This is a genomic window from Shewanella sp. BF02_Schw, assembly GCF_014596695.2.
Classification (GTDB): Bacteria; Pseudomonadota; Gammaproteobacteria; order Enterobacterales; family Shewanellaceae; genus Shewanella.
The window spans coordinates 1-57,671 of the sequence record NZ_JABKAW020000004.1 but is presented as its reverse complement, the minus strand read 5'-3'; the positions used below and the strand labels follow the sequence as shown (position 1 = coordinate 57,671).

47 protein-coding genes and 2 pseudogenes (1 of these 49 running past the window's edge) are annotated in these 57,671 nt (G+C 43.4%); 25 read left to right on the top strand and 24 right to left on the bottom strand.

The features are described from left to right. Positions 1-197: the 3' end of a GGDEF domain-containing protein gene (locus HNW13_RS15500; RefSeq protein ID WP_192113992.1), read on the top strand. The gene continues 775 nt to the left of window position 1, outside the view; 197 of the gene's 972 nt are visible here — the last part of the coding sequence; its start codon lies beyond the left edge, outside the window; the stop codon is at positions 195-197. 312 nt (positions 198-509) lie between these two features. Here HNW13_RS15500 and acnA read toward each other — a convergent pair whose 3' ends face one another. After that, a complete protein-coding gene (gene acnA, locus HNW13_RS15495; RefSeq protein WP_192113991.1) occupies positions 510-3,236 on the bottom strand; it encodes an aconitate hydratase AcnA in 2,727 nt (908 codons plus the stop codon). A 92-nt stretch (positions 3,237-3,328) separates the two neighbouring features. Between acnA and HNW13_RS15490 the strand changes: the two genes are divergently transcribed. Beyond that, positions 3,329-4,705 (top strand): lyase family protein, encoded by a 1,377-nt coding sequence (locus tag HNW13_RS15490; protein ID WP_192113990.1) that lies wholly within the window; start codon positions 3,329-3,331, stop codon positions 4,703-4,705. 196 nt (positions 4,706-4,901) lie between these two features. On the opposite strand, the gene HNW13_RS15485 is transcribed toward HNW13_RS15490, so the two are convergent. After that, positions 4,902-5,711, bottom strand: coding sequence for a RecX family transcriptional regulator (locus HNW13_RS15485; protein ID WP_101084853.1), 810 nt, complete (start codon positions 5,709-5,711; stop codon positions 4,902-4,904). Positions 5,712-6,163: 452 nt separating this feature from the next. Then, complete coding sequence (locus HNW13_RS15480; RefSeq protein ID WP_124013279.1) at positions 6,164-7,195, bottom strand: IS630 family transposase; 1,032 nt, start codon at positions 7,193-7,195, stop codon at positions 6,164-6,166. 357 nt (positions 7,196-7,552) lie between these two features. Between HNW13_RS15480 and HNW13_RS15475 the strand changes: the two genes are divergently transcribed. From HNW13_RS15475 to HNW13_RS15420, 12 genes and pseudogenes are all read left to right on the top strand, one after another. Beyond that, positions 7,553-7,948, top strand: coding sequence for a hypothetical protein (locus HNW13_RS15475; protein ID WP_162022051.1), 396 nt, complete (start codon positions 7,553-7,555; stop codon positions 7,946-7,948). Between the two features lie 181 nt (positions 7,949-8,129). Further along, positions 8,130-9,179, top strand: coding sequence for a ubiquinol oxidase subunit II (cyoA, locus tag HNW13_RS15470; protein ID WP_192113989.1), 1,050 nt, complete (start codon positions 8,130-8,132; stop codon positions 9,177-9,179). A gap of 2 nt (positions 9,180-9,181) precedes the next feature. Beyond that, a complete protein-coding gene (gene cyoB, locus HNW13_RS15465; protein ID WP_192113988.1) occupies positions 9,182-11,164 on the top strand; it encodes a cytochrome o ubiquinol oxidase subunit I in 1,983 nt (660 codons plus the stop codon). Continuing rightward, positions 11,164-11,283, top strand: a pseudogene (locus HNW13_RS15460) (cytochrome o ubiquinol oxidase subunit III); the annotation flags it as partial. The gene cyoB and the pseudogene HNW13_RS15460, both read left to right, overlap by 1 nt. An 87-nt stretch (positions 11,284-11,370) precedes the next feature. After that, positions 11,371-12,120, top strand: a complete 750-nt coding sequence (locus HNW13_RS15455; RefSeq protein ID WP_124011573.1) for an IS5 family transposase — start codon at positions 11,371-11,373, stop codon at positions 12,118-12,120. A 14-nt stretch (positions 12,121-12,134) separates the two neighbouring features. Continuing rightward, positions 12,135-12,653 (top strand): annotated as a pseudogene (gene cyoC / locus HNW13_RS15450) (cytochrome o ubiquinol oxidase subunit III); the annotation flags it as partial. Then, entirely contained in the window at positions 12,653-12,982 is a 330-nt protein-coding gene (gene cyoD, locus HNW13_RS15445) for a cytochrome o ubiquinol oxidase subunit IV (protein ID WP_101084848.1), read from the top strand. The pseudogene cyoC and the gene cyoD, both read left to right, overlap by 1 nt. 12 nt (positions 12,983-12,994) lie before the next feature. Further along, positions 12,995-13,900, top strand: coding sequence for a heme o synthase (gene cyoE, locus HNW13_RS15440; RefSeq protein ID WP_101084847.1), 906 nt, complete (start codon positions 12,995-12,997; stop codon positions 13,898-13,900). A 221-nt stretch (positions 13,901-14,121) separates the two neighbouring features. Beyond that, positions 14,122-14,928 (top strand): hypothetical protein, encoded by an 807-nt coding sequence (locus HNW13_RS15435; RefSeq protein ID WP_182743400.1) that lies wholly within the window; start codon positions 14,122-14,124, stop codon positions 14,926-14,928. Between the two features lie 117 nt (positions 14,929-15,045). Further along, positions 15,046-15,771, top strand: coding sequence for a two-component system response regulator OmpR (gene ompR / locus HNW13_RS15430; protein ID WP_162022047.1), 726 nt, complete (start codon positions 15,046-15,048; stop codon positions 15,769-15,771). 3 nt (positions 15,772-15,774) lie between these two features. Further along, positions 15,775-17,115 (top strand): two-component system sensor histidine kinase EnvZ, encoded by a 1,341-nt coding sequence (envZ, locus tag HNW13_RS15425; RefSeq protein WP_101084844.1) that lies wholly within the window; start codon positions 15,775-15,777, stop codon positions 17,113-17,115. A gap of 118 nt (positions 17,116-17,233) precedes the next feature. Then, on the top strand, positions 17,234-19,180 hold the full coding sequence (locus tag HNW13_RS15420) for a methyl-accepting chemotaxis protein (RefSeq protein WP_192113986.1): 1,947 nt from the start codon (positions 17,234-17,236) through the stop codon (positions 19,178-19,180). Positions 19,181-19,289: 109 nt separating this feature from the next. On the opposite strand, the gene HNW13_RS15415 is transcribed toward HNW13_RS15420, so the two are convergent. From HNW13_RS15415 to HNW13_RS15385, 7 genes are all read right to left on the bottom strand, one after another. Next, positions 19,290-19,763 carry a peroxiredoxin gene (locus HNW13_RS15415; protein WP_162022045.1) on the bottom strand — a complete coding sequence of 158 codons (474 nt, stop codon included), beginning with the start codon at positions 19,761-19,763 and terminating at the stop codon, positions 19,290-19,292. Between the two features lie 49 nt (positions 19,764-19,812). Beyond that, entirely contained in the window at positions 19,813-20,325 is a 513-nt protein-coding gene (locus tag HNW13_RS15410; protein ID WP_101084841.1) for a DUF2937 family protein, read from the bottom strand. Positions 20,326-20,504: 179 nt separating this feature from the next. Further along, positions 20,505-20,855, bottom strand: coding sequence for a cupredoxin domain-containing protein (locus HNW13_RS15405; protein ID WP_162024249.1), 351 nt, complete (start codon positions 20,853-20,855; stop codon positions 20,505-20,507). A gap of 9 nt (positions 20,856-20,864) precedes the next feature. After that, positions 20,865-23,105: a heavy metal translocating P-type ATPase gene (locus tag HNW13_RS15400; protein WP_101084839.1), complete on the bottom strand. Its 2,241-nt coding sequence runs from the start codon at positions 23,103-23,105 to the stop codon at positions 20,865-20,867. Beyond that, the gene (locus tag HNW13_RS15395; RefSeq protein ID WP_101084838.1) at positions 23,105-23,551 is read right to left on the bottom strand and encodes a MerR family transcriptional regulator; all 447 of its coding nucleotides are present in this window, start codon (positions 23,549-23,551) and stop codon (positions 23,105-23,107) included. Before HNW13_RS15395 ends, HNW13_RS15400 begins: the two co-directional genes overlap by 1 nt. A 237-nt stretch (positions 23,552-23,788) precedes the next feature. After that, entirely contained in the window at positions 23,789-24,595 is an 807-nt protein-coding gene (gene dkgB / locus HNW13_RS15390; RefSeq protein WP_192113985.1) for a 2,5-didehydrogluconate reductase DkgB, read from the bottom strand. 129 nt (positions 24,596-24,724) lie between these two features. Continuing rightward, positions 24,725-25,606 carry a LysR family transcriptional regulator gene (locus HNW13_RS15385; protein WP_182743406.1) on the bottom strand — a complete coding sequence of 294 codons (882 nt, stop codon included), beginning with the start codon at positions 25,604-25,606 and terminating at the stop codon, positions 24,725-24,727. A 192-nt stretch (positions 25,607-25,798) separates the two neighbouring features. On the opposite strand from HNW13_RS15385, the gene HNW13_RS15380 reads away from it, so the two are divergent. Further along, a complete protein-coding gene (locus tag HNW13_RS15380; protein ID WP_192113984.1) occupies positions 25,799-27,001 on the top strand; it encodes an MFS transporter in 1,203 nt (400 codons plus the stop codon). A 135-nt stretch (positions 27,002-27,136) separates the two neighbouring features. On the opposite strand, the gene HNW13_RS15375 is transcribed toward HNW13_RS15380, so the two are convergent. Continuing rightward, entirely contained in the window at positions 27,137-28,030 is an 894-nt protein-coding gene (locus tag HNW13_RS15375) for a LysR family transcriptional regulator (RefSeq protein ID WP_162022042.1), read from the bottom strand. A 145-nt stretch (positions 28,031-28,175) separates the two neighbouring features. Between HNW13_RS15375 and HNW13_RS15370 the strand changes: the two genes are divergently transcribed. Both HNW13_RS15370 and HNW13_RS15365 read left to right on the top strand, forming a co-directional pair. Further along, positions 28,176-28,619 carry a DoxX family protein gene (locus HNW13_RS15370; RefSeq protein ID WP_101084834.1) on the top strand — a complete coding sequence of 148 codons (444 nt, stop codon included), beginning with the start codon at positions 28,176-28,178 and terminating at the stop codon, positions 28,617-28,619. Between the two features lie 45 nt (positions 28,620-28,664). Next, positions 28,665-29,360 carry a pirin family protein gene (locus tag HNW13_RS15365; RefSeq protein ID WP_162022041.1) on the top strand — a complete coding sequence of 232 codons (696 nt, stop codon included), beginning with the start codon at positions 28,665-28,667 and terminating at the stop codon, positions 29,358-29,360. Positions 29,361-29,436: 76 nt separating this feature from the next. Here HNW13_RS15365 and HNW13_RS15360 read toward each other — a convergent pair whose 3' ends face one another. Genes HNW13_RS15360 through HNW13_RS15350 form a run of 3 tightly spaced genes read right to left on the bottom strand, consistent with a single transcriptional unit; the run spans position 29,437 to position 31,639 of the window. Beyond that, positions 29,437-31,026 carry a PepSY-associated TM helix domain-containing protein gene (locus tag HNW13_RS15360; protein WP_192113983.1) on the bottom strand — a complete coding sequence of 530 codons (1,590 nt, stop codon included), beginning with the start codon at positions 31,024-31,026 and terminating at the stop codon, positions 29,437-29,439. 35 nt (positions 31,027-31,061) lie between these two features. Then, positions 31,062-31,319 (bottom strand): hypothetical protein, encoded by a 258-nt coding sequence (locus tag HNW13_RS15355; RefSeq protein ID WP_101084831.1) that lies wholly within the window; start codon positions 31,317-31,319, stop codon positions 31,062-31,064. Between the two features lie 2 nt (positions 31,320-31,321). Further along, the gene (locus tag HNW13_RS15350) at positions 31,322-31,639 is read right to left on the bottom strand and encodes a hypothetical protein (protein ID WP_101084830.1); all 318 of its coding nucleotides are present in this window, start codon (positions 31,637-31,639) and stop codon (positions 31,322-31,324) included. A 667-nt stretch (positions 31,640-32,306) separates the two neighbouring features. On the opposite strand from HNW13_RS15350, the gene HNW13_RS15345 reads away from it, so the two are divergent. The 4 genes from HNW13_RS15345 to HNW13_RS15330 all read left to right on the top strand — a co-directional run bounded on the left by HNW13_RS15345 (position 32,307) and on the right by HNW13_RS15330 (position 37,588). Next, positions 32,307-33,605 (top strand): cytochrome c, encoded by a 1,299-nt coding sequence (locus tag HNW13_RS15345; protein WP_192113982.1) that lies wholly within the window; start codon positions 32,307-32,309, stop codon positions 33,603-33,605. A 19-nt stretch (positions 33,606-33,624) separates the two neighbouring features. Then, the gene (locus HNW13_RS15340; RefSeq protein ID WP_101084828.1) at positions 33,625-34,104 is read left to right on the top strand and encodes a (2Fe-2S)-binding protein; all 480 of its coding nucleotides are present in this window, start codon (positions 33,625-33,627) and stop codon (positions 34,102-34,104) included. After that, positions 34,088-36,391, top strand: a complete 2,304-nt coding sequence (locus tag HNW13_RS15335; RefSeq protein ID WP_192113981.1) for a molybdopterin cofactor-binding domain-containing protein — start codon at positions 34,088-34,090, stop codon at positions 36,389-36,391. The genes HNW13_RS15340 and HNW13_RS15335 overlap by 17 nt, the downstream gene beginning before the upstream one ends. A gap of 258 nt (positions 36,392-36,649) precedes the next feature. Next, positions 36,650-37,588 carry a diguanylate cyclase gene (locus HNW13_RS15330; RefSeq protein ID WP_192113980.1) on the top strand — a complete coding sequence of 313 codons (939 nt, stop codon included), beginning with the start codon at positions 36,650-36,652 and terminating at the stop codon, positions 37,586-37,588. A 65-nt stretch (positions 37,589-37,653) separates the two neighbouring features. On the opposite strand, the gene HNW13_RS15325 is transcribed toward HNW13_RS15330, so the two are convergent. The 9 genes from HNW13_RS15325 to argC form a co-directional block, all read right to left on the bottom strand. Beyond that, positions 37,654-38,799, bottom strand: a complete 1,146-nt coding sequence (locus HNW13_RS15325; protein WP_101084825.1) for an HlyD family secretion protein — start codon at positions 38,797-38,799, stop codon at positions 37,654-37,656. Positions 38,800-38,801: 2 nt separating this feature from the next. After that, positions 38,802-39,185, bottom strand: a complete 384-nt coding sequence (locus tag HNW13_RS15320) for a DUF3302 domain-containing protein (RefSeq protein WP_123778793.1) — start codon at positions 39,183-39,185, stop codon at positions 38,802-38,804. Positions 39,186-39,462: 277 nt separating this feature from the next. After that, complete coding sequence (locus HNW13_RS15315; RefSeq protein WP_192113979.1) at positions 39,463-40,518, bottom strand: hypothetical protein; 1,056 nt, start codon at positions 40,516-40,518, stop codon at positions 39,463-39,465. Positions 40,519-40,524: 6 nt separating this feature from the next. After that, entirely contained in the window at positions 40,525-41,574 is a 1,050-nt protein-coding gene (locus HNW13_RS15310) for a hypothetical protein (RefSeq protein ID WP_192113978.1), read from the bottom strand. A gap of 639 nt (positions 41,575-42,213) precedes the next feature. Next, positions 42,214-43,578 (bottom strand): argininosuccinate lyase, encoded by a 1,365-nt coding sequence (gene argH / locus HNW13_RS15305; protein WP_162022035.1) that lies wholly within the window; start codon positions 43,576-43,578, stop codon positions 42,214-42,216. Between the two features lie 333 nt (positions 43,579-43,911). Then, positions 43,912-45,135: an argininosuccinate synthase gene (locus HNW13_RS15300; RefSeq protein ID WP_101084820.1), complete on the bottom strand. Its 1,224-nt coding sequence runs from the start codon at positions 45,133-45,135 to the stop codon at positions 43,912-43,914. Positions 45,136-45,228: 93 nt separating this feature from the next. Further along, positions 45,229-46,134, bottom strand: a complete 906-nt coding sequence (locus HNW13_RS15295; RefSeq protein WP_192113977.1) for an ornithine carbamoyltransferase — start codon at positions 46,132-46,134, stop codon at positions 45,229-45,231. A 14-nt stretch (positions 46,135-46,148) separates the two neighbouring features. Then, positions 46,149-46,928, bottom strand: a complete 780-nt coding sequence (argB, locus tag HNW13_RS15290) for an acetylglutamate kinase (RefSeq protein WP_192113976.1) — start codon at positions 46,926-46,928, stop codon at positions 46,149-46,151. Between the two features lie 30 nt (positions 46,929-46,958). Further along, positions 46,959-47,939, bottom strand: a complete 981-nt coding sequence (argC, locus tag HNW13_RS15285; RefSeq protein ID WP_101084817.1) for an N-acetyl-gamma-glutamyl-phosphate reductase — start codon at positions 47,937-47,939, stop codon at positions 46,959-46,961. Between the two features lie 263 nt (positions 47,940-48,202). Here argC and argE point away from each other — a divergent pair, with 263 nt between their 5' ends. The 4 genes from argE to HNW13_RS15265 all read left to right on the top strand — a co-directional run bounded on the left by argE (position 48,203) and on the right by HNW13_RS15265 (position 55,936). After that, on the top strand, positions 48,203-49,354 hold the full coding sequence (argE, locus tag HNW13_RS15280; RefSeq protein WP_011635680.1) for an acetylornithine deacetylase: 1,152 nt from the start codon (positions 48,203-48,205) through the stop codon (positions 49,352-49,354). Positions 49,355-49,506: 152 nt separating this feature from the next. Then, positions 49,507-52,155 carry a phosphoenolpyruvate carboxylase gene (ppc, locus tag HNW13_RS15275; RefSeq protein WP_101084816.1) on the top strand — a complete coding sequence of 883 codons (2,649 nt, stop codon included), beginning with the start codon at positions 49,507-49,509 and terminating at the stop codon, positions 52,153-52,155. Then, positions 52,152-52,691, top strand: coding sequence for a DUF1439 domain-containing protein (locus tag HNW13_RS15270; protein WP_162022032.1), 540 nt, complete (start codon positions 52,152-52,154; stop codon positions 52,689-52,691). Before ppc ends, HNW13_RS15270 begins: the two co-directional genes overlap by 4 nt. 185 nt (positions 52,692-52,876) lie before the next feature. Next, on the top strand, positions 52,877-55,936 hold the full coding sequence (locus tag HNW13_RS15265) for a DUF2339 domain-containing protein (protein WP_192114178.1): 3,060 nt from the start codon (positions 52,877-52,879) through the stop codon (positions 55,934-55,936). Between the two features lie 50 nt (positions 55,937-55,986). Here HNW13_RS15265 and HNW13_RS15260 read toward each other — a convergent pair whose 3' ends face one another. Continuing rightward, on the bottom strand, positions 55,987-57,261 hold the full coding sequence (locus HNW13_RS15260; RefSeq protein ID WP_192114177.1) for a CinA family nicotinamide mononucleotide deamidase-related protein: 1,275 nt from the start codon (positions 57,259-57,261) through the stop codon (positions 55,987-55,989). Positions 57,262-57,671: the final 410 nt, after the last annotated feature.

Sequence of the window (57,671 nt, the reverse complement as noted above, 5' to 3'; positions counted from 1 at the left end):
AACCAGCGTTTTTTGACAGCCTGAGAACGGCGATTAAAAAAGAATTGAAAAATCCAGATGGCGAAGAAATAACCGTGTCATTTGGTGTCGCACTCTGGGTTTCAGGTACAACTGCAGACACATGGCTACAACGCGCAGATGAAGCACTTTATCTCGCAAAAAACAGAGGTCGTGATGATGTCGTCTTCAGTGACTAATACATAGGCACGAAAGGCTTTACCCTCACAGATTAATGTATTGAAAATTAATCTAAAAAAATGGGAAGTAGTAACCTCTTTTACTCGTAGTGGGCATAAATGAGTTTACAAAGCTTGCGCCACATAATCCCTTACTCAACATAATCCCTAAATCAACATAAGCAAATAACTTATCTTCCCGTCATAGCAGCTCATTTTTTCACTCAAAAAAATAGGCCCAAATCGTTAAACTTGAACCTATTTACGGGTTATTTAAAGCAGGTCATAACCTTAGGTTAAAACCAAGCGACTGAGCGAGAAGACTTAACTAAATTACCTCGCTAAATTACGTAATACATAATGCAAGATGCCGCCATGTCGGTAATAACTAAACTCATTAGGGGTATCAATGCGGATTTTAGCTTCAAACGAATGTTGCTTACCCGCTTTGTCGGTCACTGATACATTCACGGTTTTCTGCTCGGCACTTACCGCAGGAATACTAAATTGCTCTTCACCTGTGAGGTTTAGCGATTCTGCACTGTCATCAGGCATAAACTGCAGTGGCAAGATACCCATTCCAACCAAATTAGAACGGTGAATACGCTCATAACTTTGCGCGATAACCGCTTTTACCCCCAACAATGCAGGCCCTTTGGCCGCCCAGTCTCGTGAGCTACCGGTGCCATATTCTTTCCCTGCCAGCACAATACAAGGCGTACCTTGTTGCTGATACTGCATAGCGGCATCAAATACTGTCATCGACTCACCGTTAGGCATTGAACGTGTCCAACAGCCTTCGGTTCCCGGTGCCAGCAGGTTTCTTAGCCTTACATTGGCAAAGGTGCCGCGCATCATTACTTCATGGTTGCCACGGCGTGAACCGTAAGAGTTAAAGTCCTTAATGGCGACTCCAGCTTGCTGTAAATAGTCTCCGGCAGGGCTGTCTGGTGCAATAGATCCCGCAGGTGAAATATGGTCGGTAGTGACCGAATCACCTAACTTAAGTAAACAACGGGCATTGTCGATAGCCATAATTTTCGGTATTTCGGCACTGATCCCGTCAAAAAATGGCGGCTGTTTAACATAGGTGGAATCGGGCCAGTTATATTTTTGGCTCTGCACCACCTCAAGCCCTTGCCAGTCTGCGTCGCCGCTGTATACATCGGCATAACGGGAAACAAACATCTCACTTTGCACAGCGCTGGCCATGACCTGTTGGATTTCCTGATTGTCTGGCCAGATATCTTTTAAATACACCGCATTACCATCAGCATCTTCACCCAATGGCTCAGTGACCATATCGGCTTTCATATTACCGGCCAATGCATATGCCACCACTAATGGCGGCGATGCTAAGTAATTGGCTTGCACTTCTGGATGGATACGTCCATCAAAGTTACGGTTGCCCGACAACACCGAACACACCTTTAACCTGCCCTGTTGTATCGCTTCGCTGACGGGTTGAGGCAATGGGCCGGAATTACCAATACAGGTGGTACAGCCGTAGCCAACCAACTGAAAGCCTAGTGCATCTAAATCGACATTAAGACCTGATTTTATTAAATAATCCGTCACTACCTGTGAGCCAGGTGCAAAGCTGGTTTTCACCCAAGGTTTAACCTGTAAGCCTTTTTCACGAGCGTTTCTGGCCAATAGTCCGGCTGCAATTAACACCGATGGATTAGAGGTATTAGTACAGCTGGTTATCGCCGCTATCACTACCGCGCCAGCTTCCAGCACAAAGTCTTTATCTCGATAACGGCAAGCAACACCGGTACTACCATCAACGACGGAAACTTGCACTGATGGGCCACCCTCGCTTGCCAGCTCGTCTTTACCTTCGGCGTCGATGTGGCTAACAGGGATCTGACTATCCAACCACTGACGGAAACTGACTCCAGCTTGCTCAAGTGCAATTCTGTCCTGTGGCCTTTTGGGGCCAGCGATAGAAGGCACAATACTGCCCAAATCCAGTTGTAAGCTGGCGTGATAACAGGCTTTGTTGTCGGATGCACTTGCCCACATACCCATCTGTTTAAGATACGCCTTGATCAGCGCGATATGCTCTGGATCACGACCAGTAAGCTTTAGGTAATCTAGTGTTTGTTGGTCAATCGGGAAAATGCCACAAGTAGCACCGTATTCTGGCGCCATATTGGCAATGGTCGCCCTATCGGCCAAGGTTAATTGATCGACACCGGCACCAAAAAATTCAACAAACTTACCTACCACGCCAAATGAGCGCAGTTGTTCGGTCACGGTTAACACCAGATCGGTAGCGGTAACCCCTGGAGGCAATTTACCGATAAATTCAAATCCGACAATTTCGGGTAACAACATCGTCACGGGTTGGCCTAACATCGCGGCCTCAGCCTCAATGCCGCCGACGCCCCAACCCAATACCCCCAAACCGTTGATCATGGTGGTGTGAGAATCGGTTCCGACTAAGGTGTCTGGATACAATAGGTTATCTTCATCTTCTTTGACAAAGACCACTCTCGCCAGATATTCCAGATTGATTTGGTGCACGATACCGCGCCCGGGCGGTACCACTTTAAAGTTGTCGAAGGCTTGCTGACCCCAACGCAAAAACTGATATCGTTCGCGGTTTCGTTGAATTTCAATGGCAGTATTTTTTTGCAACGCCCCTGTTTCGGCAAATACATCGACCATCACTGAGTGGTCAATAACCAGCTCCACCGGGTTCAGTGGATTAATAGCGTCGGCATTGCCGCCCAATGTCACGATTGCATCACGCATAGCGGCCAAATCGACGACTGAAGGTACACCGGTAAAATCTTGTAGAATGACTCGAGAAGGGACAAAGGCAATTTCGGTTTCAGACCAGTTATCCAGATCCCAGCGGGCCAAGATTTCAATATCCTTCGGCTGGACAAATTCCGAATTTTCATAACGCAGTAGATTTTCTAATAATATTTTTGCCGCAAAGGGTAAGCGGGATAAATCGTAGTGTTCTGCTAGTCGATCAAAGCTGTAATACCGGAAAGTTTTGTCATTACTTTCAATCTGTTTCAATAATTGCATAGAATGGTTCATTACTGATCTCCCTATAAACGTTTACTGGCACTTCCTGCTAAGCTTAGTGAACACACTAACATATCCCAATCAAAAATCGAGTCGAAAACCTTATGAGTAAGATACGTATAGAATATGACAGCATGGGGAAAGTTCAGGTGCCAGATGATGTTTATTACCAGGCGCAAACTCAACGTGCACGAGATAACTTTCAGTTTTCTGAGCGACGCTTTCCGTCGCCAGCAATACTCGCCCTACTCGACATAAAATCAGCTGCAGCACAGGCTAATAGCCAACTCGGCTTGTTAGATAACGCTATGGCCAATGCAATTCAACAAGCGATTATCGCCAGTAAGAAGCTTGATTTTTCGCAGCACTTTCCAATTGATTTGTTCCAAACAGGCTCTGGCACCAGTTCTAATATGAATGTTAATGAAGTCATTGCCAGCCTCGCTAGCAACATTTTGCAGGCAAAAGTTCACCCTAATGATCATATCAATATGGGTCAAAGCAGTAACGATGTGGTGCCCGCCTGCATTCATATCAGTACGGTTAGGCAATTAAAGGGCTTGTTGTATCCATCGATTAAGGGCTTGAGTGACAAATTAGCAACTTTGGCCGATGAGTATTCAAATACAGTAAAAACCGGTCGCACCCATTTAATGGACGCCATGCCCATTACACTTGGGCAAGAACTGCAATGTTGGCAACAACAACTAGACAGCGCTCAAGCTAGAATTCAGCACCTTGAGCTAAGCCTGCATCATTTACCATTGGGCGGCACTGCGGTGGGCACTGGCGTTAATTGTGACCCCAATTTTGCCAAACTTGCATGTGATGACTTACAACAGCAAGATCAAATCCCTTGGCAAGCTGCGGCAATCCCTGCATTGTATATGAGTAGCCAAGATCACACCTTAGCCATGGCTTCGGCGCTCAAAGGGTTAGCGGTTACCTTATTGAAAATCGCCAATGACTTACGCTGGATGAACTCTGGCCCTGTGGCAGGATTACAAGAAATTAGTTTAACGGCGCTGCAACCCGGCTCATCGATAATGCCCGGTAAGGTTAATCCCGTTATCCCAGAAGCCGTAGCTATGATTGCTGCTGAGGTTATCGGCAATGAAACAACCATCACCATCGCGGCGCAATCGGGTAATTTTCAGTTAAATGTGATGCTGCCACTGATTGCCGACAAACTACTGTCCAGTATTGATTTATTAACCCATGCCTGCCAGGCCATGACCGACAAAGTGTTTGCCGAGTTTAAGCCTAATGTCGATCACTTGACCCAGGCATTGGAGAAAAACCCCATTCTGGCTACCGCACTTAATTCAGTGGTGGGTTACGATATGGCCGCAAAAATTGCTAAACGTGCAGATAAAGAACATAAATCAGTATTAGCCATTGCACTTGAAGAAACCGATTTAGACGAAGATAAACTTAAAGCAATACTCGACCCGTTGCATCTGGCAAAGCCTAATGAATAACAGCCACCAAACTGACAATAGCTCGCTGAATAACATAAATTTGAGATTGAAGATGTTAGATGTTAGATGTTAGATGTTAGATGTTAGCCATCACTCAAGTCGGTAAAAGTGCAATGGTGAATGAAAAATCGTGAGTAGTGAGTCGTAAGAAGTCTGCCGATATCCGTTGTCTCAGTGATATCGGCGGTAAACGTTATTACTCATCATCTAGCGTCATTGCCTCTTTTATTTCATCACTGCCAAATCCTTTACGGGATAAATAGGCATACGCTTTCGACTTTTCTTTATAGTCCGCTAAGTTATAGCGTTTCTTAGCCAGTTCATTTTTGCAGCTTTGATAAAAATCGACGTCTTCTGTTAGCGTTAGTTGGTACAAGGTTTCTTCAAAGTCGCTTACATCAATCAGTCGCTGCTTTAATTCCTGCAAGATAAGGGTTTTACCTTTGCCTTTATTAAACAGTTTGATTATTTCAGTGGTTAAATCGGCTTTGTCGGCTTTGAGGGCTAATTTACTGCGCAGGGTTTCACGTTGTGGATGTTGTGCTAATGCGTGATCAATTTCAGCCCGAGAGAAACCTTTTGTGGTCATCTGGGAATAGACTTTTTCTATGTTGGTACCATAGAAGTTTTCAAACCGACTCAACAATCGCGATGTGGCTAACTCAAAAAGGTCCACTGTTTGTTCGTGCATCACTTGCTCTATCGCGGTATCAATCTCTGTAGCACTTACGCCGCGCAGCTGTAACTTACGCCTTATGGCACCAATACCGATTTCATTACTAAAGGCTAACTCGCAGTAACGTACCGCAAAGTCAAAGTCACTTTTTAAATAACCGCCCTCGATGAGTCTGGCGAGTACGGTATCAATCCATTGTTGATTGTCGGTTTTACGCTCAAGCTTGGTGCGAATTTCGTTAATGGTAAAGTCTTGCTGGCCAAGATGCCAATAAGCACTATTAAAAACGTTATCGATGGTTTTGGCTTGACGTAGTGGTGGACGCTGCATAAAAATTAATCTTACCTTAACATAATCAAAATGAGTGTAGCAGTTCAGTCAGTTATTGAGAAAGATCTAGATATTTCATTGTTTAAATGATTTAAAAAACCGCCTTTATAGTGAATGGAATACAGATTTTCAAATGGATTATAGAGTTATTTATTGATGGAGACTTGTTGTACTAAAGCTGCATCATTAGTCACTTAGCAGCATTATCCGCAACGGAACATCAATGGATAGAAGATCTTTATACTCGAGTCATAAGACGATTATTGCTTGTCTATTTGACGTTGCTGAACTGGCGGTGACAGCCGCTAATAACCTTAATAGATAATCTGCTGTCCCCCAAGCATTTATTGCGATATCGATTGGTAACAATACAGAAGCCAGAAAATATTTTAGATCGAAAAAAATATGATCCTCACAACCCCTCAAGGGCGTATCTATATACTCAAGTGAATTCAAACTGCAGGTTTTAATTTCTGAAAGTTATCATTAATTGTATCACCGAGTGTATCGGCAATATCGGGGAGGGTGATGCTAAAAAAGTCAGTGATTTTTCGTCGGAATTCTTTTGTCGTTGCGAAGTATTGCCCATTCCTCGCATGTTTATTCATTACCTTCCACAATCGTTCTATTGGGTTTAAATTTGGACTATAAGGCGGCAGGTAATGCAATGTTATATTCAGATTTTTAGCCTCTTTAACTACTAAGGCATTTCGATGGTATCCAGCGCCATCAAGCACCAAATGGATAACACCACTTGTTGAGTAACGCGCTCTAATTTGGTTTAAAAAATCGATGATGGATGCACCGTTAACCGTTTTGCTATATTGCTCAATGACCGCTTCTGTTAAGTGACCAAGTCGGATTGCACCAACCACGTTAATACGGGTTCGGCTTCCCGTCGTTTCTATCGGTTTATCAACGCCTTTTTTTATCCAGCCTGCGGTGATTTTTGTGGCTTGGGTCGGATGAACCGCATCCATAAATAATAACGGTTCATCAGGGGTTAACGAGGATTTTAGTTGCTCATAATATTCAATGAAAGCCGTTTGTTTGTCTTCATCAAATTTGTGAGGAACCCCTTTAGGGTTTTTATAGCTGAACTGATGTTTATGCAGCCATTTATTGAGGCCTGACACTGTGTACTTAATCTGAAATTGTTCTGAGATATAAGCGACTATTTGATGGCTATGCAAGTAGGTCACCTCACACAGGTGTGCAATCAATAGTTCAGTTTGCTCTTGACTCAGATAACTTAAGGAGCCGCCACTATTACACGTGAGTTTTTGGTCGTGAGCATAGGCATCAATGTATCGAACTACGGTCGTTTCGTGAATACGTAACGCTTGGGCAATCATTGGCGTTGGCCAATTTTCATCGCGTAGTAAAATGGCTTTAATGCGATCACACTCACGCCTATCACTCGAGCTTTTATGTCGAGTTTCCAATGCTACTTTTTGTTCTGGCGAGAGTGTAATTTGTTTCATGGGGCTATGATGATCCCATTTGGGACAAAATCAAGCATTTTCAATGATCACGGGTATAGATGTTAGGATTGTTGAATTAAGGCGCTTGTATCTGATGACATCCACCCATCTATATTAGGTGTATGGATCACAGATTTGTGATTTTTGAGCTATCGACAAGTAACAAAACAGTTAAACATGTAAATAAACAGTATAGATATTGTTCGAATTCAAGTTTATTTAATAATTCCGCTGTTTTACTACTCTGATTTACTTTCAATCAATAGCGCCTTCTTGTTATTCTCCTGCCAATGAAAATCGTCAGCTGGATCTATTGATTCAACTACCCACTCCTTTGAGCTCGTTTGGAATCGTTTCTTGAATCTAACTCTTTGCCAATACCTAGCTAAGCCGCTTAATCGCATCGCAAGGCTGTCTAAATTGAGTAAAGCACATTTAACGTTGTGTTTCGGGTTACTGTTGCTGCAACCCTTAGCTGATTCATTATCTATGTCGATGGGGCATGTCGTCGATATCAGTGAATTTATTGCCGTTGTTGACACTTTACTAGCTGAAGTTATGGGCGCTAGCTTTCTGGGCCTACTAATATTAAACCCATTGGTGATCGAGCAATTTTGGCGTTTATTCAATCTCAATTCTACATTTTGTAATCTTCTTGCTCTTAGCTACGCGCTAAGTGCTTTATCTGCTGTTACCCCTAAATCCCTTGAATACACGGCACATGGTTGCCGCGCCCCTCCTCTACAAGCTTAAATATTTTAATTTAAATACATCATTCGCAAAATCTATATTGCCTTAAGACGTACGCCAAAATCACTGTTAATTGATTTGAGCGAGTCCTTTGGTGCAGTTATTTGCATTCGATGATTATTCTGCAACTGCCGATCCCCCAATTGGTAGCGTAGTAAGCTTTTAAGGTGAGAGGAATCTTCCTTTGTTAATTCGAAATTTAAGTAAACCAGCGCTAGCTGCATTAGCATTTATGCTCGCAGGCTGTGAAGGCGGCGTGCTGGATCCCAAGGGTCAAATCGGTATAGATGAGAAGCATCTCATTATTGTGGCGACATTACTGATGCTGATTGTGGTTATTCCGGTGATTTTCATGACCTTGTATTTTGCCTGGAAATACCGTGATGGCCGCGATGAAGAAATTTATGCACCTAAATGGGCGCACTCAACCGCTATTGAAATTGTGGTGTGGGTTGTACCAATTGTTATCGTGATCATTCTTGGTGTTATCACTTGGAATTCGACCCATGACTTAGACCCCTATAAACCGCTTGTTCATGATGCTAAACCGGTAAAAGTTGAAGTGGTGTCACTGGATTGGAAATGGTTATTTATTTATCCAGAATATGGTATTGCTTCGGTTAACGAATTGGCCTTCCCTGCGAACGTGCCGGTTAACTTCAAAATCACTTCAGACACGGCAATGAATTCATTTTTCATTCCGCAGTTAGGCAGTCAAATCTACTCAATGGCTGGCATGGCGACCAAGTTACACCTTATCGCAAACGAGCCTGGTACTTTTAAAGGTATTTCAGCTAACTACAGTGGCGCTGGTTTTGCGGGCATGAAGTTTAATGCCATTGCGACTGCAACAGCCGGCGATTTTGATGCGTGGGTTGCCAAGATAAAACAACAAGGGAATACCTTGGATGTTGAGCAATATGAGCAACTAGCTCAAAAGAGCGAAAATAATCCTGTTCAATATTATGGGTCAGTGCAAAAAGGCATGTTTAACCACATTGTTATGCAATACATGCACCCTGACTCGAATATGAAACCAATGGACAGTATGGAAGGCATGGAAGGTATGCATGACATGGGCAACATGAAATCAATGTCTGGTATGGAACATACCGAACATATGAAAGATATGCAGCATATGACTGACATGGACGCTGAACAACATTCTGGACTTTCATCCTCTACACACTCAACCACAGAGCATTCTTCGACTGCTTCTGGGGAGGCGGAGTAATCATGTCATTTCTTGGAAAATTAACACTCGAGTCTATTCCGTATCACGAACCCATTATTATGGTGACCCTAGCGGCTGTCGCCATTATTGGTGTCATCATTGCGGCCTTAATTACTAAACATCAAAAATGGGGCGTGCTTTGGCACGACTGGTTAACCTCGGTTGACCACAAAAAACTCGGTATTATGTATATCGTATTAGCGATGGTAATGCTGGTCCGTGGTTTTTCTGACGCGATTATGATGCGAACTCAGCAAGCACTTGCCACTAACGGCGCTGCGGGCTATTTACCACCAGAACATTACGACCAAATCTTCACAGCCCACGGCGTGATCATGATTATCTTTATGGCAATGCCATTTATGATTGGTTTAATGAACTTGGTCGTGCCATTACAGATTGGTGCCCGCGATGTGGCGTTCCCATTCTTAAACAACTTAAGTTTTTGGCTAACGACCTCTGGCGCGGTGTTAATTAACATATCGCTAGGACTCGGTGAGTTTGCTAAAACCGGTTGGGTAGCTTATCCGCCATTGTCTGAGCTGGCATACAGTCCGGGGGTGGGGGTTGATTATTATATCTGGGCCTTGCAGATATCCGGTATCGGGACAACCTTAACTGGGGTGAACTTTATCGCCACCGTGTTAAAAATGCGTGCACCTGGCATGAAGCTAATGCAAATGCCTATTTTCACTTGGGCCTGTACTTGGGCTAACGTGTTAATCGTTGCATCGTTCCCAATTTTAACCGCTGTTTTAGGCATGTTGACCTTAGATCGTTATTTAGATTTCCACTTCTTTACCAATGATGGTGGCGGTAACGCCATGATGTACATCAACCTGTTTTGGGCTTGGGGTCATCCTGAAGTATACATTTTGGTATTACCGGCTTTCGGTATTTTCTCTGAAGTGTTTTCAACCTTTACCTCAAAGCGTTTATTTGGTTACACCTCAATGGTGTGGGCAACAGGTGCAATTTCGGTGCTTGGTTTTATTGTGTGGTTACACCATTTCTTTACCATGGGTTCAAGCGCTAACGTTAACGCGTTCTTCGGCGTAATGACCATGGTGATTGCGGTGCCGACGGGGGTAAAACTGTTTAACTGGTTATTTACCATTTATCGCGGCCGTTTACGTTTTACCGTGCCAGTATTGTGGTCTTTAGGCTTTATGGTGACCTTCACCATCGGCGGCATGACCGGGGTATTGTTAGCATTACCTGGCGCAGACTATGTACTGCATAACAGCTTGTTTTTAATCGCCCATTTCCATAACACCATTATTGGTGGTGCGGTATTTGGCTACATGGCGGGGTTTGCTTACTGGTTCCCTAAAGCGATGGGTTTCACACTCAATGAACGCTTAGGTAAGGCATCATTTTGGTGCTGGCAAATTGGCTTCTATGTGGCCTTTATGCCGTTGTACGTGCTTGGTTTTATGGGCATGACTCGTCGTATTAACCACACAGATAACCCAGCGTGGAACTTCTGGCTTTACTTTGCCGTAGTCGGCGCATTTATCATTCTTGTGGGTATTATTTTACAGTTTGTACAATTGTATGTCAGCTTCCGTGACCGTGAGCAAAACTTAGATACCACAGGCGATCCATGGAACGGCCACACGCTTGAGTGGTCAACATCTTCACCACCACAGTTCTATAACTTTGCCCAGTTAGATCCAGTAACAGACATTGATGCGTTCACCGACATGAAAGAAAAAGGCACTGCCTACAGACGTCGTGAAACATACCAGCCTATTCATATGCCTAAAAATACTGCCAGCGGTATTGCTATGGCGGCGTGTATTACGGTGATGGGATTTGCTGCAATTTGGCATATTTGGTGGTTAGCTATTGTTGGGTTTGCGGGTACGTTTGTACTGTTCTTGATGCGTGCTTATAACAATGATGTTGACTACTACGTGCAACCTGATGAAGTCGCGCGTATTGAAAATGCACATATAGATAACGTAGCTAGGGGCCGATAATGAGTATTGCTATTAAAGCAGATTTACACGACGCTCATTCTGCTGAGCACGGTGATCAACACCACGAAGAACACCACGATACCAGTGGTAACACCTTGTTCGGTTTTTGGATTTATCTAGGGGCTGTTGATCTTTGTTTGAATTTTGTGCGAAGAAGGTAATCTCGTATAATTCACTTCGCCAAAAACAAATACAACGAGATTACCATGCCCCGATTAATGCTCACTGATGAGATGTGGTCGAAGCTAAAAGCTATTCTGCTTGATGATAGAGTTTATAACAAGCAAGAGCATCGATTTACGATGGAAGGGATCCTTTACCGATTGCGTGTCGGCTGCCCTTGGCGAGATTTACCTGAATATTTTGGCTTATGGAATACCATTTACCGTCGTTTTTTACTGTGGTCAAGAAAAGGTATTTTACTCAGGCTGTTCAAAACATTATCGACTAATAGTGATACTGAATGGGAATTTATTGATGGAAGTTATGTAAAAGCACATCAACACAGTTCAGGTGCATCATCTGATGAAAATCAAGCAATTGGGCTAAGTCGTGGTGGTAATACAAGCAAAATCCATCTCGCGGTAGATAGCTATGGTTTACCGATAGAATTCATTGTTACAGGTGGAGAAGTTCATGATAGTAAAGCAGCTAATGCCCTTATTGAACTGTTGCCACAAAGTCATTTTATTATTGCAGACAAAGGCTACGACAGTGAAGCGATTAGAGATAAAGTGCGTGAATGTGGTTCCAAGCCAGTGATCCCTAGAAGACAAAATTCGAAGCAAGGAAATGGAGATATCGATTGGTGTTTATACAAATATCGGCATTTAGTTGAAAATGCTTTTGCTCGGCTTAAGCATTTTAGAGCGATAGCGACCCGCTATGATAAATTGAAAATTAATTTTGAAAGCCTGCTGGCTCTAGCTTGCTCTATAATTTGGCTGCCAATGTGAAAGATCAACAGCCCCTAATGACCGACTGTATTTTGTTCGCATCCGTTTTTGCCACTTATGCCGTGTTATTCATGAACACCGATGGTGGAGTGTCGGGTAAAGATATTTTCGAATTAGACTTCGTCCTTATCGAAACCGCTGCATTACTTGTCAGTAGTATTACTTATGGCTTTGCCATGATTTGTGCGATACACCAAAAGAAAGCGGCGACTTTAGGGTGGTTATTAATCACCTTCGCTTTGGGTTGTGTGTTTATCGCCATGGAAGTGTACGAGTTCCATCACCTGATTGAACATGGCAATGGTCCAGATCGCAGCGCCTTTTTATCAGCATTTTTCGCCTTAGTCGGCATGCATGGCTTGCATGTTACCGCGGGCTTAATTTGGATGCTGATCATGATGGTCGAAGTCGTCAAGTGCGGTTTAAATAATCGCAGCATCACCCGCTTGAGTTGCTTAAGTTTGTTTTGGCATTTCTTAGACATCGTGTGGGTGTGTGTGTTTACCGTTGTTTATTTGTTAGGAGTCTTGTGATGAGCAATGCACATTCAAGTCATGCCGAGGGCGACTTTGGCGCTAGCGTTAAGTCATATTTAGTCGGCTTTGTATTATCAGTGATCTTAACCGGTATTCCATTTTGGTCGGTAATGACTCACAGCTTTGATCATGACACCACCTTATGGATTGTCGTCGCTGCGGCTATCGTGCAAATCGTGGTGCACTTGAAATACTTCCTCCATTTAGATTTTTCTAAAGAAGGCAGAATCAATACATTCTCGTTCTTATTCACGGCCTTGATTATTGTCATGGTTGTGGGTTTGTCTGTGTGGATTATCTACGCAGCCAATGAATTGATGATGTAACCGACAGCTATCATGAATAATCAAGGTCAATCTATGTCAGCACAATTAACCTCACGCTTACGAGGATATGTTCAGGTAACCAAACCAGGCATCATCATGGGCAATTTAATTTCTGTCGCAGGCGGCTTTTTACTCGCGGCTCAAGGCAATGTTGATATGACCTTGATGTTTGCCACCATGATAGGTTTATCTTTGGTGGTAGCGTCGGGTTGCGCAATCAATAACTGCATTGATCGCGACATCGACGCCAAGATGAAGCGTACTCGAAACCGAGTTACCGTTACCGGTGAAATATCAGTACAAGCGGTATTGAGCTTTGGTATTGGTTTGGGTGTTGTAGGCTTTACCATGCTGGCGATATTCACTAATAGCTTAGCGGTGTTATTTGCCGCCATTGGCTATGTGGTTTATGTCGGGGTGTACAGCCTGTACATGAAACGCAACTCGGTTTACGGCACCCTAGTAGGCAGTTTTTCGGGTGCCGTGCCACCGGTCGTTGGCTATTGTGCGGTCACCGGGCAAATGGACATGGGCGCAATTATTTTGCTGCTGATGTTTAGCCTATGGCAAATGCCCCACTCTTATGCGATTGCGATTTTTCGCTTTGACGACTACGCCGCTGCTAATATTCCGGTATTACCGGTTGCCCAAGGCATGGCTAAAGCTAAGTTGCATATCGTGTTGTACATTGCTGTTTTTGCATTGGTTAGCGCACTATTACCGCTGGCGGGTTACACAGGTATTGCCTTTATGGCCGTGACCTTTGCCACCAGTTTATGGTGGCTAGCGATGGCGTTAAAAGGTTATCGTCGCGGCATCAATTTGCAGTCTTGGGCTAGACAAGTATTTGGATTTTCCATTATTACCATTACCGCATTAAGCGTGACCATGGCATTGGACTTTCAAGTAGTAACCTAAGCGCCTTTACTTACATTGGTGCCATAAGTGACTAAGCTCAGTAAAAGGCTAAGTTCAATAAAAGGCTAAACTCAATCAAGGCTTCAAGCCCGTGGCATTATGCTGCGGGCTTTTTTATTTGATAAATCCGCATTAAAGACTAAGGTTTAAGACTGATTAAAATTACCGCATGCAATTCTATTTTTCGTTTTTAACCGCATCATCAAACATAAAGGGATCTTATGTTTACCGTGTTAACAGGCAACAAACCCGACATCCCGTCGCTTAGCTCAATAAGCCTCATTCCCTTCCTGCTGACCGGCTGTTTACTGTTGGCAAACCCACTGCAAGCTAGCGAGAAACCGACGATCCAAGAAGCAAAAAACAACGTATTTGGTGATTGGGTAATCAACACACCTGAACGTATTACCTTGTTGCAGTTAAATCATAATCGCAGCTACTTACACCTAGAACTTAACTTAAGCGCGCCACAAAATAGCGTTGCAGAATGGGGACGCTTGGATCTGCAATCAACAACTGCTAACTTTATCCCTAGCTACAGCAATAATGCCCAACAAGGATTAGCCGCATATCAATTCGAGTATCCGCAATTAAACATGACGCTGACATCACAGTCGTTACAACTCGCCTTAACCATAGATACCAATGCCGATAGCATTGCGGATGAGCAACATCAGTATGGCTTCACCCCAAACCAATCGGTCTATGGTGTATGGCATCAATTGTCTACCCCAGCGCTGAGTAGCTTGGTACTGCTCGACAATGGCTATTACGCCATGGTGAACATTAACCTACACCAAGACCCACAAGCCAATGAGCACGTCACTCACTTACAATGGGGACGGTTTGAATTACACCAAAATCAGCTAACCTTTGAGCCCGTTTTTAATAGCCATCTCCAACACACATCTAACTTACCCAGTACTAGTCCCAGCATGGTTTATCAGCCTAGCAAACAGCAATTGGCATTATCGTTTAGCGTAGATACTGGTAATTTAACTGACCATTTGTTGCTATTTAAGCGATAAACAAACATTTACAGCTATTTAGTTACAATTTCTGCCACAATCAGCTATTCAAATTCAAGCGATTACACTTCATACTGAGTCATTGCTGGTATCAATTTAGCGTTAAAAGGATATGTCATGGGCCAAGAAACCTCTAAGATTCTCGTTGTCGATGATGACATGAGATTACGTGCATTATTAGAACGTTACTTAATTGAGCAAGGCTTCCAAGTTCGCAGCGCTGCCAATGCTGAACAAATGGATAGATTACTAGAGCGCGAAAACTTTCATCTACTGGTGCTCGACCTCATGCTACCTGGTGAAGATGGTTTGTCTATTTGCCGCCGTTTGCGTCAGCAGGAAAACCCTATCCCTATCGTGATGCTGACCGCCAAAGGCGATGAAGTTGATCGTATTATTGGCCTAGAGCTAGGCGCTGATGACTATTTACCTAAACCGTTTAATCCACGTGAATTATTAGCACGTATTAAAGCGGTTATGCGTCGTCAAATTGTTGAAGTACCAGGCGCACCAGCTCAGCAAGAAGAAATGATTGAGTTTGGCGAGTTTTCGCTAAATTTAGCCACTCGTGAAATGTTTCATGGCGATGAAAGTATTGCACTTACCAGTGGTGAATTTGCCGTACTTAAAGTGCTGGTAAACCATCCTCGAGAGCCACTATCACGTGACAAATTAATGAACCTGGCCCGTGGCCGTGACTACTCTGCCCTTGAGCGTTCAATCGATGTTCAGGTGTCACGTCTACGCCGTTTAATTGAAAAAGATGCCGCTAACCCACGTTATATTCAAACGGTTTGGGGTTTAGGTTATGTATTTGTACCCGACGGCACCACGCGTAAGTAATCCATGAAACTCAAGTTAAAATGGTGGCAACGCTTCTTGCCCAGAAGCGCTTTTAGTCAAACCGTATTGTTGATTGGCAGCTTACTGTTGATCAATCAATTAGTGTCATATTGGTCTGTCGCCGTTTACTTTATCAAGCCCAGTTATGAGCAAATTAACCAACTGATTGCCCGCCAAATCAATATACTATTTGTTGATGGGGTCGATGTTGGCCGTGAACATCTCACCATGGTGGATGCCCTAAACGCCAAAGTGCGTGACGATGGCATGACCGTTTATAACCAAAAACAAGCGCAAGAAGCCGGACTCGGCCAAGCCACTTATTACAGTTTCTTGTCAGAACAAATGTCGGTTTATCTTGGCGGCGAAGCTGAAGTGCGCTTTTCGCAAGGTGAAAAGCTCGATGTGTGGATAAAACCGCCACAAGCCCCTTCTTTATGGATTAAAGTGCCGCTCACAGGTATTAATGAATCAGACCTGTCTCCACTAACATTATATTTACTGGTGATTGGCGGGCTCAGTGTCGCCGGTGGCTGGCTGTTTGCCCGCAGACAAAATCGTCCGCTTAAACGCTTACAAAAAGCGGCGGTAACCGTGTCTAAAGGCGATTTCCCACCGACGTTACCATTGATTGGTTCAACCGAAATTGTTGAAGTTACTCATGCCTTTAACCAAATGGCCAATAGCATGAAGCAGCTTGAGCAAGACCGCGCCTTGCTAATGGCAGGGATTTCACATGATCTACGCACGCCATTAACTCGCATACGCTTAGCGTCAGAAATGATGGTAGAAGACGACCAATATTTGAAAGAAGGCATTGTCACTGATATTGAAGACATGGATGCGATTATTAATCAATTTATTGCTTATATTCGTAACGACCAAGAAGGCATACGTGAACCCGACCAAATTAATCGTTTGATCCAAGAAATCAGCCAACAAGAGTCACACCGCGAAGGCACCATTGAGTTATCTCTGGCTGACTGTCCCGAAATAGCCATCAATAGTGTGGCGATAAAACGCGTATTAAGTAACTTAGTCGAAAACGCATTCCGCTATGGTAACGGGTGGATAAAAATCAGCTCATATAATCAAGGTCAATACTTGTGCTTTAGTGTAGAAGACAATGGCCCTGGTATTAATGAAGACCAAGTTGAACAGCTCTTTCAACCCTTTACTCAAGGCGATACCGCACGTGGCAGTGTTGGTTCAGGCCTAGGACTGGCGATTATTAAACGCATTATCGACCGTCATCACGGCAAAGTTAAACTGTCTAATCGCCCTCAAGGTGGCTTAAAAGCGCAAGTGTGGCTGCCGTTAATCGACAAAAACCTCTACAACTAACAACGGCCATATTTCACCACCCACATGACTCAACTCATAGATAAAGTGAAGTCACGAAAGACTGTAACATTAGTGCCATAAAATACACATATTGGCATTTATGTGAACTCATTTACCTATGAAGATATCAACCCTATCCCTTAGTGCATCCGCCTTATTATTAGTGCTTGCGGCATTGCTCGCTGCCACTGTGTTATGGAGTAACCAACAACGACAAACGAGTGAAAAATTAAACCTCGATTTACAACATATTCAACATACCTTTCAATATGATGTTCGCCGGAATATTGATAGCTACTTACAAACAGGGCAAAGCAATTATCTCGAACAAGCCCGTAGTGATATAACCCGCATAACCGTCAATATTACCCAGTTACATTCTGCTCACCCGCAGCTTGATAGTGCTTCACTGACCACCTTAATGACTCAATTAATTGGCGACTTAGACACTAAATACCGTGCAGCAGGAAAACTGGCCGGTAACCCACGCCAACTACTGGCTTTTGCTGAATCAGAAATGCTCGATTACAGCGGTAGTTTACATCGCTATGCCCAATCAGCTCCAAATGACTCAAATACCGCGCAGCAATATCTTGCGCTTAGCCTTAAGTTACCCAGCTTAGTTTATCAATTATCACAACAGACTCAGGCCTTATTGATTGATCAAGATACCGGAGTCAGTAATAGTCTTAATTTTTCAATTAATGCCCTCAATACATGGCATGACGATTTGGAGAAGCTATCTTTGCTGGGTATTTATCGCACCGAAGAAGTGGATGAATTCGCCTTAGGTGATGACGAACCGGAACGTATTGAAACCGGTGAAACCCCACGGGCAGAATTACTCAGTTTGACCCAACGCTATAGCAAAGAAGTGAGTAATACCAAGCAAATGCTCAGCGATAATCAACAGGTACAAGCAGCGCTAATAAACGCCACCAGCCTAGTGGAACAACAACTGGTGACACTAGCCGACACGCAAGCCGTAACCGATGAACAACTTAAAATCCGTTTACAGTGGCTGCTATACACCATGGTGACATTGATAGCATTGTTTTCTATTGGTTATTTAGTATTACAACAACGTCGAGTCGTTAGCCCACTTAAACGTTTAAATCATGCTTTTTCAATGTTAAGCGAATCGAATCAACGTGAACCATTACCCGTGACCAGCCAATGTGAAACAGGCCAAATTGCGGCACACTTTAATCGCCTTTTACAGCGATTTGAACAAGATGACGAACAACAAAAAAGTAATATGGCACAGGTGTCTAACTCATTGAGTGAGCTAGTCGCCAAAATTGGTTTCTTATCAACTAGCACGCAACAAACGCAACATGTGGTACAACAAACGCAATCACAAACCGCTGATTTAATTACTCTTGCAAATGAAGTAAACCGGTCGTCTAGTTTAGTAACTGCCAGTGCAGAACAAACCATGCATGATATGCAAGCAAGCCAAAAAGAAGCCCAAGCGGTGTTAGATGCGACCGATCATACGTTAACCAAGGTCAATCAATGTAACCACTCACTAACCCAACTCAGTACATCAGTTAACGACGCGGCTAAAATTGTGGATGTTATTAGTAATATCGCCGACCAAACTAACTTATTGGCCTTAAATGCCGCCATTGAAGCCGCTCGTGCAGGTGAGCAAGGTCGTGGTTTTGCGGTGGTGGCCGATGAAGTGCGCAGTTTATCGCAACGGACTCAACAATCATTAAAAGACATAATGGCTATTTTCGAGCAACTAACCCGCTCTAACACAGCACTTAGCCACAGCGTAAACGACATCAGCGAAGCATCTGCACAGCAGAAAGGTCGAGCCCAGAGTTTGTTAGATGTTGCGTTGCAAGTACAACAGCAAGCTCAAGAGATGGCGAGCAGTGCGAACCAAGGGAGTGAACATGCTAAGCAACAGGTGGGACATCTTGATGAATTTGTCATCGCGATGGATAGCCTAATGCTGCATGCTAAAGATGCGTTTGAACAAAGTGAAACGATTGCGCTTGAGGTCAGTAACAGTGTCGATAATATTGAACAACACTTAGGCATCCGCGGATAATCAATACTGACAAATTTGCGGTATCGCTGTTTTAATCATAAAAATGGGCGCCATATTGGCGCCCATTTTACTGTACTGTTAAGTCTCTATTACTGAGACATAATATAGATTACAGTGCAGCCATTACTGCTTCAGCAGTGCTGACTTCAAATGACTTACCTTCCTCAACATTCAGTAAAGTCACCACGCCATTGTCGATCACCATCGCATAACGCTGTGAACGAACGCCACCAAAACCGGCGGTATCCATTTCTAAGCCTAACCCTTTAGCAAAGCTTGCATCACCGTCGGCTAGCATCATTAATTCAGAAGCATTTTGGGCTTCACCCCATGCTTTCATTACGAATGCATCATTAACTGCAACACAAGCAATAAGGTCAACACCTTTAGCTTTAAACTCGTCTGCAAGTACAACAAAACCTGGCAAATGAGCTTCTGAACAGGTTGGTGTAAATGCACCTGGTACAGCAAACAATACCACTTTTTTACCGGCGAAAAGCTCAGTAACATCGTGATTAACCATGCCGTCTTTTGTCAGTTGGCTTAAGGTAGCTTTTGGTAAAGATTGTCCTGTAGCGATCATAATATTTCCTTGATTATTAGAGGCTATTAACCCTTGTTAAACAGAAAGGTTACCTTGGGGAAAATACCCTACGACAACCCAAATACAAAATAGATAATACTGATTCACACAATATCGAGATCAATAACCCTAGCAGCAACCCAATGGCAATCGCCTCTGGTTTCAATAAAATCACATGGCTATAAGCCTGCCAGACCTCAGCTTGAATGTCTTTTTGTGGGGCTAATGCTATTTGCTGATAAGGACTATAACTGTGTTGATGAAAACGACTCAACGCTTCGGTGAGTGATGTATAACGTTGGTATATTGACTCAATACTTTCACCACCGGCACTAAACACCGGATCGTTATTTTGTTGATAGTGAAGGATAAGTTTACTGATGTCTCCAGCAAAAAAACGGTCTGCATCACGTTGAAATTCTGCCAAACTGAGTTTAGCTTCAAGCTGATGAGCTTCGAGTCGTTGGCCGTATTGTTCGACAAAAGCAGGGACTTGAATACCAATCAAGACACCACAAATAAACAACACTAAGCGAAAGTAATCCATTAAACGTCGTATCATGATGTCATCGAAAAATCAGTTGTAAATGAATCCTCAGAATATCACCAATTACGCAAGTAAGCATCTTGAATAAACAGATGTTAACTTACGTAATTGTGTGGCTTTTTTGAAAGTTTATGTGCCTAGCGACAAGCATCAAGGTGAGAGTGATACCTGCTTAGCATGGCTACTATCTAGGTTTACTCAACCAGTAATACCCCTTTATACATCTGCATTTGGCAATGAAACGGATACTCACCTTTGGCTAATGCTGGCAGCGAAATTACCACAGATTTATCCAGTGGTAGCTCTTCGCTAATGTCTAAGTCTGGAAATAACAAACTGGCCGAACACCCTGCTTTGTCTTGGCGTAAAAAGGTTAATTGCGTCGCGGTATTGGCCGGCACAGTTATCCTTGCTGGGGAGTAAACCCCGTCTTTAACCACAATAGCGTTACTTGCTTGATGAGTGGTCGCTTTGGGTTTATACAACCAAAACCACCAAACGATAATGGCAATTAATGCCACACAAAATAAATTAATTAATAGCATCATTCACTCCTAGTGTTGTTGAGGGCTAAAAAAGCGCAAACGATTGGCGTTGCTCACCACTGTTAATGATGAAAATGCCATCGCAGCACCAGCAACCACAGGGTTAAGTAATACGCCAAACACCGGAAATAACACCCCAGCAGCAAGCGGTATACCCGCCATATTGTAAATAAACGCGCCGACTAGGTTTTGTCTAATATTGCCTAAAGTCGCCTTACTCACCGCGATGGCATCTGCCAAACCGTGTAGCGATCCTCGCATTAGCGTTATGTCGGCACTTTCAATCGCGACGTCGGTTCCGGTGCCAATAGCAAAGCCGACATTGGCTAGCGCCAACGCAGGTGCATCATTAATGCCATCACCAGTCATGCCAACCACCTCACCTAATGCTTGTAATTCGGCCACTTTATTGGCTTTATCTTGCGGTAATACGTCGGCAAAAAAGTCATCGACACCCACTTTGGCAGCCACAGCTGCGGCTGTCGCGTGGTTATCTCCGGTAAGCATAATGACCTTAATGCCACTGCTTTTAAGCCTTGCGATGGCGGCAACAGAGTCTGCTTTAATCGGGTCAGCCACGGCAATCACTGCTGCGAGTTCACCGTCGATAGCAAAATACATTGGCGTTTTGGCGTCTGCTGCCAACGCTTGTGCTTGCTGTTGATAATCGCTTAAGACTATGCCTTTTTCGCGCATTAATTTTTCATTACCAAATAATAACTGAGTCGATTGATACTGAGCTTGGACACCAAATCCTGCAATAGCAGTAAAATTTTCAACATTGAATAAGGTTAATCCCTTATCCGCTGCGGCTTGAACAACGGCCTGTGCAAGTGGATGCTCGGAATGTTGCTCAATACTTGCCGCCAGTTGCAATACTTGTTCTTGTTCGCGACCATTGACCACGATGATATCGGTGATTTTTGGCGCGCCTTCGGTAATCGTGCCGGTTTTATCTAAAATCATGGTGGTAATAGTCGATGCCGTTTGCAGAGCTTCACCATTACGAATAAGCACGCCAGATTCAGCGGCTTTACCTACACCCACCATCACCGACATGGGTGTTGCTAACCCTAACGCACACGGACAAGCGATGATTAAAATTGTCATCGCCGACACTATGGCGTATCCCACAGAGGGTTCAGGCCCAAAATTAAGCCATACCATGGCGCTGATAATGGCAATAATCATCATTGCAGGAACAAAATAGCTCGAAATAACATCTGCCATTCGACCAATTGGCGGTTTGGAGTTCTGCGCCCGTTTAACCATAGTAATAATGTGCGCCAAAGCGGTATCTTTACCGACTCGTGTGGCGGTAAAAGTAAGTGATCCCAGTTTGTTTAATGTACCTGCGACCACATCATCATTAACACTTTTTTCAACCGGAATAGGTTCACCCGTCAACATCGATTCATCAATAAAACTACTCCCCTCAACGACCACACCATCTACGGGAATTTTTTCACCTGGTCGAACACTGACTTTATCGTTTAATTGCACCAAGGCAATATCGATATCGACCGCTTTACCATTGCGGATCACTCTAGCCGTTTTAGCTTGTAAACCAATTAAGCGCTTAATCGCTGCCGAGGTTTTACCGCGCGCCTTGACCTCTAACGCGAGTCCAAGATTGATTAAACCAATGATCATCGCGGTTGCTTCAAAATAGACATGGCGCGCCATTTCTGGCAATAAATCTGGTGCAAATACCACCACCATAGAGTAAACCCACGCAGTGCCTGTTCCGAGCGCAATTAAGGTGTCCATATTGGCACTATGATGAGTAAATGATTTCCATGCGCCAGTATAAAAATGCTTGCCGGAGAAGAACATTATCCCTAAGGTCAGTATACCAATTGCTCCCCAAACCAGCTGTTGTATTGGGTTAGTAACGGTCATGTCACCAATAAACAAACCATAAATCATCAGTGGGATACCCACTGCCAATGCGACAATAGTGTGTTTTATTAGGCTTTTATAATATATTGCATCTGCCTGTTCTTTCTCATCAATAGCATCTGCACCACCTTGATCGTTAATCAAAATAGCGTGATAACCGGCTTTTTCAACGGCCTCAAGCAAACTAGCGACTTCAACCTCTCCGGTGACCATCACACTGCGATCAGCAAAGTTCATTTCAGCCTGCTCTACTTGCGCGACTGTTTTAAGGGCTTTCTCAATTTTGCCAACACAGCTGGCACAACCTGCACCCTCTATCAATAATTGTGTTGTTGTTTGGGTATTCATCACAAAGACTCCTTATCACTAACCTGACAAGGGGTTTCATGGTTTGGATCAAATCCCTCAATCAAGTGACAAATCATGGCACCTGTAGGCGCCAATGCTGGCAGATTTTCCCACTCACTTACGGCTTGAGTCAGCTTATTACGTAGCTTTAACGTTTCATTAAACAGTATTTCAGTTTCGGCCAACTTTTGGCTAATAAGCTGCTTCACCATGGTACAAGCGCTTTCACCGTGATCAGTTTTGGAAAAAATCACTTTAATTTCATCCACCGAAAAACCTAAGTTTCTGGCACTCATAATAAATCGCATCCGCGACACTTCTTTGTCACGATAGTATTTATAACCATTGCTAGGCGATTTTGTTGGTGCGAGCAGGCCGATTCGGGTGTAAAAACGAATTGTGTCTGTGGTAACACCCAATAACGTTGCGAGTTCACTGACTTGCATAATCACTCCTTGGGGTAACGACTGTATTAAATAATAAGATCTACATAAATAAATCTATTGAGTATATGCAACGACTGTAAACCTATGTCTTACACCTATGTCAAGTGGCCAATAACCCTGAAAATAAAAAACGCCAATATGAACACTCATGTCGGCGTGGATACTTGATATATAAATAATCTAATGGTGAGTGCAAACTGCGTGGGCACTTAAGCTATTGGCACATTCGCTGATAAATTATTGATCCCAATCGGGGCTAAAGTCAGGCGCCGCCACACGATGATTTCGGTCTAACTTATCGATCGCCGCCATGTCTTCAGACGGAAGCGATAACGCTAATGAGGCAATATTAGCTTGAACATTTACCAGCTTAGTTGACGATGGAATAGTGACATAACCTTTTTGGCGCATCCACACTAATACCGCTTGGGCGGGTGTCATTTGGTGTTTCTTCGCAATCGCGACAATAGTGTCGTCGGTTAATACCGCACCATAGGCAAATGGCATATAACCAGTCACCATAATATTGTGCTGCTGACAAAATTCGACCAGTCGGTTATTTTGCAAATATGGATGTACTTCAACCTGATTAGTGAATATTGCGTCGGTACCTAAAATCTCAATCGCTTGTGTAACCTGGGCCATAGTGAAATTAGACACGCCAATGTGTTTCGCTAAACCAGCATCTTGCACCTCTTTTAATGCCAGTAAATACTCTCGCATAGGTACTGAATCATCGCGTAACGGCCAATGTATCAGTAACAAATCCACATAATCGGTTTGCAATAAAGCCAAGCTGTCATGCACGCTTTGAATAAGTTTGTCGTGGGCAAAACGATCCGTCCACACCTTAGTGGTGAGAAAAATATCAGCTCTTGCGATACCCGATGCTTTAATTGCATCACCAACTTGTTTCTCATTGGCGTAAATCTGAGCGGTATCAATGTGGCGAGAACCCTGCTTTAGCGCCATTAACACTGAATCAAATGCCAGTTGATCTTTAAGTCTGAAGGTACCTGTGCCTAACAATGGAATAGTGGTCATATTGTCTTCCTAAAAACGGTATCTGAACCAACACTGTGCGCCAACTAACAACAGAAATAAACCGTCAACCAAGCAAATCTGTTTTGCTCAAACTGCAAATATCTACACACGATTAAATTGAGCCCTTAGTTATAAGGTTAATCTTGGTTGAATAAACTCAATAAATGCAGAAATACGTCGCGCCACAATAGACGATTTGTAATACACCGCATTCACTTGTTCACGTTCTATGTGAGTAAACTTCTCCGACTGAAGTATGGGCACTAACCGACCCGCCGCGAGATCATCATTAATCATAAAACCTGAAAGACACGCAATGCCATTACCTGCCAGTGCTAGTTGACGCAAGGTTTCTCCATTGCTGGTGCTGATGGTAGGGGTAATAACATCGTAACCTTTTAGCGGCCAGTGATTCAATATTTTAGGTTCGGTAAACCCAAGTAACTCGTGGCAAGCCAAATCAGACACTTTTTGTGGCACACCTCTACGCGCTAAATACTCAGCGGAGGCAACAATATGTAAGGCACTTTTACCTAATGGTCGAGCATGCAAGGTTGAGTCTGCCAGCTTACCGATTCTAATGGCCACATCGGTACGCTTTTCAAGTAAATCGACATAGCCCTCGTTCGAGGTCAATGCTAATTCAATGTCTGGATAAGCGGCTCGAAAATCTTTCATCAAAGGCACTAATTGATGAAACACAAACGGACTTGCCGCGTCCACACGCAAACGTCCTTGTGGTAGTTCACCACGACGTACGAGTTCATCTTCTGCGCGTTGTAATTGTTGTAATCCACCCCGAACAGATTCGACAAATTGGCGGCCTTCATCGGTTAACTCAACACGCCGAGTGGTACGATTGAGAATGGTGACCCCGAGCTGTTGCTCTATTTTACTTACCGCACGTGACACTCGTGCAACCTGAATATTGAGTGCGTCGGCCGCCGCAGAAAACCCGCCACTATCGACCACCATCAGCAATATATCTAAATCATCTGAACGCGTAAGCATGCATACCTCATCTTGTGCTGTGTCGATCTAAAGAGTCGCTCTAACATCATTTTTTATTGCATTTATAGCAAAAGTCATTTGCTAAACATACTGTTTTTAACAACGTAAATCTAATCAATAATGACGCCCATCAACTGACTGACACATTTATCGCGACGGTAAATCCTAGCGACAACCTAAGAGGAACACATTATGCCGTTAGCTTTACTCGCATTGACGCTTAGCGCCTTTGCTATTGGAACCACCGAATTTGTCATTGTGGGATTAATCCCCACAATGGCACAAGATCTGAACGTATCATTACCATCGGCTGGCTTATTGGTCAGTCTTTACGCATTAGGTGTCGCCATTGGCGCACCTGTACTCACCGCATTAACCGGTAAATGGAATCGCAAACACGTATTGCTGGCGGTAATGAGTTTATTTGTTGCGGGTAATCTATTGGCTTGGCAAGCGCCCGGTTACGAAACCTTAATCGCTGCACGCATTATCACTGGGTTAGCCCACGGAGTATTTTTCTCTATTGGCTCAACCATTGCCACTGGGTTAGTACCCAAAGAAAAAGCCGCCAGTGCGATTGCCATTATGTTTACGGGGTTAACTGTAGCCTTAGTGACAGGCGTCCCTTTGGGCACCTACATTGGCCAAACCTTTGGCTGGCAAGCCACTTTTTTAACTGTCGCAATTCTTGGGTTTGTAGCCTTGATAGGCAGTAGCTTGTTGGTTCCTAATAATTTACCTCAGCCACCCGCGGCAAAATTATCATCGCAATTAAAAGTACTCACTCAACCACGGTTATTACTGGTCTATGCCATTACCGCATTAGGTTATGGCGGCACATTCACGGCCTTTACTTTTTTAGCTCCCATTTTAGAGCAAGTGTCTGGTTTTGAATCTCAATCTATTGGCTTAATCATGTTGGTGTACGGGGTATCGGTCGCTATTGGTAATATTTGGGGCGGAAAAATGGCCGATAAAATGGGCCCAATTAAAGCGTTAAGTATTATTTTCAGCGGTCTTGCGACCATATTAGTGATATTTAACTTTACTGCGGTTAACCCTATTGCCGCTGTGATCACCATTTTGGTCTGGGGCGCATTTGCATTTGGTAATGTACCTGGGCTACAAGTTTACGTAGTTTCCCTTGCACAGAAGTACACACCCGACGCCGTTGATGTGGCTTCAGGATTAAATATTGCCGCTTTTAATATCGGTATTGCACTTGGGTCTTGGGGTGGCGGGCTGATTGTGGCTAACGCTGGCCTAATGCATACACCTTGGGTTGGTGCGGTGATTGTGGTTATTGCCCTAGCATTAACACGTTTCAGTGGCTCACTAGACAAGAAAACTAACGCTAGCAAGAATGCTCAAGTGAGTATTCAAGCGAGTAGTTAAAAGAATAGTTAAAAAAATAGTTAAGCAACGACATCAACGCTGATATTCAACATCACGATGGGATCGATAAGCACCAATGTGAGCTCGTATCTGCGATCTCACATTGGTCGCTATCATTGTGCTCACATTCAGATGTTATAAACCCCAATCGGCTTTAGGTAAATGCTCCACAAACCAGTCAAATGCACGGCCTTGATGGTCTTTATGCCAAGCAATGTACAAACTTTGATTCGGTCTTGGAATTGAACACATTTTTTCAATCAACTCACCACTATCAAAGTAGCATTGCACCATGTGTCTGGGTACAAAACCAATACCTAGTCCTTGTAACTGTGCTGCTATCTTGGTTTCCATGGTGTTAACTTTAATCACTTGTTTGCTTTTAAAAAGGCCACTACTGCGAGTAGGTAAAAGTTGTGATGTATCGGCGACCACCACCGAAGCATAGTCAGTTAGTTTGTCGGCTTCTAATACGCCATCAACAAACGCCAATGGATGATATGGCGCTACGGCAAATACAAATTCAATTTCGCCTATTTTATGGGTTTGAAATACACCTCTTGGTAACTCACCAGACGCACCAATCACAATATCGGCGCGTCGGCTGTGCAATGCATCCCAACCACCACCGACGGCTTCAACATCGACACTAATGTCGACCGAGTGTTCTAGCTGATTAAATTGTTCAATTAATTGAAACAACGTCCCCTGGGGGATGACCGTGTCGCGTGATAGCCGAATTTCAGTTTCCCAACCAGACTCTAATTGCTGCACAGAATCAACCAACCGATTGGTGGCTAACAAAATCTGCCGCCCTTGCTCTAACACAATTTTACCTGCTGGCGTCAGTTGTGCTTTTTGCTTTGTGCGGTCAAATAACGCCGTGCCCATATCATCTTCAAGTTTTTTGATGGTGTAAGTCAGCGCTGACGGTACTCGATATAACGATGCCGCTGCAGCAGCAAAGCTGCCCTTACGTTCAATCGCATCTAGGGCACGTAATGCGTCAATAGTAATCGGATTTTGCATCAACTCTCCATATTCAAATAATTTGAACCTTTACGTCAGTTTATTCCGATTTTTTATTCAATCAAGTCTCAATATACTTCTTATCAACCAGTGAGACAGGCTCACTAGAAACAATTAATGTTTAAATTTATTGAGGATATATACCATGAAAGCACTCGTTAAACGCATCACGAACTCTACTGCAGGTTTTAGCACTTTGGCATTACGCTTACCTGTTGGGATTATTTTTATGGCTCATGGCGGGCAAAAACTGTTTGGTTGGTTTGGCGGTTATGGCCTTGAAGGTACAGGACAGTGGATGGCATCGATTGGGATTGAGCCCGGCGTGTTAATGGCTTTCTTAGCCGGTAGCGCTGAATTGGTTGGCGGACTGTTCATCTTATTGGGTTTATTGACTCGTCCAGCAGCGGTTGTATTAGCATTCACCATGATTATCGCCATTGCTAGCGTACATATTAGCAACGGTTTATTTATGGCAAACAACGGTTATGAATTTGCGTTAGCACTATTGGCTGCCAGTGTGTCACTTGCACTATCAGGTTCAGGCAAAGTCGCGCTAGATAAAGCCATTGTAAGCAAACTGTCTTAATTTTCCGTACTGATCACTTATTCATTAAACGATAGGAACAACATTATGATTACCTTACGTCATGCAAGCGAGCGCGGAATAGCCAACTTTGGTTGGTTAGACAGCAAACACAGTTTTTCATTTGGCAGCTACTATGATCCACAACACATGGGCTTTTCAGCACTGCGAGTGATCAATGACGACAGTGTCACTCCTGGTGCCGGATTTGCCACTCACGGCCACCGTGACATGGAAATTATCAGCTACGTACTTGAAGGCTCTATCGCCCATAAAGACAGTGAAGGCAATGTTGAAGTGTTGCCTGCAGGTGAGTTCCAATTAATGTCTGCTGGCAGTGGTATTACTCACAGTGAGTACAACGCATCCGCCACAGAGCCACTGAAGTTTTTACAAATTTGGATCCAGCCAAATGCTTTAGGTAATACACCAGGATATCAACAAAAAAACTTTGGTCAAGCAGTAGGACTAACCACGATTGCTACGCCAACGGGTGAAAACGGAACCTTGCAAATCAAGCAAAATGCGACATTGTCACAACTGATTTTGGCGCCTAAATCTGAAATAACCTATCAGATTGCGACTGACCGTAAAGTGTATGTTCATCAAGTCGCTGGCGAGCTCAATATTGAAGATCAACAGCTAAAAATAGGTGATGGCGCTAAACTCACCGACATGACCACGGTGACCTTGGTTAATCCATCGGACACTCAAGCAACTGCACTGATTTTTGATTTACCCTAGATGAGGTTAGTTGATAATTAAGCCTGTGATAGTGTTCCTTCATAGGCTTAATAGCTTCAACTTTATACCCATTCCATTATCCATTAGTAGGAGTAACGTTTTTTGCCATGGCTGGTTGCGACCGAGGTGATACGCTTAGCTTACTGACAGTCCATAAACACACTGCCGTTACCAGCATCATGCCAACTTGGATCCCGATGACACCATGATAACCGTTTTGCCATAACGCTATTATTTGCTCAGAAAATAACAGCCAATCTGCAACAATCGTGATGATTAATATGCCACTGGTGATTAACAACAACTGGCTGAGATGACGCTTAATATCAGTCACTTTTATACTGCACAACATAACGAGTAATAGTGACGTTACAAAACACCCCACTAACCATTCACCTCGTCCAGATAGGGTTGCAGGTAATAGTCGTTCACACAAAAATCCAACTGCTGTCGCCACAATAATGCCACCGCAGCCACCAATCGTCATCGCGGTTACGATAGCAATACTGCGCGGTGAAGATTGGCGCTGAGCACTGCGCTTATTTATCCATAACATATTGCCGGTAACAATCATCGCACTAATAGCCATCGCCAAAATAAAGTACAAAATACGGATATCTAAGCCGGCAAAGTTACTAAAATGCAATGTCACTAGTACATCTCTACCCTGGCGGAACACATTGTAGTTATCGGCATTAACCTTATCCATCACAGTGCCATCCTGCACCCGATAGGTCACTTCATCTCGTTGAGCAAAATTAACCGTATCGGTACCACGCACTTGTACTAAGGCATTTTCAGCACCGTAATGGTGGAAAATAATATTACGTAACTCAAAATTCGATTGCTGTGTAGTGTGTTCAATTAAAGTAAACGCATTGCTCATATCCAGTGACGTTTCACTTCGCGGTTCGCTGCTACGGTTAAGACCGGCATCGTTAAACAATGCTTGTCGATCGCCCTGATAAATAAACACCACAAAAGCCAGCTGAAACACTATGGCCAAGTTAAGGATCAAGCCGCTTAGGGCATACATCAAGGTAAAAGGCAGTGTCATCACCCCTACTACGGTATGGAGATCGAGTAATTTATCCCGGCGCTGTTTATCAACGCGATACAAAAAGAAATGTTTCAGTAATTTACGCGCATGGATAAAAATGCCAGACACGAGTGCAAATAGAAAAATCAGCGTCACGACACCAATAAGATAACTGCCACCGGGTAGATCGAGGTTGTAATGCAGACGGTACATAAATTGCGATAAGTAAAAGTCATCTTTGCCCGCTACGGTTTCGCCGCTTTTAGGATCGACCAATATCGCCATCGACTGGCGGTCCGATTGCGGAGCATCTCCAAACACATCGAAGTAAAAAATATAATAAGGTACTAGCTCAGTCGGCATATTTATTCGAAAACGGCCAGCTTGATCTACTGGGTATTCAGCAAACTTTTGCTGTACCAGTTTCGCTAAAGGAATATCTGCTTGGGTATTATCGACTGGATGATGAGGCGTAATGGCCCACTGGGCGATTTCATCGTGAAACAAGGTCACCGCGCCAGCCCAAAATACCAAAAACAGTAAAGGTGAAATAATTAACCCAAGCCAACTGTGGGCTTCGATGAGATTTTTAATGACTTTGTGCTGTACCGGAGAATCAGATTTCATTGAGTTATTCATGACTTAGGTTTGAAAAAAAATAGTTAGTTTTGCGAATAAAATAACAACGTATTGATAAGACTACTGGCCACAAGCCATTTGGCGCACACGACACTCGCCGCTTTTGCGCTATTGCGGCTATAACAAAATGTCATCACCCCAACCCACACACAAAAACCCAGCATTAGCCCAACGAATAGTTTTACATCTACAGCAGCCGGTAATATTCGAAAAACAATGAGCATTAAACTGATTGCCAGTAATAACCCCCATAAAAATGCAGCAATAGATTTAGGCCACACGGTTATTTAACCCCAACAAGGAGGATACTGACAAACAACGCAAAGCCTAGCGAACTGACCCAGATGCTACGACCTTTATAGTGCGAGGCCACCAGCACCAGTAGTATCCACATGGTCATCATGCAAATCAGCACCACTAAACTGGCGACGAATACACTGTAAGTATGGCTAAACCCCCACACTGCAAATAACACCGCTAAACCGCATAAGCACCAAGCCAGTAATTTGGGAAAAGGTAAACTAACAAGCTGCTGTTTGTCAGATGCCAAATAGGCAAACAAGCAACCAAGCCATAAAGAAGCTACACTGACAAGTTCCATCTATTTCGATCTCCGGCCATTTAACGCAAATGATAATGATTTGCATTAATTATCCAGAATATCTTTGCCAAATACAAGTTGATTGTGCTCAAGCCTTTAGAAATAGCAGTTTGAATGTGCTCTAACAGCGCTGTAACGATATATTGTGGCTTAATCATGGTTATGGAAATTATCATGGTCAACAATCATATCGAGGGAAAACAATCGCCGAGGCAAACAACCACAATATTAAATAGCTGTTTGGCGATGAAATAAGCTGATCACCGATGAGCAAATAGTCGATAAACATCGACATAAGCCTTAATGGCTAATAACCACTTTTTCATTAATGTATCCAACACTTTATGAATCTGGCATTGGCGCTCATTTTAATCATAGATCACTAAGATTAACGCAACATAGTAGCAACCTTGAAAACTCTGGATTAACAGTGGATTAACTAAAGCTATTTATTTAACAATCCTCATGTTACTCGTCTGCACAGTGCTGTATTATTTTATTCTAATACAGTAAAAGATCCGTCAATATCAATGCTGGACAAAGGGCCATCCCTTGCTTAGGATTAATATTTGACCAATCACAATAATAATACAAAGTCGAACAGGGAATGTCAGATGAAATATTCCCTTCTCTATCTCATTTTTTATTTAAAATAAGGCAATGTAATATGCTAAAGCGCATCGTTTACAGCGTATGTGGCGCAGCTATTGTTGGACTAGCTATATTCAGTATATATGCTTGGCACCCTGCAATTGATCCCGTCGAATCAACTCAAACAGATTATTCTCCACACGTTATCGAACAAGGTAAAATGCTTGCTTCTGCAGGCTATTGCAGTACTTGTCATACACCGCCAGGTGGCACTCCTTATGCTGGTAACTATGAAATGCATACTGACTTTGGCACCATTTATTCAAGTAACATCACTCCAGATGTCGAAACCGGTATTGGTAGCTGGTCTCAAGCTGCTTTTGCTCGCGCCATGCGCACGGGTGTGAGCCGCGATGGACATCATTTATTGCCTGCGTTCCCTTATGAACACTTTAATAAAATGACCGACGATGACATTAACGCGATTTATGCTTACATCATGACGTCTGTTCCGGCGGTTAACCAAGCAAAAAAAGACAACGGCATTCCGTTTCCGCTCAATATAAGATGGTTTCAAGCGGGTTGGAAACTGCTGTTTGCTGATACCCAATCTTTTGAGGTCAACAGCCAACAATCTGCCGAATGGAATCGCGGTGCTTACTTAGCGGAAGGTATTGCTCACTGTGGTGCATGTCATACTCCACGTAATGCATTGGGCGGCGAAAAGTACGCACAAATGTACCAAGGTGCCGCCATTGATGGTTGGATAGCACCATCGTTAACCTCTACTAGCACTTCGCCTATCCCATGGCGTGCACAAGACTTTTACGAATACCTTACAACCGGTAACTCGCCTTACCATGGTAGCGCGGTAGGTCCAATGGCGCCGGTTATGCACAAGGGCTTATCAGCTCTTCCAGACAGCGACATAGAAGCCATTAGTGGCTACTTTGCTGAAATTGCCCGTACCAATAACACCGACGATCCAGACTCAAGTAGCACGTTACAAGCAGCAATAGCGGCACAACATCAACAACCGGATCTGCGGATTGATGAAGGTGCACGTTTATATGCGGCAGCTTGCCAAGCATGCCACTACAACAGCGACCAATTAGTTAAAGGCCGCCCATTAATTACTATCGGCTCGGCAACACATCTTAATGATCCAACTAACCTGATTAACGTAATACTGGATGGTGTGCGCAGCGATCAAGGGATTAGCGGCGTTGTAATGCCAGGCTTCCGTGATGCACTTAGCGATGAAGACATTAGCGCAATTGCAGCTTATTTGCGCCAAACAGCTGGGGAAAACACCTGGCCTAAATTACAACAACAAGTGGGCGAGATCCGTAATCAACCCCGATTTGAGCACTAACTTCACTGGAGAAGTGACAATGGCAAAATTTATTTTAAACGGCAAACCGATGACTGCCGATGTAGAGAGTGATACTCCTCTACTGTGGGTTATTCGTGATGAACTGGACATGACTGGCACCAAATTTGGTTGTGGTATTGGTACCTGCGGTGCCTGTACCGTCCATGTTGGCGGCCGAGCTACACGTTCATGTATAACCCCTATATCGTCAGTTGAAGGAGCCGAAATCACTACGATTGAGGGGCTTTCTGAAAAGGGTGATCATCCATTGCAAATTTCTTGGCAAAAACTGCAGGTACCACAGTGTGGTTACTGCCAGTCGGGCCAAATTATGCAAGCTGCAGCACTACTAAAAGACATTCCTGAGCCTTCAGACAAAGACATTGACGCTGTGATGGGCGGAAATTTATGTCGTTGTATGACCTACGTTCGTATTCGCAGCGCCATTCATGAAGCAGCAAACGCAATCAAGGAGAGCAACGATGAGCAGACTGCCTAAACGTGGATCGGTGGGTATAACCCGCCGCGGTTTTTTAATTGCCATGACAGCGGTAGGTGTCAGCTTTGGTTTTCCTCGCCATTTGATGGCGGCAATGGATCCTGCTAGCCCTGACGGTAAAGTACTCCCAAGCGAAGGTGACATTTACGAACCGTCTTTATGGTACTCAATCGATACTGCCGGCAAAATTAAAGTCAACATTATGCGCTCAGAAATGGGCCAACATGTCGGTACCGCTATTGCTCGTATTCTTGCTGATGAACTGGAAGCCTCATGGGATGATATTGAAATTATCCATGTCGACAGTGATCCACGCTGGGGTTACATGGTTACCGGCGGCAGTTGGTCTATATCACAAAGTTGGCCGGTTTACCGTCAAGCCGGTGCTGCGGGTCGTACAGCGTTAATTGAAGCTGCAGCTAAAAAATGGGGTATTGCCGCTAAAGACTGTAAAGCCAGTAACGGTAAAGTTATCTCAAGTAAAGGCGAGCTGTCTTACGGTGAATTAGTCACCATGGGCCTAACGCGTCAGTTTACTGAAGAAGAACTGAAAACCTTGCCGCTGAAGCCTAATGCCGATCTTAAACTGGTTGGCCAACAGGTGACCTCTCTTGATATCGCCAACAAGACCAACGGTAAAACCATATTTGGTATCGATGCGAAAGTTGATGGCATGGTGTACGCCAACCCTATTTTACCCCCTACTCGTTATGGCTCTAAAGTAGTTAAGTTTGATGACTCTGCAGCAAAAGCAGTAAAGGGTTATCAGCAAACTATCGTACTAGAAGATGCCAGTGGCAGTGTACCAGGTTGGTTAATGGTTATCGCCAGCAGCTTTAATGCGGCCCAAAAAGCCTCGAAGCTGGTAAAGGTGACATGGGATGCAGGTAAAACGGCCAACGTGTCTGAAGCAGACATTATTGCTCATGGTAAGCAATTACTTGGCGACCAAACCAAAGGTAGTATTTTAGACACAGGCAATTCTGACACTGGGCCTGTATTTGCGAGCGCGAAAAGTACCATTGCAGAAGAATATATCACCAGCACAGTACTCCATGCGCAAATGGAACCGCTTAATGCACTGGTATTTAAAAACCAAGACGGTATATGGGAAGTGCATTCAGGTTGTCAGTGGCAATCACTTACTCTACCCGTATTAGCCACGGCATTAGGCGAAGAAGAAGCTAACATTGTTATTCGTAGCTACATGTTAGGCGGTGGCTTTGGCCGCAGACTTAACGGCGATTACACCATTCCTGCGGCGTTGACCTCTAAAGCATTAGGCGGTAAACCGGTTAAAATGGTGCTGATGCGTCCACAAGACATGTTATTTGATAGCGCGCGTTCTGCATCAGTTCAACAACTCAAAATGGCATTTGATGATAAAAAAGCGGTTACCGCAATGGAACATCACGCCACAGCAGGTTGGCCAACTCAAGTATTAGCGCCAGGCTTTATGCCTAAAGGCACCAATGGCGAACCGTATGATCCGTTCTCGATTGCCGGAGCAGACCATTGGTACACTGTTGGTGCTCAAAAAGTACGCGCGGTATCGAATGATCTGGCCATTGCGACCTTCAGACCAGGTTGGTTACGTTCTGTTGGACCGGGTTGGACAAGCTGGGCAGTTGAAAGCTTTATGGATGAAGCTGCCCATCACGCGGGTAAAGATCCATTGCAGTTCCGCCTAGACATGCTCATTGCCGAAGGCAGAAATGCTGGTAGCACACCCGTTGCTGAAGGTGGCGCGGCTCGCCAAGCCGCAGTATTGAAAAAAGCTGCTGAGATGATTGGCTGGGGCACTCCGCAAGCCAAAGACACAGCGCTTGGCATTGCATCAACCTTTGGTCAAGAACGTGACATGCCAACATGGGTATCGTGTGCAGTACAAGTTCATGTCGACAAAAGCAACGGTATTGTCAATGTGCAAAAGCTTTATATTGCCATCGATGCCGGTATTATTGTTGACCCTAATGGTGCTGAAGCTCAGTGTCAGGGCGCGGCATTGTGGGGATTATCGATGGCCTTGTATGAAGGTACTGAACTGCTTAATGGTCAGTATAAAGACTCAAACTTCGATACCTATACCCCGCTGCGCTTAGGCCAAACTCCAGAAGTTAAAATCGAGTTTATCACAAGCAAAATGCCACCATCTGGATTAGGTGAACCGGCAGTAACCCCTGTTGCTCCAGCGATTGCCAATGCAATCTACAATGCAGTCGGTGTACGTTTACGTAAAATTCCGATGAAGCCTAGCGACGTGAAAAACGCGTTAACTAACGCGTAATTTATCTGCTTTAACAGCCCAGTCTTAGCGATAATGACTGGGCTTTTTTATGCTTGCTGTACCTCATCGTTATCATTCTTTAGGCTGAGGGATAAATAATTTTATTTCCCCCTACTCGATTTAAAAAATGTCAATAAAAACAGTGGACAAGCTTTGTCCATCCAGCAGCAGAGTCATAGCACCGGTTAGCTTGTTACCAAAAAGTAACGTTTTTCCTTTATAATTATGCCCAAGTATCGTCACATTGTTGAGTATCCTATGCCGCAAAGTCCACCTGTCAATTTAGAGCCCATCCTCTTGGATGCATTAAAACTCACTCCAAATTGTTTCGGTGTACTCAACCAAGATAAAGAAGTTATCTACTGTAATCAGCACTTCGCCAGCATCTTTGGCACTACCACAGAAGATGCTATTGGCAAAAAATCAGGCGATTTATTACGCCACGCTTGGGAAACTAAGCAAGGCGTTATTATCAATACTGATGATTTTGAACAATGGCTGGAAAATCTGCATAAACTGCATTCAGAAAAGGCTCTAAACCAGTATGAAACAGATCTGTCTGATGGGCGTTGGTTTAAAATGACCAGGATTAACTTAAACAGTGGTTACACCATTATTATGGGCGCAGATATCACCAACCTAAAACAGGCACAAACATCACTAGAACAAGCACATCAACAAATCGAAAGTTTAGTGAATACAGATCAACTAACTGAGGTGCATAATCGTCGCTCATATAACCAATTAGCAAAACAAGAATGTGCCAGAGCGATCAGATTTAACCAACAGTTATCCTTGTTGGTTATCGATATCGATTACTTTAAAGTGATTAATGACAATTTTGGTCATGAGGGCGGAGATAGCATACTTAAACAGTTTGCCCAAATATGCAGTGATTTACTGCGCCAATCAGATTCATTGTCCAGAATCGGTGGTGAGGAGTTTACCATCATCTTACCGATGACCGACGGTGAAGGTGCTATGATGATTGCTGAGCGTATTCGAGAACATATTGCCAAACACTCATTTCATACCACTCAAGCAAATAGCAACATTAAGGTTACCGTATCTATTGGCGTAAGTTCATTAACCGCCGGAGACAAGGTAATACAAGACCTTTTTAGCCGAGCAGACATGGCTATGTATTGCGCCAAACGCGGCGGCAGAAACCAAGTACAGCAAGCACAGACTGTATAACTTGGTTTCACCTTGCCGCCATTATTGAGAAAAACGTTTAAACCCTGGCGCTCATAAAATCGAGGTTAATGTCCTTCTGTAAACAAGTAATTTAACCAGCCCTGCATTCTTAATAATACCTTTCTCATTACCGCAACATGGCTAAAATGATCGGTATAAATAGCCACTTGCCCTGCGACACCTGCTGGCAATGATTGTCTTATTGCGTCATCTTCTAGCTCAATCAACACCAATACTCGACCGCGTTGAAACAACTTATTCGATGACTGTAAATTTCCGCTAAATTGAATTTCACCTTCTGCCATAGCAGGGAGTATTTTGGCAACTTTGCCTTTAAACACTTGTCCAGGCATGGCATCAATTATCACTTCGGCTTCATCACCTTCTTTAAGACGTAATAATGAGTTTTGCCAAAAAGCGCCAGCAAAATATCTCGTCTCATCTGGAATAAACGTCAGTGCTGGGCGCAAAGGTAAAGGCACAGCCATAGCGCCTTTTCGTAGCGCTAATTGAGTCACTACACCATCCGCAGGCGCTCTGACGACTGTTTGCTGTAAGTCATATTCAGCCTTAGCGAGTTCAGCTTGTAGGCCTGCTACTTTGGTATTGACGCCATCAATATTCGACTCATATGCCAAACGAGTCCGCAGCCCTTCAGCTAAAGCGGCATCTAGTTGCGCTGATGAAGCTATGTATAATTGGCGACGATTGTCGAGCTCAAGCTCAGTAAACGGTGAATTACGCCCCGCTTTTTTGCGACCGTCTTCATAGCGTCGATAGACTGATTCTGTACGATCTTTATCTGCTGTTGCTTGTTCAACTTTAGCTGCCGCTATTTGAAAAGCGGCTTCAAGTTGTGGTACTTGCAGTTCTGCTTCCTTTAGCGCCGCTTGTTTTTGCTTAACCATTGAAAGGTAAGGTGTAGGGTCAATTTTAAATAACACCTCACCTTCTTTTACTGGTGTATTTGGCTTAACATTAACTTCGATAACCAATCCTTTAACTGCGGGCACAATCGGAATAGTGACAAAATACTCGCGAGCAAACCTCGAATAGGGATGGTTATAATTCATTAAAATTAATAAAGTACCAATTAATACAATTCCGCCAAGAATAGCTGTCGGCACAGTCCATTTAGTTAACGGAATTTTAAATACTTTAAAAACTGCGATACAAAATGCGGTATAAGTCAGTATCAGTAGTAAGTCCATGCTTAGGCCTCTTGTGAGTGTTCATCAGAAACGGGAGGAGTCGTGACAGCAGAACGTTGCTCTAATAGCGACAAACGATCCGTTAACGCTGTGACATGATTCATTAGCTCTTTAACTTCACCCTCGAGTATCAATTCTCGCTTTCTCGAATCACTAAATCCCCAGCCTCTATCTTCTCGATATAACGTGGCCCAAATCCATAAAAATGGCCAAATGGCATGCAATGTAAATAAGCTTACCCAACCAGCAATATGCAATGCATCTTGCTGTGGATGATTACGTTTTTTCGCAATCTCGTAAGGAATATCATGAATCGCAATAATGCCGTAAAAAATAAATATCACGACAAAAAATATAATCCCTAGCGCAAAATAATCTAAAAACATATCTGCTCCCAATTTCAATTTATTATCATCAAAGTGTCTTTACTTAAATAAACAATGAACCTATTTTTAGTATAGAACTGATTACAAAAAATACATTGAAACTGTTGCAACAACGAAGAAACTAAGCAGATTATCTATTTTATAGTCATTGCCTCCATTACTTATTTGCACGAATTAATGCAGTAATCATGGCAACTTTGACGTTATTTGTGCATAAAAAAGCCCACGTTATTGGCTAACGCGGGCTTTAGATAATGTAAGCAACAATGATTACCCCCTAGTCTGTTGCCATTTTTTGCAAAAACTCAAGTCGCTGCATTTCTTGCTCATCGGGTTGCCATGGCTCATCAGATAACGACTCAACCGCAAAATCACCTAACTGGTAGGCAGGTTCCTCACTGTGGCCGTACTGAGTTAACTCACCGGGTACTGCAGGGCGGCGCTCCAATACAAATGTACTCAGAACATAAGGGCCTTTATATTGCGCTAACCCCCCTTTATAGGCTTTAAGATCCAGCACCACAGAGCCTTCAGTCAGCTTGTCTGAGCCCGTTAGCAAGGCAATCGGCTGCTTATCTGCTGTATATAGATTGGCCCGTAAACGATAATAACCCGCTTGATCAACATCCAATTTAACTGGTATCAACATATCACTGCCTTCAGCGCGGATATCCTCCACTCCGGTTATGGTTGCCGTAGGATGACTATATTCTATGCCTGTTTTTAACGTTTGTTTTTTGCCCTTAGCGCTAAAGGTAACACTGACCTCCATTGGACCATTCCAATCGTCTTCAGCATTCAGTTGTATCGCCCATTTTCCATCGGCACCTAGCATGGTTCCGCTAATGAATGGCTCCGATCCACTTGTAAGCTCACTACGTAATGCTGCACTTGCCCCAGCAACAAGCAAGCCATTAACGTCGAGATTAATAACCACTGGTTCAGGAAAACTAAAACGATACTTAGGCAACACTATGCTGGCACTGGCTCCATCTTGGAGCTGCACCGGCTGAGGAATGTAAGCATTGGGGTTAAGTAAGTGCGTATCATCAACCGATAAAGGCATTGAGTAAGATGGCAACTCAAGTTCGCTAGCATAAGCCTCTGCCATAAGCTGAAAACTATCACTGATCGGCTGTGGGAGCTTTTCAACCACGGTCATCGTTTTAGTTTGCATGTGTTTTACTACTTTCAGTTTGGTTGGCGCTGTATCATCTTGCTCGATAACGGCAGCACTCTGAGGTGGCTCAAGTGCCGACTCAGAAGTGTAAACCCAAAACCCTACTGCCGCAGCGAGTAGGGATATTGTTATAATGATTTTTTTATATTTCATATACGCTTAGTTAGCAGCCTGATACACAAGTGCTGACATGCTGGTTTTGTTCGAATGATTAACCACTCTATAACGTGAACTAAATATCCACCAGCCACGTTTTTCATCATAGGTGCTGAATTGTAAGTTATCGCCATTGAGATAATTGGTACGACTATTAGCAGAAGTTACTTCATCTTTAGCGCTATTTAAAATAGTGTCACCATGGCTATAACCTTCACTCATCAACATTGGATAGTGATAAGGCATAAATCCGCTCGGGCCATTAGTCGAGGTGAGCTTGCCATCAAATGCTACACTGCGCGAACAACTGTTGTAACTGCCAACGGCCGCGGCACCACAACTAGAATGGCTGGCAACAACGCCATCATCTTCGCCGGGTAAAAATGCCCCTGTCACACCGAGAAAGTCAGAGCCTGCCCCAGCAAAACGTAAACGTGGCACTCGGCTTTCGGGAAACGCTGCCAATTGGCGTGCAGTATTTACGCGTAAATCATTCAATACCCCAATATTGGATGACGATGGCAGTTCTCCTAACCATAACGACACAGCTAGTTTTAATGTTGCATCTATCAAACCTGAACCACTGGCTACATTAACCGCCAAATCAGCCAATTCAACCCCACCACCCGCGCCAGAAAAGTCAAATGTGGCGACAATATTAAGCGGCTTTAAACCTGCGTTTTGCAACCATAGCGCTTGGTTATCAATAATATAGCGCATCACTAAATCGCCAGTAGAATGGGTCACAAATACACAACCGCTGGCACATGTCCCCTCACGCGACAACTGTTGCAATTTAGGCCACACATATAGACTGGTTATTTTATTGGCAATACGCTCTTGCGATGGCCAATCAATGCGTGCATCAGCGCGATCACGCCAATATTGCGCCCAGTACTCTGCACCATTGTCAGTTACCTGTGTACCTGTCGGCTTACTTTGTAAATTATCCGGTTGAAAGCCATGCACTAACACTACTGGGTAGCTACCAACGGCTGCTTGAGCTGCGCCAGTTAATAAGCCAGCCAACAGTAAAAGTATCGATTTTGTCATTGGGTTGTCCTCTTATTTTATCTGCTGCAGCGCCAACAGCACTGTTAACAGAACTTTATTATTTTGTTACTCATATTGGACTTTTTATTACAACTCCAACATCAACATAGAGCAGAATCAAAACAATGCAACCACAAAAATTCGGCCTATTTATTGTCAAAATAGACCGAGTGTTTGAATTAACAGATAACAATTTAAACCGACTAGCATTCCGATATTTAGCGGTAGGCAATAACAACTCAAATGGGACGTTATGGTATTTGACACAGATGTTTTAAGTAATTACTCAAACTTGTAAAAAAATTTAACCGAATGTTGGCGTGGCTATCTTATGAATAATATCAATGAGTAATATCAATGAGTAATATCGATGAGTAATATCGATGAGTAAAATCGATAGCTAGAGTGGTGATAGCGTGATGTGCATTGATCCTAAATTGAATACATAAGAGCGATACAAACGACCACAACCTCTGCATACGCAGCATGGTTAAATAAATGACGGCTCTATAGTGTGTTCTAGCTATGGTTTATGGTGGCGAAAACAAACAAGCCCCGCCGATGAATATCAACAGGGCTTGGTTACTAATATCTACCTCGATGCTATCGAAATAAGTACTTATCGTTATACTTTTATAGCTATGCTTTTTTAGCTGCTATGGCTGCTTGCACTTGATTGATAGCGGTGCCACCTAATACATCACGTTTTTCTAAACACGCTTCAATCGTAAGGTTTGGATACACATCATCGCTAATCACGTTGGCAAATTTCTGTAGCTCAGCCACGCTTAAGTCTTCAATCGGCTTTTGCTCACCAATGGCAAATACCACCACCTCACCCACTACATGGTGTGCTTCACGGAACGGCATACCTTTAGCCACAAGATAATCCGCAAGTTCGGTTGCGTTAGCATAACCTTGTTGCGCCGCGACCAAAGCTTGTGGACGATTCACTTTTAAGCCCGACAATACTAATGCTGCCATGTCTAGGCAAATAGCCCAGCTGTCGACTACGTCAAACAAGCCTTCTTTGTCTTCTTGCATGTCTTTGTTGTACGCCAATGGCAAGGCTTTCATGGTCGTTAAAATACCCATTAAGCTGCCATAAACACGGCCGGTTTTACCACGAATAAGCTCTAAGGCATCGGGGTTTTTCTTTTGTGGCATAAGTGATGAGCCAGAAGTGACTTCATCGGCTAGTGAGATAAAGTTAGCTTCGCCAGAGTTGAAGAAAATTAGGTCTTCAGCCATGCGGCTTAAATGCATCATACTGATTGACGCGGCGCTGCATAATTCAACCACATGATCGCGATCCGACACACTGTCTAAACTGTTTAAGGTTGGGCGAGCAAAGTTTAACGCTGCCGCTAACGCGTGGCGATCAATCGGATAAGCGGTACCGGCTAGTGCGCCAGAACCTAATGGACATGAATCGGCACGGCTTAATGCATCTTGTAGGCGGCTAATATCACGCTCATACATTTCAACATAAGCTAGCGCCCAGTGACCAAAAGTAACTGGCTGTGCACGTTGTAAATGGGTGTAACCCGGCATAACCGCATCGACTTCACGCTCGGCTAATGCAATTAACTCTGCATGCAATGTACCTAAACGTGCGAGTAATGCTGCACCTTCTTTTTTGCACCACAGCTTTAAATCTGTGGCGACTTGGTCGTTACGCGAACGGCCCGTATGGAGTTTTTTGCCTAAATCGCCTACTTTGGCAATCAGCTTTTGTTCAACAAAGCTGTGTATATCTTCGGCGCCGTTGCTGATAATCGCTTGCGGATCGTTACCCACTTCCACCAGCAGCTCATTTAACGCTGCTTTTAAATCGATACATTCTTTTGCAGTAATAATACCGACGCTAGCAATGGCATCTGCCCATGCAATAGAGCCGACAACGTCTTGTTCAAATAAGCGGTAATCCACTGGCAGTGAGTCATTAAACAACTTGAAAAGTGCACTGGTTTCGCCCTGAAATCTTCCGCCCCATAACGCCATGTCGGTATCCTCTGTTTTGAAATTATCGTTCAATAATGTAGATAACCTGAACTCGGGATAAGAGATGAGAAGATAATATTAAAGCTCAAAATCTTAATCATTGCTCTCTATCAAACTTGTCATTTGCTTTACTAACAAGACGAATTGACGCGTCAATAGCTAGCTATTGCAAGTCGATTCAACGTAGTTAGCAAGGCAAAGGGCTGTTTGAGAGTCGTTTGTTATCCCGAGTTCAGGTTGTATAATATTCTCTTTCTTGTAATGACTCTCTGTTTGCCAAAAGTCATTATAAGAAAGGCGCTTTGCAGCGCCTTTATATCGTTGCCGTTTACTCTATTTAGTGTTTAGCGCGCGAATACGGCTCGCTAAAGAATATAAACGGATAAAGCCTTCAGCGTGTTTTTGATCGTATACGTCATCTTCGCCAAACGTTGCGAAAGCTTCTGAATACAAGCTGTTTGGCGAACGTTTTTTAACGGCTGTCGCTTGGCCTTTATACAGCTTAATCACTACGTCACCATTAACCGATTCTGCTAATGATTCTGACGCTGCGATAAGTGATTTACATAAAGGGGTAAACCAACGACCGTCGTACACTAGGTGCGACATTTGCCCAGCAATTTGCTCGCGCCACGTACGGCTAGTTTTGTCTAAAACTAATTCTTCAATGGCACGCAGACCAGCAAACATTACGGTGCCGCCTGGTGTTTCGTAACAACCACGAGACTTCATGCCCACTAAACGGTTTTCGGTAATATCGATACGACCTACACCGTGTTTGCCAGCAATGTCGTTTAGCTTCATAAGTGCAGCATATGGCGATAATGCTTCGTCATTTACATGAGTCACACGACCATGCTTAACCGCTAACGAGACATATTCAGGCTCATTTGGTGCATCTTCTGGTGCTACTGTTAATGTCCACACGCCTTTTGATGGCTCGTTCCATGGATCTTCTAACTCGCCACCTTCGTGCGAAATGTGCCATGCGTTGGCATCACGGCTATAAATTTTGGTCGCTGAAGCACTGGTTTTGATATCACGCTCTGCAAGGTAAGCCAATAAGTCTTCACGGCTACGCATTTCCCACTCACGCCAAGGCGCAATCACTTTTAAGTCTGGTGCTAATGCAGCAAAACAACCTTCAAAACGAACTTGGTCGTTACCTTTACCAGTACAACCATGACATACCGCATCAGCGCCGACTTTACGCGCGACTTCTACTTGCGCTTTAGCAATAATAGGACGCGCCATTGACGTACCTAACAAGTATGTACCTTCGTAAATAGCACCCGTTGCAATAGTTGGGTAAATATAATCAGCAACAAACTCTTCTTTTAGATCGACGATATGGCACTCAGAAGCACCTGACGCTAAGGCTTTTTCTGTTAAGCCAACGAGCTCTTCTTCACCTTGGCCGACGTCGGCACAAAATGCGATGATTTCACAGTCGTCATAAGTTTCTTTTAACCACGGGATAATAGCCGAGGTGTCTAAACCACCTGAATATGCCAATACCACTTTTTTAACACCGTTTTTTTTCACTGCATTAGACATGTTTATTTCCTAAAATCGATTACGTATATTTTCAATTTAAATAACGCCAGAGGCACTATTGACTTAATCTTTTGAATAACTTAAATAAGGTGACTAACTTAATAAGGTCACTAATACTGCATTTTGCGCATGCATGCGGTTTTCTGCTTGATGTAAAATCAATGAACCTTCGCCATCCATCACTTCATCTGTCACTTCCACACCACGATGTGCTGGCAAGCAATGCATAAAGAATTTAGCACCAGCTTGAGCCATTAGCTCACTATTAACTTGGTATGGTGCAAAACGGGCTTTAATGTCAGCAAGCGGTGTTTCATCACCCATAGAAATCCATGTATCGGTATAAATAGCATCATGGCCTTCAATGGCATTAATGTCTGCACTTAGAGTTAACTTGCCACCATTTTGCTTTGCTAACACCTGAGCTTCTGTCACGATTAGTGCATCAGGGAATGCCCCTTCAGGGCAAATCACTGTCATGGTCATGCCTAAAATCGCTGCACCATAAATCAGTGAGTGGGTGACGTTATTACCATCGCCAACATAAGCCAGTTTTGCTTGGCTTACGTCATCAAATTGCTCTGATAGTGTTAAAAAGTCAGCTAGCGCTTGGCATGGATGGTACAAGTCAGACAAAGCATTAATCACCGGCACGCTGCCATGTTGAGCTAATTGTTCTATGGTGGTGTGCGAGTATGTTCTTGCCACAATAGCATCGGCCCAGCATGAAATGTTTGTCGCAAAATCAGCTACCGTTTCGCGTTGTCCCAACGCACCATTTTGTTGGTCTAAGTATAAGCAGTGACCACCTAATTTATTAATGCCAATGTCAAAGCTGACTCGGGTGCGCAGTGATGGCTTTTCAAACAGCATCACAACGCTTTTACCATCTAAGGCGCGACGGTACTCAGCGGGATTATTCTTAATTTTTTTAGCCAGATCAATGATGGCTAAAAGCTGAGATTGAGTTAACTCTTTTATCGACAATAGGTGCTGCATATACTACTACTCCATTAAGGTTGTATTTGAGTCCCGACGGACCCACCTTTGACTAAGGTTTTTAACTGTTCGGCATCGCGCCATGAAGCAACTTGCACGGGTTTACCCATCCATTGAGCAACTTCCAATGCGGCTTCTACTTTGACTTTCATGCCTTTCTCAATCACCCCTTGGGCAACAAGATGTTCAATTTCACTTTTGTTTAAACTCTGTATTAACTGACCTTTACCATCTAACACACCCGATACGTCTGACAATAACACCAACGTACCGTTAACTAATTTTGCTAAGGCTGTTGCGGCTTGATCTGCGTTGACGTTTAACATTTCACCTTGGCTAGAAATGGCAATCGAGCTACAAATTGGCATCCAACCTTGGCTTAAAATAAAGTTTAAGTAGGTCGCGTCTTTTGGCTCAACTTCGCCTACGAGTCCTAAACGCTCATCTTTGATTTTTGCAGTAACAACATTGCCGTCGCCTAAGCTCATGCCTACGCTAACAATGCCAGCTTTCGCTGCAGCTGCTTGTAAAATTTTGTTTGAGGTACCTGCTAGCGCACCAACAATAATAGGAATTTGATCTTCTGGCGTAACACGTAAACCGTCTAATTTAACCGTTTCTTTGCCATTAGCGGTTAATTGCTCATCAACCAAACAACCACCGCCATGGACTAATATGACTTGTTGACCCGCAGCAAGCATTTCGGCTGCTGCAGCCATTAAACGCGCCATGCCCATTTCGCATTGAAGCAACGCACCACCGACTTTTAAGACTAATACTGATTTTGTAGCCATTATTTTTATTCCTTAACTAATGCGAGTTAATTACACACCGAAATGGATTTTAATGCACTGTAGACCTTGGCTAGCAGCACCTTTCATTAAATTGTCTATCGCACTGGCGACCACCAAATAACCGCTGTTGGCATCATACTTCCAACCTAAATGACAATTGGGGGTGTTAACCACATCATCAACTTTAGGGAATTGATTGTGCTTTACTGTCACTATTGGCGCGTTGTCGTACACGCTATACGCTTTAGCGACATCGGCTTCTGTAGTGCCTGGTTTTAGTTGCACGGTAATGGTTGCCAAAATACCACGCTTAAAGTTGCCTAAATGCGGCGTAAAAATAACTTCCTGACCTAAATGTGTCGCAATCTCAGGCTGATGTCTGTGACCCAATACACCGTATGGCGTAAGGCTAACTTCGCAGAAACTGGTATGTAACTGTGCTTTACGACCTGCACCTGTTACACCACTCACGGCATTAATGACTGGATACATTTCAGTTAAGAATGGTTTAAGCGGTTTTAGTGCAGTAAGTGATGCCGTAGGATAACAACCTGGTACAGCAATCATTCTTGTTTGTTTAATTTGTTCGCTGTTCCACTCTGCTAAGCCATACACCGCCTGAGCTAATACATCAGGGTGAGTATGTTCAAAACCGTACCATTTTGGATATTGCGCCACATCGGCAAAACGATATGCACCGCTTAAGTCAAATACCGCTAAACCTTGCTGGTAAAACCATGCGGCAAGCTCTAGGCTAACTGAATGCTCAGTCGCTAAAACCACGGCATCGGCTTCGGCAACAATTTTCTTTTTAGCGTCATCTGATAACGGCGAAAGCGTATAAGCCATGTGACTATATGTAGGGTAAAGGTCGGCTAATTTACGGCCTTTATCTAAACTGTTTTCCGACACATACAACCCTTGAACGCTGAAGTTGCTGTCTGCGTTAATTAACGAGGTAATTTGTGCACCGGTATAACCACTGGCGCCAATAATTGCGATGCTTTTCATAAGTTTGTTTTCTTGTTAAATAATGAGAGAAAGTGTCAGCATAGCCTATTTAGACGGGGGCCGCCTAATTTTGGACTATCGTCGCAGGAAGTTCGCGTTGATTATTGATATAGTGGTTTTAGCAGTAAGAAAGCACATGTTTATTTTCATTTCTATCGTTCTATTTATGGTGTCGGTTAATGCTGTTTGCTAGACTATCACACAATATTAATTATGCAATATATGTGAATAAGTATTTTACATATTATTTTTTAGGATAACCCATGAGCACACTACCAGATCTAAAAAGTTGTTTTACACAGCTGATTGCAGCGCCATCAGTCAGTGCACTCGAAGCAGAACACGATATGAGTAATCATGCAGTTATCAACTTGTTGCAAAATTGGTTCAGTGAGCTGGGTTTTGAATGCGAAACCCCCACGGTAGAAGACTCACGTAATAAACAGAACTTGATTGCCAGAATCGGCAGCGGCAGTGGTGGGCTTTTACTTGCGGGCCATACAGATACCGTGCCCTTTGACGAAGGCCGTTGGAGCCAAAGTCCATTTGAGATGGTTGAAAAAGACAATCGTTGGTACGGCTTAGGCACTTGCGACATGAAAGGCTTTTTTGCATTAGTACTCGAAGCATTAAAAGACATGCCACTTGATCAATTCAAACGTCCGCTGACTATTTTTGCTAGTGCAGATGAAGAAACCACCATGAGCGGCGCTAAAGCATTTGCCGACTCAAAAGTTATCGCACCTGATTATGCGGTTATTGGTGAACCCACCAGCTTAAAACCTGTCTATATGCATAAGGGGCATTTAGCCCAAGGGATCCGCGTAATTGGTCGAAGTGGCCATTCGTCTGATCCTGCTCGCGGCTTAAATGCTATTGAAGTCATGCATAAAGTCATTAGCCAATTAATGAAGCTAAAGCAGCACTTAAGCGAGAACTATCGCGAAGATGCGTTTACTGTACCCTACCCAACCATGAACTTTGGCCATATTCATGGCGGTGATGCCGCTAACCGTATTTGTGGTTGTTGTGATTTACACTTAGATATTCGCCCTTTACCGGGAATGGAGTTAGCGGATCTGGAATTAATGGTGTTGAACTACTTATCTGACATCAGTAAAGAGTATCCTGGCAGCATAAGTGTCAGTACTTTGTACCCAGGCGCAGAATCGTTTGCAGGAAAAGCAGATAATCCATGGACCAAACTCGTTGCAGAATTGTCTGGCAACGAAGCAGAAGTGGTCAACTATTCAACTGAAGCACCTTATATCAACAAACTAGGTTGCCAAACTTTAGTACTTGGGCCGGGCAGTATTAACCAGGCCCACCAACCAGATGAATTTATTGGCTTAGAATACTTAACGCCAACGGTAGAATTGATCAAAAAAATGATTTTTCATGCCTGCATTAAGTAAACATCAATAATCGGTGAAAGTTAAATCAAAATGTAACTTTTTTACGAAATAAAATTACAAAATACAGTGCCTGCGTATTGACCGATTTTGATACGCTGGGTATTGTGATGTAAGAGTTATTGGCAAAATCGTTCTTTTTTTCGGGAGTAAGTATGACAGAGCAAACGGCAGATATGTATGCGTCACTTCGATCAAATGTGGGGCATTTAGGCCAGATATTAGGCGAAACAATGCAAAACCATTTAGGTGATGCATTTTTAGAAAAAGTAGAACAAATTCGAATTTTAGCAAAAAAATCTCGCCAGGGTGACGAAGCCTCTCGCGAGCAAATGTTGGCATTATTAACCGCTTTACCAGACGAAGAACTGGTTCCTTTCGCCAAAGCCTTCAACCAATTTTTAAACTTAGCCAATATCGCAGAACAATTTCACACCATTAGCCGTAATTGCGACGAACTCGTGTGTGTGCCCGATCCAGTAGAGCAACTACTTGGACGCATGCTTGATACTGATTTAGATAAAAAAGATGTAATTAAGAGCTTAAAAAACTTAGACATCGATTTAGTATTAACAGCGCATCCAACCGAGATTTCACGCCGCACGCTAATTCAAAAATATGCGGCTGTAGTTGATTGCTTAACGGAACAAGAAAACAGCCAACTGACGGATCGCGAACGCCAACAAAGCACTCTGCGTCTGCGTCAGCTTATTGCCCAAATTTGGCACACCAACGAAATTCGTAACGAACGCCCAACTCCTGTAGATGAAGCACGTTGGGGTTTAAGCACTATCGAAACGTCTTTGTGGCAAGCTATTCCTGACTTTCTGCGTCAACTCAATGATCAAGTTGAGCAAAAGACCGGCCAGCAATTACCTATTGATGTCTCTCCGGTGAGATTTTCAAGCTGGATGGGCGGAGACCGCGACGGAAATCCGTTTGTAACGTCTCTCGTCACCCAAGAAGTACTCGATCGCAATCGTCATGCCGCAGCAAGATTGTACTTAAAAGATATTGTGAGCTTGCTTGGCGAATTGTCGATGGAACAAGCGAATGCTGAATTGTCAGCGTTAACAGATAACAGTAAAGAACCGTACCGCGATGTGTTACGCAAATTACGCTGCCAATTACGTGACACCATCGATTACCTTAATGCACGTCTTGAAGGTAAAAAACCTGACGTTGATACCAGCGAGCTAATTTGGCATAAATCAGATTTGCTTGAACCGCTTGAACTGCTTTATAAGAGTTTGACCGATTGCGGTATGAAGCTGATTGCCAATGGCCTGTTACTCGACATATTACGTCGTTTAGCGTGTTTTGGTATTCACATGTTACGCCTAGATATTCGTCAAGATGCTACCCGCCATAGTGACGTGATTGCTGAACTGACTCGTTATTTGGGCATGGGTGATTACAACCATTGGGACGAAAATGAAAAACAAGCGTTTTTACTGCGCGAGTTAACCAGCAAACGTCCACTGATCCCAACAAATTGGAAACCGACGGATGATGTCGCTGAAGTTGTCAGAACCTGCAACTTAGTCGCCCAGCAGCCTGTTAATGCACTGGGCTCTTATGTGATATCAATGGCCAGCAAGCCATCTGACGTATTAACCGTATTATTACTGCTAAAAGAAGCCGGTTGCACTAATCCAATGCGCGTAGTGCCATTATTCGAAACCCTCGCTGACTTAGAGGGGGCCGCTGACTGTATGACTTCGCTACTAAATATTGATTGGTATCGTGGTTACACCAAAGGCATGCAAGAAGTGATGATTGGTTATTCTGACTCAGCCAAAGATGCTGGTGTGATGGCAGCAGCCTGGGCACAGTATCGCGCACAAGAGCAATTAGTTGCTGTGTGTAAAAAAGCTGACGTTAAATTGATGTTGTTCCATGGTCGTGGCGGTTCTATCGGCCGTGGGGGCGGACCAGCTCATAAAGCCATTTTATCGCAACCACCAGGTTCGGTAGATGGTCGCATCCGTGTGACAGAACAAGGCGAAATGATCCGCTTTAAGTTTGGCTTACCAAAATTAGCGGTACAAAGTTTAGCGCTATATACCTCAGCGGTATTAGAAGCGACATTGTTACCACCACCGGAGCCTAAAAAATCGTGGCGTGATTGCATGCAGCGTATTGCTGAAGAATCAGTACTGCATTATCGCGGCATCGTACGTGAAGAACCGGACTTTGTTGAGTATTTTAGATCTGCCACACCAGAAGTTGAGCTCGGTAAGTTGCCACTAGGCAGTCGCCCAGCTAAACGTAAAGTTGATGGTGGTATTGAAAGCTTACGCGCGATTCCGTGGATTTTTGCTTGGTCACAAAACCGCTTAATGCTACCCGCTTGGCTTGGTGCTGGCGAAGCATTACAAGATGCGGCAGATCGTGGCGAGTTAGCATTATTGCGTGAAATGGAAGAGCAATGGCCTTTCTTTGAAACTCGTATTTCAATGCTCGAAATGGTTTACACCAAAGCAGAACCTAACTTAGCCAAGTACTACGAGCTATGTTTAGTGAAGCCAGAGTTACATCATTTAGGCGAGAAGTTACGTCAACGTCTGCAATTGGGTATTGAAGCAGTATTATCATTAACCCAAGCGACAGAGTTAATGTCACATACGCCTTGGAGCCGTGAGTCTGTTAAACTGCGCAACCCTTACATAGATCCACTTAACTTCTTACAAACCGAGCTATTAGCCCGTACACGTAGAGAAGTTGAACCGTCTGCAGATGTTCAGCTAGCACTTATGCTGACCATTGCCGGCGTTGCAGCAGGAATGAGAAACACTGGATGATAACCTTGGTTAAAACCCTTGGACTTGGATTGTTATTGTTACTAACTGGCTGTGCCAGTCAGTACAGTATCACCGAGTCTGAAATTGAGCAGTACCTGAATAAAGACATGCATTTTGAGGTAAAACAGGGCAACAAGTTAATTGGTGTATCACTTAAGCTAAATGATATGCAGGTCGTGTTGGGCGCTAAGCCAAATACTATGGCAGTGACAGCAGCAACAGTGATCACAGTTAACAACCCACTTTTGCCGATCCATGCAAAGCTGAAAACGACTTTTGAGGCAGTGCCTTGGTATGACAGTAATACCAAGAGTGTCTATCTTCGACAGTTAAACTTAGTCAAGGTTGAGTCTGAACCCGCTGATATTGAACGATACATCAGCCAGGCAACACCACAACTAATGGGATTTTTACGTAATTACCTTGAAAACCAGCCAGTGTATACCTTAGACACTCGCGACAGTAATCAAGCGCTAATGGCTAAAATGACCAAAGAAATTGCCGTACAACAGGGCAAACTGGTGGTTAAGTTTTAACGTTATAATCGTAGTAGCAGAAAGCACCTTAGGGTGCTTTTTTATTGCTTCAAACTCATCTACATGCACATCGAAAATAAAGGCTAAACATCTCAAGTATCAGAAAACTGAGCATTTCCTAATCAATCAGAACCACGTACAATAACTTGGCAATATTGGAGTGCATAATAATCATGGGATAAATGATGCCGTTAATGGATGACGTAGCAAAACTAAAAGCACAACTGGCGGAGTTTACTTCACAGCAAGGCGCTCAACAGGCCGATGTAAATAGACAATTGGCTCAGTTCAGTCAACAACTTGATGCTTTGGCCCAACAGGTACAAGCGCAAAATAATAATGAACAACCGATAGCCTTGCCTGCTGAAAACTTACATGCCCCAGTGCATGAGAGTCGAGAAAACGATTCGGGCGGCAGTATCGTAGCCGATAAACCTCAATACTCGTCTTCTGCTTGGGAGCGCCAACCATTAGATATAAGTCATTCAGCGTTAACATCATCTCTATCAGAACAACAAACTTCGGTAGTCACAAAGTCACCCGCTAGACAAAGTGCCCTAAGTGCGATGGTTACTCAATTAGCTGACGCTATCGGTGAGTTCAGTGCGTCAGCATTTGCTCCCATTTCTGGGTTAACCGAACAAGCAAAAGAATTCTATCAGCATTATCAAAGTAAAGGGTTAGGGCCTGTATTTTTGATGACGGTTGCAGGCATTATTACCCTGACATTAGGTTTTGGTTATTTACTGCAGTTTTCAATTAACAACTGGTTTTCAGAACTGGGTAAAGCGTTATTAGGTTTAGGCGTAGCAAATAGTATTATTGTTGGTGGAGTATTTATTCGGCAAAAACGCTCAGGAATGCAAGACTTCGGCTCAGGCCTAGTTGGCCTTGGGTTTATTCTTAATTATTTGTGCCTATATTTCCTTGGACCGTACTTTAATCTTATTCCTGATATTGCCTGCTTTGGCTTGTTATTGCTTAATACGATATTGGGTTATAGCTTATCGTTTAAACTCGACACCAAAGTTGTCGCGATTGTCGCTTTACTTGGCGGATCACTCGCGCCATTGATGCTACTTGATGGTGGCCAAACGCCGCTATTATACCTGCCTTATTTAATGCTTATCGGTATTTTCTCGATGGTACAAAGCCACAAATTAGCTTGGCCAATACTCATCGAAATTACCGCCTTACTCCATATAGCTTGCATACAAATACTCAGCTTATTTATTCAATTGCCGCTGTCTGTCATTGATTGGCAAACCGGCCTAGCAGTATTAATGATCAATGGGCTGTTCTACCTCTACAGTATTGCCAGCTTATTATTTGTCATCAAGTCTGCATTAACACCAAGGCTGCTAGCGGTTCCAATCGCACTTATGGTTTTTACTCTCTACACCCTAACGGAGTGGAGCATTTTTGCTGGTGAGCTATTTGCACTTAATGCATTGCTGTGTGGGTTGTTATATTGGGTAATTAAACGCGATAAAGATATTAGTGCCCTAGCCTTGGCTTTTGCCGGAAGCTTTGCTTGTTTTGCCGCACTGTTTTTACTCAGCGTCGAACTGATGGGTTTAGTGCTGTTATTAGAGGGATTATTGTTACTGTGGATTGGCTGTAAACAGTTGTTTAGCCCTATTAGAGCAGAAGCCTATGTCTTACTCGTACTAGGCATAATCGGCAGCTTTGCTAACGTCTTTGATGTGCTAGCTCTGTCACGCTATGACAATGATAGCCTATTAGGGTATCAAGCATTATTGAGCTTATCGATGGCACTTACCTGTGCAATGACTTTTGCAGCACAAAAGCTTCTTAGCCGCCATCAAGCTGATTTAATGCAATTTGAACACCTAGTAGTACGGTTTATCCGCGAGTTACTTGGAGTGCTCTATACAGTAACCTTGTTACTCATTAGCTTCTTTATCACCGAGCAATATTGGCTTAATACATTACCATTAATCAGCTTTTTACTACTGTACATGAGTGCTAAACACACCCTACGTTTTAGCGAAGTATTAGCCTGGTTATTGCAACTACCGTTATTAGGGTTAGTTATTTTTGGCATGATAGACGCTGATAGCCTTAGCTTTGCCGACCAAGCAATGAACGCTAAATTAGCCCGTTTTGAACTCTTTATCGGATTACTATTGGCGTATTATTGGTACAAAAAATATTATGCCAATGCCAAGTTAATCCACGTTGCTTACTATGTTCAGTTAGCATGTTATCTCACGCTACCATTACTATTATTGCCCAAAGTCATACGCAGCTATCCTGACTACATTGCTATCTCATTATGGTTAAGCAGTATGATGAGTCTAGGTTTGGCTTACTTTATTAATCACAAGAGTCTTCGCTATGAGTCGCAAATACTCACGGTATTAGCAACCATAGTTACAGCAGCAATGTGCCTAGCAGAATTGTGGCAAGGACTTGCTGCATTAACAATAGGATTGCTATTACTCGGATTAATTAGTGTACGCTATGTACAATTACCAAAAAAGTGGCAGCAAATTACTACGCTACAATGGCACATTGCTCCATATTATATTGCCTTAGTCATAGCCGTACTAAGTCAAACTCTCACTAACCTAATCCATCCATCATGGGCAATAACAGCGTTAATCATCTGTGGATATTTTAGTGTTATTACCGAAAGAAACACACGCATAGGTCAACATTTTAAGCAGGCCTTAGCACCAAGTTATAGCTTGGCGTATTTTGCTATTTTTGCTTGTGCCATTTTACCCATCCTATTTCACAGCGAAACACAACTCACCCTTAATATTGATAATGTTCTGACCAATTTAGCAGAGCTTGGAGTGCTGATTTTATTAGGTCGTTATTTGTTAACAGCAAGATTAGGTATTAGATCACACAGAAAAATTATCTCTTATGTCACGCTTAAGTGGGCTTGGCATGCTTTATTGGTGATAAGTTATTTACTGTGGAGCTATCAATTCGACCTAATTATTGCTGCACCAATGAGTGCAGTGCTGTTAGTTGTGCATGCTAGTGTGGTGATGTTTATAAGCTTACGGCCTCAACAAGCAAGCCTAGTCAGGCTAGCAGCATTACTATTTGCTTTGGCATGTATCAAAGTGATTGTTGTTGATATGGCGTCATTTGAATTAATTCAAAAAATCGTCGCCTTTATTTTGATTGGCGTTATTTTATTAACGGTTGCTTACTTTTATCAAAAAGCGAAAAACAGTCAATTGCCTGATGACCTTACAGCCTAGTCATTAAATCTAGCTTGCTTACACCAATGGTAAGCAAGCTAGAAATACACTTACTTGGCGAATCTAGGTATCGACGGGTAATCAACAATAACGGCTTCTTCAAGTAGTGCACGACGAAGCATATCGTAAGCAATTGCAGTACTCATACTTCTCACAAGCTGACGTGAGCGCTTTGGTAACTTGACCATTTGACTGTATACGCCATGTTTAGTTGCTAATGCTATAGCGACTGTTCCAACGGGCTTATCATCTGAGCCTCCGTCAGGGCCAGCAATACCACTAGTAGCTAAAGCATAATCACTATCAAGAATACCTCGTACGCCTTGCGCCATCGCCTCAACAGTAGCAATAGACACTGCACCATGATCATCTAAGATCTGTGGATTAACGCCCAGCACTTTCACTTTAGATTCATTACTGTACGTCACTAAACCATGATGCAAGTACGATGAACTCCCTGCAAAGTCGATCAATTGACAGGTGATCATGCCACCTGTGCAAGACTCTGCCACACTAAGACTAAAACCAGATTGGTATAATCGATGATGGATCTCTGCTGCTAATGTTGGCCGATTTTCAGCAACAACCGCACAACCTAATAAAGCTTTAACCTGCTTTGTTACATCAGGTAGCTGACGGATAGCTTTTTCACCACGAGCAAAAATCTTAATTTCAATGTGTGGCATAGATGAGCGATAACCTAACTCAATGCCTTGTGGCAAAGTGATGTCTGACAATGTATCTGCTAATGATGACTCACCGTGACCAATTGTAAGTAATTTTTCTAAAGCCGATTTTTGTTGTACACCAAACTCTTGAGTAATAAACGGAATAAACTGTTCAGTGATCATGTGCTTTAATTCAAACGGCACGCCTGGAGTAAAGAATAACCATGCGTTATTCAGCTTCACTCTAAAGCCACATGCTGTCCCAACAGGATTATCTACCATCACAGCAGAAGCTGGTAACCAAGCCTGCTTTAAATTACTCTTGGCCATTACACGATTATTACGCGTAAACCAATCTTCCAAATGTTCACGCCATTGCACATTTTCGACAAGGTCTTCACCTTTAGCTTTCGCCATGGCTAACGCAGACATATCATCACTAGTAGGCCCCAAACCACCATTAACAATAATGACATCAGCATGCTTACTGCGCTCTTGGAATGCAGCAACAAGGTCATCCATTCGATCGCCAACCGTCACTCGATGTTGCATCTCGATACCTAACTCCATCAAAGTATTCGCAACCCAAGCAGCATTGGTATCGACTATTTGGCCAGAGAGTACCTCTTCACCAGTACAAATCATTTCTAACTTCATCATTATTCCTAATCCCATGCTATTGGCACTTAAGTTAGGGGAGCAATATGTGAATGGCAAGACAATAGATCGCATTTATCCAAAATTAGCCAATAAAAGACTTAATGAATTACAACAACTCAACAGTAATATCTCAAAAATAGCTAAATTGATTATTTTGATATTGATTCAATGTATTAAAGTATTATCAAAAATGAAAGACAATACAAAATAATGTCGGAGAAATTACAAGGCCTATTGCCGCTTAATGAAACAGAAATGTCGCGGTTGATTTTTACATACGAAAAAGGCCTTTGCATTACAGCAAAAGCCTTCATCTTAAGGTGGCAGTGCGGACGCTGCTTATAATAAAGAATGAACTAGTCATCTGGCGTGACTGGTCACTTTCTATTGATTGAGAGTCAACCGTC

Coding starts and splice junctions, on each gene's coding strand:
- acnA (WP_192113991.1), bottom strand. CDS start 3,236: ATGAACCATTCTATGCAATTATTGAAACAGATTGAAAGTAATGACAAA.
- HNW13_RS15490 (WP_192113990.1), top strand. CDS start 3,329: ATGAGTAAGATACGTATAGAATATGACAGCATGGGGAAAGTTCAGGTG.
- HNW13_RS15485 (WP_101084853.1), bottom strand. CDS start 5,711: ATGCAGCGTCCACCACTACGTCAAGCCAAAACCATCGATAACGTTTTT.
- HNW13_RS15480 (WP_124013279.1), bottom strand. CDS start 7,195: ATGAAACAAATTACACTCTCGCCAGAACAAAAAGTAGCATTGGAAACT.
- cyoB (WP_192113988.1), top strand. CDS start 9,182: ATGTCATTTCTTGGAAAATTAACACTCGAGTCTATTCCGTATCACGAA.
- HNW13_RS15455 (WP_124011573.1), top strand. CDS start 11,371: ATGCCCCGATTAATGCTCACTGATGAGATGTGGTCGAAGCTAAAAGCT.
- cyoD (WP_101084848.1), top strand. CDS start 12,653: ATGAGCAATGCACATTCAAGTCATGCCGAGGGCGACTTTGGCGCTAGC.
- cyoE (WP_101084847.1), top strand. CDS start 12,995: ATGAATAATCAAGGTCAATCTATGTCAGCACAATTAACCTCACGCTTA.
- HNW13_RS15435 (WP_182743400.1), top strand. CDS start 14,122: ATGTTTACCGTGTTAACAGGCAACAAACCCGACATCCCGTCGCTTAGC.
- ompR (WP_162022047.1), top strand. CDS start 15,046: ATGGGCCAAGAAACCTCTAAGATTCTCGTTGTCGATGATGACATGAGA.
- envZ (WP_101084844.1), top strand. CDS start 15,775: ATGAAACTCAAGTTAAAATGGTGGCAACGCTTCTTGCCCAGAAGCGCT.
- HNW13_RS15420 (WP_192113986.1), top strand. CDS start 17,234: ATGAAGATATCAACCCTATCCCTTAGTGCATCCGCCTTATTATTAGTG.
- HNW13_RS15415 (WP_162022045.1), bottom strand. CDS start 19,763: ATGATCGCTACAGGACAATCTTTACCAAAAGCTACCTTAAGCCAACTG.
- HNW13_RS15410 (WP_101084841.1), bottom strand. CDS start 20,325: ATGATACGACGTTTAATGGATTACTTTCGCTTAGTGTTGTTTATTTGT.
- HNW13_RS15405 (WP_162024249.1), bottom strand. CDS start 20,855: ATGCTATTAATTAATTTATTTTGTGTGGCATTAATTGCCATTATCGTT.
- HNW13_RS15400 (WP_101084839.1), bottom strand. CDS start 23,105: ATGAATACCCAAACAACAACACAATTATTGATAGAGGGTGCAGGTTGT.
- HNW13_RS15395 (WP_101084838.1), bottom strand. CDS start 23,551: ATGCAAGTCAGTGAACTCGCAACGTTATTGGGTGTTACCACAGACACA.
- dkgB (WP_192113985.1), bottom strand. CDS start 24,595: ATGACCACTATTCCATTGTTAGGCACAGGTACCTTCAGACTTAAAGAT.
- HNW13_RS15385 (WP_182743406.1), bottom strand. CDS start 25,606: ATGCTTACGCGTTCAGATGATTTAGATATATTGCTGATGGTGGTCGAT.
- HNW13_RS15380 (WP_192113984.1), top strand. CDS start 25,799: ATGCCGTTAGCTTTACTCGCATTGACGCTTAGCGCCTTTGCTATTGGA.
- HNW13_RS15375 (WP_162022042.1), bottom strand. CDS start 28,030: ATGCAAAATCCGATTACTATTGACGCATTACGTGCCCTAGATGCGATT.
- HNW13_RS15370 (WP_101084834.1), top strand. CDS start 28,176: ATGAAAGCACTCGTTAAACGCATCACGAACTCTACTGCAGGTTTTAGC.
- HNW13_RS15365 (WP_162022041.1), top strand. CDS start 28,665: ATGATTACCTTACGTCATGCAAGCGAGCGCGGAATAGCCAACTTTGGT.
- HNW13_RS15360 (WP_192113983.1), bottom strand. CDS start 31,026: ATGAAATCTGATTCTCCGGTACAGCACAAAGTCATTAAAAATCTCATC.
- HNW13_RS15350 (WP_101084830.1), bottom strand. CDS start 31,639: ATGGAACTTGTCAGTGTAGCTTCTTTATGGCTTGGTTGCTTGTTTGCC.
- HNW13_RS15345 (WP_192113982.1), top strand. CDS start 32,307: ATGCTAAAGCGCATCGTTTACAGCGTATGTGGCGCAGCTATTGTTGGA.
- HNW13_RS15340 (WP_101084828.1), top strand. CDS start 33,625: ATGGCAAAATTTATTTTAAACGGCAAACCGATGACTGCCGATGTAGAG.
- HNW13_RS15335 (WP_192113981.1), top strand. CDS start 34,088: ATGAGCAGACTGCCTAAACGTGGATCGGTGGGTATAACCCGCCGCGGT.
- HNW13_RS15330 (WP_192113980.1), top strand. CDS start 36,650: ATGCCGCAAAGTCCACCTGTCAATTTAGAGCCCATCCTCTTGGATGCA.
- HNW13_RS15325 (WP_101084825.1), bottom strand. CDS start 38,799: ATGGACTTACTACTGATACTGACTTATACCGCATTTTGTATCGCAGTT.
- HNW13_RS15320 (WP_123778793.1), bottom strand. CDS start 39,185: ATGTTTTTAGATTATTTTGCGCTAGGGATTATATTTTTTGTCGTGATA.
- HNW13_RS15315 (WP_192113979.1), bottom strand. CDS start 40,518: ATGAAATATAAAAAAATCATTATAACAATATCCCTACTCGCTGCGGCA.
- HNW13_RS15310 (WP_192113978.1), bottom strand. CDS start 41,574: ATGACAAAATCGATACTTTTACTGTTGGCTGGCTTATTAACTGGCGCA.
- argH (WP_162022035.1), bottom strand. CDS start 43,578: ATGGCGTTATGGGGCGGAAGATTTCAGGGCGAAACCAGTGCACTTTTC.
- HNW13_RS15300 (WP_101084820.1), bottom strand. CDS start 45,135: ATGTCTAATGCAGTGAAAAAAAACGGTGTTAAAAAAGTGGTATTGGCA.
- HNW13_RS15295 (WP_192113977.1), bottom strand. CDS start 46,134: ATGCAGCACCTATTGTCGATAAAAGAGTTAACTCAATCTCAGCTTTTA.
- argB (WP_192113976.1), bottom strand. CDS start 46,928: ATGGCTACAAAATCAGTATTAGTCTTAAAAGTCGGTGGTGCGTTGCTT.
- argC (WP_101084817.1), bottom strand. CDS start 47,939: ATGAAAAGCATCGCAATTATTGGCGCCAGTGGTTATACCGGTGCACAA.
- argE (WP_011635680.1), top strand. CDS start 48,203: ATGAGCACACTACCAGATCTAAAAAGTTGTTTTACACAGCTGATTGCA.
- ppc (WP_101084816.1), top strand. CDS start 49,507: ATGACAGAGCAAACGGCAGATATGTATGCGTCACTTCGATCAAATGTG.
- HNW13_RS15270 (WP_162022032.1), top strand. CDS start 52,152: ATGATAACCTTGGTTAAAACCCTTGGACTTGGATTGTTATTGTTACTA.
- HNW13_RS15265 (WP_192114178.1), top strand. CDS start 52,877: ATGCCGTTAATGGATGACGTAGCAAAACTAAAAGCACAACTGGCGGAG.
- HNW13_RS15260 (WP_192114177.1), bottom strand. CDS start 57,261: ATGAAGTTAGAAATGATTTGTACTGGTGAAGAGGTACTCTCTGGCCAA.